Source organism: Paracoccus gahaiensis, assembly GCF_005048225.1.
In the GTDB taxonomy this organism is placed as follows: domain Bacteria; phylum Pseudomonadota; class Alphaproteobacteria; order Rhodobacterales; family Rhodobacteraceae; genus Paracoccus; species Paracoccus gahaiensis.
On the sequence record NZ_SUNI01000009.1, the window covers coordinates 1 to 56,492 of the forward strand.

Annotated in this window: 55 protein-coding genes and 1 tRNA gene (1 of these 56 running past the window's edge); 35 read left to right on the top strand and 21 right to left on the bottom strand. The window is 66.6% G+C overall.

Going from position 1 to position 56,492, the window contains the following annotated elements; genetic code table 11:
• Positions 1-398: 398 nt before the first annotated feature.
• Both FA743_RS10405 and FA743_RS10410 read left to right on the top strand, forming a co-directional pair.
• On the top strand, positions 399-950 hold the full coding sequence (locus tag FA743_RS10405) for an HNH endonuclease signature motif containing protein (RefSeq protein WP_136886048.1): 552 nt from the start codon (positions 399-401) through the stop codon (positions 948-950).
• 1,230 nt (positions 951-2,180) lie between these two features.
• Entirely contained in the window at positions 2,181-2,735 is a 555-nt protein-coding gene (locus FA743_RS10410; RefSeq protein ID WP_136886049.1) for a recombinase family protein, read from the top strand.
• A 46-nt stretch (positions 2,736-2,781) separates the two neighbouring features.
• On the opposite strand, the gene FA743_RS10415 is transcribed toward FA743_RS10410, so the two are convergent.
• The 7 genes from FA743_RS10415 to phaC form a co-directional block, all read right to left on the bottom strand.
• On the bottom strand, positions 2,782-3,429 hold the full coding sequence (locus FA743_RS10415) for an SLATT domain-containing protein (protein ID WP_342774392.1): 648 nt from the start codon (positions 3,427-3,429) through the stop codon (positions 2,782-2,784).
• Positions 3,395-4,906, bottom strand: coding sequence for a reverse transcriptase domain-containing protein (locus tag FA743_RS10420; protein WP_169308850.1), 1,512 nt, complete (start codon positions 4,904-4,906; stop codon positions 3,395-3,397). The genes FA743_RS10415 and FA743_RS10420 overlap by 35 nt, the downstream gene beginning before the upstream one ends.
• Positions 4,907-5,082: 176 nt before the next feature.
• Entirely contained in the window at positions 5,083-6,441 is a 1,359-nt protein-coding gene (locus tag FA743_RS10425) for a tyrosine-type recombinase/integrase (RefSeq protein WP_136886052.1), read from the bottom strand.
• A gap of 81 nt (positions 6,442-6,522) precedes the next feature.
• Positions 6,523-6,612: transfer RNA gene (locus FA743_RS10430), tRNA-Ser, on the bottom strand.
• Positions 6,613-6,657: 45 nt separating this feature from the next.
• Positions 6,658-7,221, bottom strand: a complete 564-nt coding sequence (gene phaR, locus FA743_RS10435) for a polyhydroxyalkanoate synthesis repressor PhaR (RefSeq protein ID WP_136886053.1) — start codon at positions 7,219-7,221, stop codon at positions 6,658-6,660.
• 136 nt (positions 7,222-7,357) lie between these two features.
• Positions 7,358-7,813 (bottom strand): Phasin, encoded by a 456-nt coding sequence (locus FA743_RS10440; RefSeq protein WP_136886054.1) that lies wholly within the window; start codon positions 7,811-7,813, stop codon positions 7,358-7,360.
• 149 nt (positions 7,814-7,962) lie between these two features.
• A complete protein-coding gene (phaC, locus tag FA743_RS10445; protein ID WP_246054927.1) occupies positions 7,963-9,699 on the bottom strand; it encodes a class I poly(R)-hydroxyalkanoic acid synthase in 1,737 nt (578 codons plus the stop codon).
• Between the two features lie 614 nt (positions 9,700-10,313).
• On the opposite strand from phaC, the gene phaZ reads away from it, so the two are divergent.
• The gene (gene phaZ, locus FA743_RS10450) at positions 10,314-11,645 is read left to right on the top strand and encodes a polyhydroxyalkanoate depolymerase (RefSeq protein ID WP_136886176.1); all 1,332 of its coding nucleotides are present in this window, start codon (positions 10,314-10,316) and stop codon (positions 11,643-11,645) included.
• Between the two features lie 88 nt (positions 11,646-11,733).
• The gene (locus tag FA743_RS10455; protein WP_136886056.1) at positions 11,734-12,207 is read left to right on the top strand and encodes a pyridoxamine 5'-phosphate oxidase family protein; all 474 of its coding nucleotides are present in this window, start codon (positions 11,734-11,736) and stop codon (positions 12,205-12,207) included.
• A gap of 3 nt (positions 12,208-12,210) precedes the next feature.
• Here the strand turns inward: FA743_RS10455 and FA743_RS10460 are convergent, their stop codons facing one another.
• Positions 12,211-12,948: an alpha/beta fold hydrolase gene (locus tag FA743_RS10460; RefSeq protein WP_136886057.1), complete on the bottom strand. Its 738-nt coding sequence runs from the start codon at positions 12,946-12,948 to the stop codon at positions 12,211-12,213.
• Between the two features lie 165 nt (positions 12,949-13,113).
• Between FA743_RS10460 and thrS the strand changes: the two genes are divergently transcribed.
• From thrS to FA743_RS10485, 5 genes are all read left to right on the top strand, one after another.
• On the top strand, positions 13,114-15,060 hold the full coding sequence (gene thrS / locus FA743_RS10465; RefSeq protein WP_136886058.1) for a threonine--tRNA ligase: 1,947 nt from the start codon (positions 13,114-13,116) through the stop codon (positions 15,058-15,060).
• 206 nt (positions 15,061-15,266) lie between these two features.
• Positions 15,267-15,473 carry a cold-shock protein gene (locus FA743_RS10470; RefSeq protein ID WP_135313473.1) on the top strand — a complete coding sequence of 69 codons (207 nt, stop codon included), beginning with the start codon at positions 15,267-15,269 and terminating at the stop codon, positions 15,471-15,473.
• A 117-nt stretch (positions 15,474-15,590) separates the two neighbouring features.
• Positions 15,591-17,054, top strand: a complete 1,464-nt coding sequence (locus FA743_RS10475) for a class I adenylate-forming enzyme family protein (RefSeq protein WP_136886059.1) — start codon at positions 15,591-15,593, stop codon at positions 17,052-17,054.
• On the top strand, positions 17,051-17,677 hold the full coding sequence (locus tag FA743_RS10480) for a DsbA family oxidoreductase (RefSeq protein ID WP_136886060.1): 627 nt from the start codon (positions 17,051-17,053) through the stop codon (positions 17,675-17,677). Before FA743_RS10475 ends, FA743_RS10480 begins: the two co-directional genes overlap by 4 nt.
• Before the next feature lie 69 nt (positions 17,678-17,746).
• Complete coding sequence (locus tag FA743_RS10485) at positions 17,747-18,958, top strand: multidrug effflux MFS transporter (RefSeq protein ID WP_246054928.1); 1,212 nt, start codon at positions 17,747-17,749, stop codon at positions 18,956-18,958.
• Positions 18,959-19,063: 105 nt separating this feature from the next.
• Here FA743_RS10485 and FA743_RS10490 read toward each other — a convergent pair whose 3' ends face one another.
• The 3 genes from FA743_RS10490 to FA743_RS10500 form a co-directional block, all read right to left on the bottom strand.
• Entirely contained in the window at positions 19,064-19,837 is a 774-nt protein-coding gene (locus FA743_RS10490) for an ATP-binding cassette domain-containing protein (protein ID WP_211242242.1), read from the bottom strand.
• Positions 19,834-20,889, bottom strand: coding sequence for an ABC transporter permease (locus FA743_RS10495; protein ID WP_136886062.1), 1,056 nt, complete (start codon positions 20,887-20,889; stop codon positions 19,834-19,836). The genes FA743_RS10490 and FA743_RS10495 overlap by 4 nt, the downstream gene beginning before the upstream one ends.
• Before the next feature lie 96 nt (positions 20,890-20,985).
• On the bottom strand, positions 20,986-22,014 hold the full coding sequence (locus tag FA743_RS10500; RefSeq protein WP_136886063.1) for a sugar ABC transporter substrate-binding protein: 1,029 nt from the start codon (positions 22,012-22,014) through the stop codon (positions 20,986-20,988).
• A gap of 120 nt (positions 22,015-22,134) precedes the next feature.
• On the opposite strand from FA743_RS10500, the gene FA743_RS10505 reads away from it, so the two are divergent.
• From FA743_RS10505 to FA743_RS10520, 4 genes are all read left to right on the top strand, one after another.
• Positions 22,135-23,262 carry an ROK family transcriptional regulator gene (locus FA743_RS10505; protein WP_136886064.1) on the top strand — a complete coding sequence of 376 codons (1,128 nt, stop codon included), beginning with the start codon at positions 22,135-22,137 and terminating at the stop codon, positions 23,260-23,262.
• A gap of 123 nt (positions 23,263-23,385) precedes the next feature.
• Positions 23,386-24,006 carry a 30S ribosomal protein S4 gene (gene rpsD, locus FA743_RS10510; protein ID WP_136886065.1) on the top strand — a complete coding sequence of 207 codons (621 nt, stop codon included), beginning with the start codon at positions 23,386-23,388 and terminating at the stop codon, positions 24,004-24,006.
• 181 nt (positions 24,007-24,187) lie between these two features.
• Positions 24,188-25,279, top strand: a complete 1,092-nt coding sequence (gene hisC, locus FA743_RS10515; RefSeq protein WP_136886066.1) for a histidinol-phosphate transaminase — start codon at positions 24,188-24,190, stop codon at positions 25,277-25,279.
• Positions 25,276-26,205, top strand: coding sequence for a prephenate/arogenate dehydrogenase family protein (locus FA743_RS10520; RefSeq protein ID WP_136886067.1), 930 nt, complete (start codon positions 25,276-25,278; stop codon positions 26,203-26,205). The genes hisC and FA743_RS10520 overlap by 4 nt, the downstream gene beginning before the upstream one ends.
• Positions 26,206-26,210: 5 nt before the next feature.
• Here the strand turns inward: FA743_RS10520 and FA743_RS10525 are convergent, their stop codons facing one another.
• Positions 26,211-27,218 carry a DUF2125 domain-containing protein gene (locus tag FA743_RS10525; protein ID WP_136886068.1) on the bottom strand — a complete coding sequence of 336 codons (1,008 nt, stop codon included), beginning with the start codon at positions 27,216-27,218 and terminating at the stop codon, positions 26,211-26,213.
• Positions 27,219-27,281: 63 nt separating this feature from the next.
• On the opposite strand from FA743_RS10525, the gene FA743_RS10530 reads away from it, so the two are divergent.
• The 3 genes from FA743_RS10530 to FA743_RS10540 all read left to right on the top strand — a co-directional run bounded on the left by FA743_RS10530 (position 27,282) and on the right by FA743_RS10540 (position 30,935).
• A complete protein-coding gene (locus FA743_RS10530) occupies positions 27,282-27,827 on the top strand; it encodes a gamma-glutamylcyclotransferase (RefSeq protein WP_136886069.1) in 546 nt (181 codons plus the stop codon).
• Positions 27,828-28,020: 193 nt separating this feature from the next.
• Complete coding sequence (locus tag FA743_RS10535; protein WP_136886178.1) at positions 28,021-29,241, top strand: biopolymer transporter ExbB; 1,221 nt, start codon at positions 28,021-28,023, stop codon at positions 29,239-29,241.
• Positions 29,242-29,246: 5 nt separating this feature from the next.
• Positions 29,247-30,935 (top strand): peptidoglycan -binding protein, encoded by a 1,689-nt coding sequence (locus FA743_RS10540; protein ID WP_136886070.1) that lies wholly within the window; start codon positions 29,247-29,249, stop codon positions 30,933-30,935.
• A 28-nt stretch (positions 30,936-30,963) separates the two neighbouring features.
• On the opposite strand, the gene FA743_RS10545 is transcribed toward FA743_RS10540, so the two are convergent.
• The 3 genes from FA743_RS10545 to FA743_RS10555 are packed head-to-tail and all read right to left on the bottom strand — an operon-like array spanning position 30,964 to position 33,090.
• Positions 30,964-31,302 (bottom strand): SMR family transporter, encoded by a 339-nt coding sequence (locus tag FA743_RS10545; RefSeq protein ID WP_136886071.1) that lies wholly within the window; start codon positions 31,300-31,302, stop codon positions 30,964-30,966.
• A complete protein-coding gene (locus tag FA743_RS10550) occupies positions 31,299-32,333 on the bottom strand; it encodes a YihY/virulence factor BrkB family protein (protein WP_136886072.1) in 1,035 nt (344 codons plus the stop codon). The genes FA743_RS10545 and FA743_RS10550 overlap by 4 nt, the downstream gene beginning before the upstream one ends.
• A 28-nt stretch (positions 32,334-32,361) precedes the next feature.
• On the bottom strand, positions 32,362-33,090 hold the full coding sequence (locus FA743_RS10555) for a hypothetical protein (RefSeq protein ID WP_136886073.1): 729 nt from the start codon (positions 33,088-33,090) through the stop codon (positions 32,362-32,364).
• Positions 33,091-33,238: 148 nt separating this feature from the next.
• Between FA743_RS10555 and purB the strand changes: the two genes are divergently transcribed.
• The 4 genes from purB to gap all read left to right on the top strand — a co-directional run bounded on the left by purB (position 33,239) and on the right by gap (position 36,959).
• The gene (gene purB, locus FA743_RS10560) at positions 33,239-34,552 is read left to right on the top strand and encodes an adenylosuccinate lyase (RefSeq protein WP_136886074.1); all 1,314 of its coding nucleotides are present in this window, start codon (positions 33,239-33,241) and stop codon (positions 34,550-34,552) included.
• A gap of 71 nt (positions 34,553-34,623) precedes the next feature.
• Complete coding sequence (locus FA743_RS10565) at positions 34,624-35,634, top strand: flagellar motor switch protein FliG (protein WP_136886075.1); 1,011 nt, start codon at positions 34,624-34,626, stop codon at positions 35,632-35,634.
• A gap of 75 nt (positions 35,635-35,709) precedes the next feature.
• The gene (locus FA743_RS20305) at positions 35,710-35,853 is read left to right on the top strand and encodes a hypothetical protein (protein ID WP_169308851.1); all 144 of its coding nucleotides are present in this window, start codon (positions 35,710-35,712) and stop codon (positions 35,851-35,853) included.
• A 104-nt stretch (positions 35,854-35,957) separates the two neighbouring features.
• On the top strand, positions 35,958-36,959 hold the full coding sequence (gene gap, locus FA743_RS10570) for a type I glyceraldehyde-3-phosphate dehydrogenase (protein ID WP_136886076.1): 1,002 nt from the start codon (positions 35,958-35,960) through the stop codon (positions 36,957-36,959).
• Between the two features lie 73 nt (positions 36,960-37,032).
• Here gap and FA743_RS10575 read toward each other — a convergent pair whose 3' ends face one another.
• Positions 37,033-37,785 (bottom strand): SDR family oxidoreductase, encoded by a 753-nt coding sequence (locus tag FA743_RS10575; RefSeq protein ID WP_211242243.1) that lies wholly within the window; start codon positions 37,783-37,785, stop codon positions 37,033-37,035.
• Positions 37,786-37,831: 46 nt separating this feature from the next.
• Positions 37,832-38,134: an antibiotic ABC transporter gene (locus FA743_RS10580; protein ID WP_246054920.1), complete on the bottom strand. Its 303-nt coding sequence runs from the start codon at positions 38,132-38,134 to the stop codon at positions 37,832-37,834.
• A 157-nt stretch (positions 38,135-38,291) separates the two neighbouring features.
• Here FA743_RS10580 and pyrC point away from each other — a divergent pair, with 157 nt between their 5' ends.
• From pyrC to FA743_RS10620, 8 genes are all read left to right on the top strand, one after another.
• Positions 38,292-39,335 (top strand): dihydroorotase, encoded by a 1,044-nt coding sequence (pyrC, locus tag FA743_RS10585; RefSeq protein WP_136886078.1) that lies wholly within the window; start codon positions 38,292-38,294, stop codon positions 39,333-39,335.
• On the top strand, positions 39,332-40,003 hold the full coding sequence (locus FA743_RS10590) for an orotate phosphoribosyltransferase (protein ID WP_136886079.1): 672 nt from the start codon (positions 39,332-39,334) through the stop codon (positions 40,001-40,003). The genes pyrC and FA743_RS10590 overlap by 4 nt, the downstream gene beginning before the upstream one ends.
• A 118-nt stretch (positions 40,004-40,121) precedes the next feature.
• Positions 40,122-41,609: a replicative DNA helicase gene (locus FA743_RS10595; RefSeq protein WP_136886080.1), complete on the top strand. Its 1,488-nt coding sequence runs from the start codon at positions 40,122-40,124 to the stop codon at positions 41,607-41,609.
• Entirely contained in the window at positions 41,606-41,956 is a 351-nt protein-coding gene (locus FA743_RS10600) for a DMT family protein (RefSeq protein WP_136886180.1), read from the top strand. Before FA743_RS10595 ends, FA743_RS10600 begins: the two co-directional genes overlap by 4 nt.
• Positions 41,957-42,189: 233 nt before the next feature.
• Positions 42,190-43,380, top strand: coding sequence for a multidrug effflux MFS transporter (locus tag FA743_RS10605; protein ID WP_136886081.1), 1,191 nt, complete (start codon positions 42,190-42,192; stop codon positions 43,378-43,380).
• A 59-nt stretch (positions 43,381-43,439) separates the two neighbouring features.
• Complete coding sequence (locus tag FA743_RS10610) at positions 43,440-44,837, top strand: helix-turn-helix domain-containing protein (protein ID WP_136886082.1); 1,398 nt, start codon at positions 43,440-43,442, stop codon at positions 44,835-44,837.
• Positions 44,838-45,033: 196 nt separating this feature from the next.
• On the top strand, positions 45,034-46,308 hold the full coding sequence (locus FA743_RS10615; protein WP_342774387.1) for a DUF5930 domain-containing protein: 1,275 nt from the start codon (positions 45,034-45,036) through the stop codon (positions 46,306-46,308).
• Positions 46,298-46,795 carry a bactofilin family protein gene (locus FA743_RS10620; protein WP_136886084.1) on the top strand — a complete coding sequence of 166 codons (498 nt, stop codon included), beginning with the start codon at positions 46,298-46,300 and terminating at the stop codon, positions 46,793-46,795. Before FA743_RS10615 ends, FA743_RS10620 begins: the two co-directional genes overlap by 11 nt.
• A gap of 57 nt (positions 46,796-46,852) precedes the next feature.
• Here FA743_RS10620 and coaD read toward each other — a convergent pair whose 3' ends face one another.
• From coaD to FA743_RS10635, 3 genes are all read right to left on the bottom strand, one after another.
• The gene (coaD, locus tag FA743_RS10625; protein WP_136886085.1) at positions 46,853-47,344 is read right to left on the bottom strand and encodes a pantetheine-phosphate adenylyltransferase; all 492 of its coding nucleotides are present in this window, start codon (positions 47,342-47,344) and stop codon (positions 46,853-46,855) included.
• A gap of 91 nt (positions 47,345-47,435) precedes the next feature.
• Positions 47,436-47,897: a CBS domain-containing protein gene (locus tag FA743_RS10630; RefSeq protein ID WP_136886086.1), complete on the bottom strand. Its 462-nt coding sequence runs from the start codon at positions 47,895-47,897 to the stop codon at positions 47,436-47,438.
• 53 nt (positions 47,898-47,950) lie between these two features.
• A complete protein-coding gene (locus FA743_RS10635; protein ID WP_136886087.1) occupies positions 47,951-48,862 on the bottom strand; it encodes a LysR family transcriptional regulator in 912 nt (303 codons plus the stop codon).
• A 100-nt stretch (positions 48,863-48,962) separates the two neighbouring features.
• Between FA743_RS10635 and FA743_RS10640 the strand changes: the two genes are divergently transcribed.
• The 7 genes from FA743_RS10640 (at position 48,963) to FA743_RS10670 (ending at position 55,626) form a co-directional block, all read left to right on the top strand.
• Entirely contained in the window at positions 48,963-50,462 is a 1,500-nt protein-coding gene (locus FA743_RS10640) for a CoA-acylating methylmalonate-semialdehyde dehydrogenase (RefSeq protein WP_136886088.1), read from the top strand.
• A gap of 120 nt (positions 50,463-50,582) precedes the next feature.
• Positions 50,583-51,713, top strand: a complete 1,131-nt coding sequence (locus tag FA743_RS10645) for a carboxylate-amine ligase (protein WP_136886089.1) — start codon at positions 50,583-50,585, stop codon at positions 51,711-51,713.
• A 78-nt stretch (positions 51,714-51,791) separates the two neighbouring features.
• Positions 51,792-52,937, top strand: coding sequence for an acyl-CoA dehydrogenase family protein (locus FA743_RS10650; RefSeq protein WP_136886090.1), 1,146 nt, complete (start codon positions 51,792-51,794; stop codon positions 52,935-52,937).
• 3 nt (positions 52,938-52,940) lie between these two features.
• The gene (locus FA743_RS10655; protein WP_136886091.1) at positions 52,941-53,948 is read left to right on the top strand and encodes an enoyl-CoA hydratase/isomerase family protein; all 1,008 of its coding nucleotides are present in this window, start codon (positions 52,941-52,943) and stop codon (positions 53,946-53,948) included.
• Positions 53,945-54,814, top strand: a complete 870-nt coding sequence (mmsB, locus tag FA743_RS10660; protein ID WP_136886092.1) for a 3-hydroxyisobutyrate dehydrogenase — start codon at positions 53,945-53,947, stop codon at positions 54,812-54,814. The genes FA743_RS10655 and mmsB overlap by 4 nt, the downstream gene beginning before the upstream one ends.
• A 195-nt stretch (positions 54,815-55,009) precedes the next feature.
• A complete protein-coding gene (locus FA743_RS10665) occupies positions 55,010-55,198 on the top strand; it encodes a hypothetical protein (RefSeq protein ID WP_136886093.1) in 189 nt (62 codons plus the stop codon).
• A gap of 92 nt (positions 55,199-55,290) precedes the next feature.
• Positions 55,291-55,626 carry a hypothetical protein gene (locus FA743_RS10670; RefSeq protein ID WP_136886094.1) on the top strand — a complete coding sequence of 112 codons (336 nt, stop codon included), beginning with the start codon at positions 55,291-55,293 and terminating at the stop codon, positions 55,624-55,626.
• A gap of 3 nt (positions 55,627-55,629) precedes the next feature.
• Here FA743_RS10670 and recN read toward each other — a convergent pair whose 3' ends face one another.
• Positions 55,630-56,492: the 3' portion of a DNA repair protein RecN gene (gene recN, locus FA743_RS10675; RefSeq protein ID WP_136886095.1), read on the bottom strand. It continues 784 nt past the right edge of the window; the window shows 863 of its 1,647 coding nt (coding positions 785-1,647); its start codon lies off the right edge, out of view — the gene reads right to left on this strand; it ends in the stop codon at positions 55,630-55,632.

The following is a 56,492-nucleotide window of genomic DNA, read 5'->3' on the forward strand; positions in this document are numbered from 1 at the left end:
TCTACGGCACTACCGAGGTCGAGGTGCTCGCCTTCACTCCGTTCGGTGTCGAAAACCTGCTCGAGATGATCGCCATGGAACGCGACCATCAGATCTGACGTCACAGCGGCCTTCACCGGATGGATACTTGTGTCACCTCATCTAAGTGATCTGTAATTGCTCGCCGCGCCATAGTGCTTTTAAAATAATGCATTATAAGCTGGCCCAAACGCAAAAATGTATCACCAAACGGCCGTAATGGAACGAAGGAGCCGGTATGTGTTTCGAAACACTCTAACCGATTATCTTCTTCCCGCTGGGCGATAACTCCTGTGCGGCCACAAAAGTCGATAAATCAAGCAACAACAAAAAACTTCAAGTTGCAATATGATCATGTCGCGAAAAATGAACGAAACCTCATGACGAACAACATTGAAAATAAGAGCCCGCGTCTTCAGCCTTCCAGCCTCCATGATTGGCTATTGTATGACCGCCAGACCGGAAGGTTTACTTGGAAGATTATGGGAAGAGAGTGGTTCGACACTGAACGTCAACAAGCTAACAGAAACAAGCGTTGTGCGGGCAAAGCAGCATTCACGTCGGCACAATCGAAAGGTCACCTTTGTGCAGAGATAAGAGGGCGAACTTACCTAGCTCATCAAGTGGCTTGGGCGCTGGAATATGGATACTGGCCTCCTGAAGATATCGACCACATCAACGGTGACCCAAGTGATAATAGAATCAACAATCTTCGTGCGGTGTCCCGGTCTATTAATGCCAAGAACAGGCGCGGCACACGGCAGAATAGCAATATCATGATCACAGCATCCGGCTCCTTTAAGGTAAAAATACAGATCAACGGAAAAAGCATCTCCAAGACGTTTCACACCGAGCCTGAAGCGTTTTCTTTCCGAGATCAGACGTGGGCAGCCAACGGTTTCACGCCGAGACATGGGAGGCTTACTATCTAACGCAACAACCTAAAGCTCCTACTGTTAGCTTTACCATTTAGGGTGACGCAGTTTGGTCCCATACTGCAGTAGAGCTAGGCCGCTGAAGTATGGGACCTTTTACTAAATCAATGTTGATAACTATTTCATTCGCCATGCCCATATCGAGCGGTGTAGCTGCAAGCTGATGATACAGAGAGCTTTGGGGCTTTGGCTTTTAATGATGCTTAACCCAACCCCTCTTGGATATGTCTAATGCAAGCTAGGGCTAGATAATAATATAAATATCTCCTAAGCTTACAAGCATGAACCCCAAGAACTCCACTGGTCTACTCCACATGAGTACCCTTTGAGTATATGAACCTTGGGTTTCAACCTACGTCCGTTTGGTGATACAAAGCTCCTCCTTTGGACTGTATATAAATCAAGTACTTAAGCGTCTCAATTCCCACGTGCCTTTGATTTCATTAAGTAATTTTCAGCGTTGCTTTCCTTTGGACTGAGTGTCGATGAACGGACATCAAGAACCATAACGCGAGCACTAACTTGGGGAAGTTTGCATAACGCCCAGACAGGCTCAAGGAGCGCTCAGAGACGGCATCAAGTTCTTCCCTCGGGAGCTGGCGCCCAAAATACGCTACCGCCCTGTACGGGCTTCCTGTTGCCTCTGTGAGCCGATATCATCAGAGGCAACTCGTATAGGAACAGAGCGGCATGGTATCCAAAAGGCAGACGTGGCGTCAGCAGTTATCTACTTGGTGGCACGGAGAACTTAAGGTTTGGGACATTCCAGGGGTTATAGGCTTCCACACTAAGCGTCATTGGACTTCTGCATTGGCTCATCGCGTCGTGCGCTTCTACATGAAGCACTGGCAGTGGGTGTGGTCTACCTTGATCGCTCTTGTAGCACTGTGGCTCTCTGTCAAAGCGCTGTGAGCCCCAGCAACAACAACAATAATAATAATAGCGCTTAAGCCTCCTGTTTTTTGAACTCTCTTCAGAAAACCCCCCACCCCCCTTTGGGACCCCTATCCGTTTGATCTGGCGATCGAAGGTTTAGAGCACCAACTTGGCCCTGTATTGTTCTCAAGAAGCGCGAAAAGATCCATAACGACGCGCTACCTCTGCCACTAGGTCCTGCCCGTGTGGCACTGAACAGTGGGTGTAATTTAAGCTGCCAATGGAATGGGTTTTGCCTTTTGGCAGTCCTTCCGTCCGTTCGTCTTAAACTCTATTGGCAGGAGACTTACCATGACAGCAATTGTCGGATATGCGCGGACTAGTACGCTTGAGCAGGTGGCAGGCTTTGAAGCGCAACTGCGGGAACTCACTGCGGCAGGATGCACAAAGCTCTATCAGGAGCAAGTCAGTTCGGTTGCTAAGCGACAGCAGCTTGAGGCGTGCCTCGATTACCTGAGAGACGGTGACACGCTGATTGTCACAAAGCTGGACCGTCTGGCTCGGAACGTATCTCACCTGGGGCAGCTTTTAGCTGCTCTCAAGAATAAGGGCGTGAGCCTTCGCATTCTTGATCTTGGTCTGGACACCAGTACCCCGACCGGTGAACTGATCCTTAACATGATGGGGGCCGTGGCTCAGTTTGAACGGCAGATGATGTTGGAGCGGCAACGGGAGGGGATCGTCAAGGCGAAGTCTGAGGGCAGGTACAAGGGTCGAGCACCAACGGCTATGAGGCAGGCCCTGAGAGCCCGTGAGATGGCCGCTGAGGGCCTTCGAAGATCCGAGATAGCCGTAGCGCTAGGCATCTCCGAGAGGTCTGTCTACAGAGTGCTGCAGGGCATCTAAGTGAGTGAAAGCCGCAGCTTATGCAAACCACATAAGATCGAAGCCTTTATCCTCCTACAGCACCAACGACCACCAAGGCAGTGGCAAAAAGCACGCCAAGAGAGGAAGCTATCTGTAGCAAGACCCTCTTGGCGTAGTACATGATAATCCGACATTGGTACCTAATTCGCGCCTTGCTGAAAAATTTTTGGTTTCTAGAGTTCTCCTTATCGACGTAGAGCTGATAGTCCTCGCTGCTATGATTGACTTTTGCAGCTCGCAATGAAGTGGAATAAGAAGCGATTAGGCTTGTCGCCAATGTCCGATCACCCGTTAAGCAAGCGAGATCCAGTTCATCAGCCAGTCGTAGAGCACTATCTGCGCTCTCTAGAAATGTATTAGCTCTTACTGAGCGCGCGGAAGCGTGATCCAAAATAGTCATACATAGCAATGTGATTGACGCCATCACCGACGTAAATGATAGGAGGGTTTTCTGCTCATCAGATAGAGCTGACGGATAAAATTGAACGAATATCACCCAGCCCGTCAAGTACACAGTCATCAAAACAGAGATTATCAGATTGATGTACTCAATGTTGGAAAGGCGCTCTGACAGATCAAAGCGGACGTAGGCGGTGACCTTCATCTTGCGACTGCGGCTCTTATAATACTCAGCTTCATCAGGAGACATTTGTATAATTTCCCCAGCCACCATCCACACCTAAATGCCCATAATTGAGCCAAGATTTCCTGCCCGCTCGCCAAGCCACCGTGAAACTGGGAATTGTTACATCGAAGCGCCTTCCACTCCCCAAAAACCAACGGGTTGTTACCAAACTCGCCGGAGTAGGGATCGACCAATGCAGATGAGGATAAATGACGTTAATCATCTTGAGACGCTCGCGCAGTGCACGGTGGATAGCCCAAACGAGCCAGCCGTCTAACTCGGCGAATTGCTCGACCCTTCCCACTAGGCAGTAATACGACAAGTCCCCCGGCATCTTCTTCAGTCGGTACCTACCGTCGAGGTAGGAATGCACTTGATGATCTTTCAAGTTTCCGTAAAGCATACGACGGAGCTCATAAATGCACGACACAAGATCCCAGTCGATCCCCCGCCTACCAAGCCGTGCCCTTGAAAGCAGCCCATATCGTTTTGGGTAGAGAAGTAGGTGTCGATAAATGATCTTTGAACACCGACGCTTTAGAGCTCCAACGGCACGGTCTGATAGCTTGATTGAATTTTTGGACATGGAGTACCCAAGAAAGTCAACCGTATTGGACGTACGCATCTCCGAGATGCGGTCTGAAAGGATGCTGATTCCTGAGGCTTTCTCTGTATTAACCTTTACACGCGTCGCCTTGGTAAAGTCCGAATAAGCATCAGTTCCGATTATAGCATCTTCATATGAATAACTAATGACGATACTATCATCTGAGTAACGGATATAGTTTCCATTTCTCTTGTCGAGAGCTTCGTCTAAATAGGTTCCTACGGCGTTCGCCAAGAAAAGGGAGATAGAATTCCCCTGAGGGAACCCAACTCCTCTACGTCCTGATCCGTCCGGCGCGATGAACTCATGATTTATGATACTTTCAATAACGGTCCGCTCAAATCTAGTGATATTAAACTTACGAGATCCGAGAATTTCGTTCGAGATAAAAGCATGATCAACACTGCCAAAGTAATCTTGGAAGTCATACTTGCTAACGAATACCTTCTCAGATTTCATGAAGCTGGAAAGACGTACAATTGCATCAATTGCAGACATGCCCGGCCGAAACGCATAACTATTGGAAGAAAAAATCTTCGAATTCCGCTCCCGAAGTGCTTCACTCAGTAGGCCACAAATTGCGGCATCGGGAATGGCGAAGCTATCGACGGTTCGTCTTTGGCCATTCTCTTTCGGGATGTAGAAGCGCCTGGAAGGGACTGCCGCGTAGGTTCCGCTTCTTATTGAACGAATAATCCCCGAGGAAAGAAACCGCGCATGTTTAATGCAGTACCTTGGATCAAACTGGTTGTGGCTGGACCAGGCATTCGGTTCATCAAGAGGCTTGTAGACAGACGAGCGGCCTGACCTCTTTAGGCCGTTCTGAAATGCCGTATACCTTTTCCGCTCTTTCTTGCGCCAATCCGCCAGCCTATTTTTCGCTTCAGCGATTATACGATCTTCTAGAATTCGTTCCAAGGTGGCCTCAATAGGGTCGCCAGTAAGCAGCTATAGTATGTTTCGTTTCCAAGGCGCAGGATCTTGGGGATACTGCTGCAGAGAGACGCTGCTACCTACTGACTAGCGCTTCACGCACCTCGTGCGAAGGTGAAGCGGGCTCTGGAGGTTGTCAAGATGTCGGTGATCTTGAAGGGTTACAGCGGAGCGATCTTCAGCATCGCCTCATGCAGCCGCGCCAAGCTGAACCCTTGCCCGTACCCTTCGCTGACCCCTTGAGACTTCCAGCCGCCAATCTGCTCACGTACATCCTTGGGCACCCCAGCGTCCCTCAAGCGGTCCACAAGAGTGTGCCTGAAGCTGTGAAGCCCCTGCCCCACCTTTGCCAGACCATTGTCCTTCAGCCACTTGTTCATGGCCGCTGAGGCACTGTTGGGGTTGAACGTCCCTCCGGGCTTACGGGGCTGGAAGACAGGGAACAGATGCTCACCCGCTGTGGTCATGGCCCGCTGTGCCGCCCATAGAGCTTCCCCAACCAGAGGGACCTGCCGTTCAGATTGGGCATTCTTCAGCCTGCGATTGATGTTTGGTCGGATCACGATGTGGGGCACGTCACCTGTCAGGATCACGTCATCCTTACGCAAGCCGACTATCTCAGCCTGCCGGGCTCCTGTGTCTGACATCATGGCAATGGCCCAGCGCCGCTCATCGTCCATAACCCTGCATTGCCGCCAGATGGCCTGTAGCTCGTACAGTGCATAGGGCAGCCGCTCATGGGGCTTATCAGAGCCCTTCCCAGCGATCGTCAGGCTTTCAAAGGGATTCGGGATACCAAGCTCAAACTCCCTGATCGCCGTGTCGAACACCGGCTTGATCTGGTAGACGTACTTGGAAATTGTATCGGCAGTGATGCCCCGGTCCCTGAGCTTACCAACATAGGCATTGGCCTGTTCCCGGCGCACATCCTTGATGATCGCATCCCCGGTAATGCCCATCAGCACCGACCAAGCTCGGTCGAACTGCTGTTGCGCCGTCTTGTTTCTCGGACCTTTGCCCAGCTCTATGTGCTTGTCCTTGGCATCGCTCAAGGTCCGGGGGATGGCTTTCCCCATCAGCAGGTCAAGCGTCAGGCTACTTTGGGGGCTTGGTGCTGGGTGTTCTTCGAAGGGCTCAAAAGGCCCACCCGTCAGAGCTTCAATGAAACGGTCGATAAGCGGATTGTCTGGATAGCGCAGTCCATCACCGGGCTTTAGCCCAGCGGCCTCAAGGCGGCCCAAGGCTGCCTTCGGATCGACGCCTTCGACGTGGCCGCTGCTGAGGTGATTGTCCCATAGCGCATCCTGCCGTTTGGCATGATCGTTGGCCCGCTTGGCTGCCTCTATCTGATCGCCTGTTTTTAGAGAGAAATACAAGACCGACTGAGGCCTACCTTTAGCGTCCCGGTGCAAACCCTCGCAGCCCACGCTAACGCGACGCCTGAAATACCAGACGTTGCCCTTCTTCTGGATGTACTTCGCAGTCAAACGAAAAGCCCCTGAGACGAACAGCAGAACCACAGTGTGTCACCTTATGTGTGACCTGCAGCTTGCTCAACTATCGTCTAAATCATTGTTATTACAAGGGAAATGCAATGATTGTGGCGGAGCGAGAGGGATTCGAACCCTCGAGACGGTTCCCCGCCTACACACTTTCCAGGCGTGCGCCTTCGACCACTCGGCCACCGCTCCGTGGGGCGGGTCTAGCCTGCGCGGAACCGCTGTGCAAGCCGGATGTCACAGCTTCGAGACACGCTTCTGCAGCTCGGCCAGCTGGCGGCGGATCTCGGCCATGTCGCGGGCATCCTCGGCCTGCGGGGTGGGGGTGTCGTCGTCGCGCTCGGGGCCCGAGGCGCCGCCGCGCCAGCCTCCCATCATCGCCTTGAGGAACAGCTGCTGCTGGCGCTGCAGCGCGTCGAAACCCGGCATCTTGGCCATGGGATGGGGCAGCGCGGTCATGTTCTCCATCAGCTTCGACTGGCCCTCGCGCAGCATCTCGAAGCTGGCGGCCAGGAACTGCGGGACGACCGACTGCGCGTTGGTGGCATAGCTGCGCACCAGATCGGTCAGCACGTCCAGCGGCAGGACGTTCTCGCCCCGGCTCTCATGCTCGGCGATGATCTGCAGAAGATACTGACGCGTGAGGTCGTCGCCCGACTTGAGGTCGATGATCCTGACCTCGCGCCCCTCGCGGATGAAGCCGGCAATGTCCTCGAGCGTGACGTAATCGCTGGTTTCGGTGTTGTAGAGCCGGCGGCTGGCATAACGCTTGATCAGCAACGGCGCAGTCGATGCGGCCATCATGAAGTCCTTGGATGCAGGGTGCCCCATGATGGGTGCTGCACCTGCAAAACGCAAAGGAAAAAAGCCGAATGCCGCATGTGCGAAGGGGCGGCCCGAAAGCCGCCCCCTGCCCGTCCGTCGAAATCCCGGAGGATTACTTGGCTTCGGCGGCCGTCGCGGCCTTCTTGACGGCGGCCTGCGTGTCGCGGCCGGCCTTCTCGGCGACCTTCTGAGCGTCGGCAGCAATATCCTTGCCCGCGGTCAGCATCAGGTCGACGGTGTCCATCTGGACCTTCTTCGCGACTTCCGCATAGGCGGCCATGTGCTCGGCGGCCAGTTCGGCATAGGCCGAGGCGAAATCGCTCATGGCCTTGGCGTATTCCGAAGGCTCTTGCTTGGCCGAGGCCAGCTCGCCCATGCGGGCGATCGAGTCCTTGGCCCAGTTGGCCGAAATCTCGGTCGAGCGCTCGGCGGCGCTCAGCGCGACGCGGGTCAGCTTCTCGCCCAGCACGCCCTGCGACTTCATCGCTTCCTGCATCGAGCTGGTGTCGATGGGAAAGTTGGCCATCATGTCCTGCATCGTCTTCGTCATATCCGGGGTCTTCGCCATGTCTTCACTCCTCAAAGATGCAGCGACCGAGAGACCAAGTGGGAACGTGTCGCCGCGTTCCATTCCTTGACGCCAATCTAAATGCTGCAGTGCAGCATTTCAAGCTTTTTTCTGCAGCGCAGCAAAAATTAATCAAGCTTCCCCGTGGGTCAGCCTGCGCGCTCGTGAACGTATCGTCCCGGCGCGGGGTCCAGCCCCTCGCCCGGATCGCGGGCCTCGCGCAGCGGCCCCGACCGCTCGGCCAGCCAGCGGCCCCATTCGGGCCACCAGCTGCCCTCGGCAAAACGGGCCCCCTCGCGCCAGGCCTGATGGCCGCCGTCGAAGCCCGCCTCGCTCAGGTAATGGCCGTATTTCTTGCGGGTCGGCGGGTTCACGATGCCGGCGACATGGCCCGATTGCGACAGGATGAAGGTCCGGTCGGTCGACCCCATCTGCGACACCCCCCGCCAGCAATCCTTCCACGGTGCGATATGGTCGGATTCGCAGGCCACCGCGCACAGCGGCACGGTCACGTCCGACACGTGCAGCCGGTGGCCCAGCAGGTCGAACCCCTCGCCCGCGAAATCGTTGTTCTGGCACAGCCCGCGCAGATATTGCATGGCCATGCGGCCCGGCAGGTTGGTGGCGTCCCCGTTCCAGAACAGCAGATCGAAGGCGGGCGGCGTCTCGCCCATCATGTAGCTGCGGATCGCCGGCCCCCAGACAAGGTCGTTGGCGCGCAGGAAACTCATGGTGCGCGACATCAGCCGGGCCGGCAGCAGACCGTGACGCCGGATCTCGGCATCGATCCCGTCGACGAAATCGTTCTGCAGGAAGCTGGTGAACTCTCCCTGATCGGAAAAGTCGGTCAGCGTCGTCAGCAGGGTGGCCGAGTTCACCCGGCGGTCGCCGCGCTGCTTCAACAGCGCCAGCGTCAGCGACAGGGTGGTGCCCGCGATGCAATAGCCCACGGTGTTCAGGCGGCTCTGGCCGGTCAGCTCCAGGATCTTGTCCATCGCCTCGATATAGGCGGTGACATAGTCCTCCATCCCGGTCTCGGCAAAGCTGGCATCGGGGTTCTTCCAGCTGACCACGAACAGGGTCTGGCCCTGTTCGACCAGCCAGCGGATCAGGCTGTTCTGGGGTTTCAGGTCCAGGATGTAGAACTTGTTGATCCAAGGCGGGAAGATCACCAGCGGCAGGGTATGGGCCTGGGGCGTCGTGGGCGCATACTGGATCAGCTCGAACAACGGCGCGCGATGGACGACCGTGCCGGGCGCGGTGCCGATATTGTCGCCCACGGTGAAGGCACGGCGGTCGGCCAGCGAGACGATCATCTCGCCGCCATGCTGCTCGACATCGCGCACCAGGTTCTCCAGCCCCTTGACCAGGCTCTCGCCCTCGGTCTCGACGGCCCGCTCCAGCGCGTCGGGATTGGTGGCCAGGAAGTTCGTCGGCGCCATCATGTCGACGATCTGCGCGGTCAGCCAGTCGATGCGCCGCCGCGACACCGCGTCGGGCAGATCCAGGCTGTCCGAGGCCTTGCGCAGCGCCCGGGCATTGGTCAGGTACTGCGTCTTGATCAGGTTGAAGAAGGGATGGCTCTGCCACAGCGGATGGGCAAAGCGCTTGTCCGCCGGGGCGTCATCCTCGGGCGCCAGCAACGTTCCCTTGGCCAGCGCCTTCTGCGCGCGGACGTAATTGGCCAGCGTCTCGCCCCAGAACGAGACCTGCGTGCCCATCATCTTGCCCGGCTGTTCGGCCAGCGTTTTCAGGAAGGCATTGGTGGCGGTCACGTAGAGATCGGGGCCCGGCGCCTCGACGCCCGGATTGGAGGGCTGGCGGTCGGCCAGGGCCGTGACCAGCCGGTGGCCCAAGGCCTCGATGCGCTCGATGTTCTCGGCCATCTTGCGGGCCAGGGGAAGCTGCGCGGCCTCGGACGGCGCGGGCGCATCGGCAGGGGGTGCTGCCTTGGCTGCAGGCGTTTCGGCCGGCTTGGGCGTTTCGGCCGGCTTGGGTGATGCGGCCTTGGACGGCTCGGGGGCCGCGACCTGCGGCTGGTCGGGTTCGGGCGCCGCCGCCTTGGTGCGGGGCTTGGCGGCGGTTGGGGGCTTCGCGGCACCGGTCGCGGATGCGGCCTTTGCCGGGGCGCGACGGGTCTTGGCTGCGGGTTTCGCGGCCACTTTCGGTGCAGCCTTTGCCCTCGTGGCGGGCTTCACGGCAGCCTTGGGCGCGGGCGTTTCCGCAGCCTTCGGACCCGGGGCGGCAGAGCCCGTCTCGGCCGCAGCCTCGCCTGGCCGACCTTTTGCAGTTGTTGCCGATCTTGCACGCGATCTGGCAACATTTTTATCGGTCACCTCCGGTTGCCTTGCCATGATGTGTTTTCCCCCCTAGGTATGCCCCATGATATGCGCAGGGCAGGCAAGGCGTAAACCCGGCTTTTCTCCCTGTTCAAGCCCGGTCAACTCGCGCAGATCATGCCGCAGTGCAGCAAAAGGTGGGTGTTATGCCGAGCAAGGGTCTGAGGGGCATCATGTCCTATGACGCGATGGAAACGATTCGGAACACGAACGAATGGATGGGCGCCAGCGCCAAGGCGATGGGGTCCTACCCCATCTTCGCGCTGATCCCGCATCCGGCCTTCCATCTGCTCAGCGCATGGGGCCGCGTGACGGAACGCAGCTTCTCGCGCATGGTCGTCAAGCCGGACTGGGAACTGCCGCCGATCATCGGCGATCAGGGTCAGGACCATATCGTCTATGTCGAGCCCGTGATGCGCCGCGCCTTCGGCGACCTGATCCATTTCCGCGTCGCCCGCCGCGAGCCCCTGCCCCGCAAGGTGCTGCTGGTCGCCCCCATGTCGGGCCATTACGCGACGCTGATGCGGTCCACCGTGACCTCGCTGCTGAATGATTGCGAGCTCTACATCACCGACTGGCACAATGCCCGCGACATCCCGGTCAGCGAGGGCAAGTTCGATATCGAGGATTACACCCAGTATCTGGTGGATTTCATCCGCCATCTGGGCCCCGATGTGAACGTGATCGCCGTCTGCCAGCCCGCGCCGCTGGCCCTGGCCGCGACCGCCATCCTGGCCGAGGAGGATCCCAAGGCCCAGCCCCGGACCCTGACCCTGATCGGCGGCCCGGTCGATCCCGACGCCGCCGCGACCGAGGTCACCGATTTCGGCAACCGCATCACCATGGGCGAGCTGGAACATCTTGCGATCCAGTCGGTCGGCTTCAAGTATCGCGGTGCGGGCCGTATGGTCTATCCGGGTCTGGCGCAGCTCTCCAGCTTCATCTCGATGAACCTGGAGACGCATTCCAAGGCCTTCATCAACCAGATCTTTGCCGAGGCGCGCGGCACCGCGACCGAGGCCGACAAGCACAACAAGTTCTACGACGAATACCTGGCCGTGATGGACATGACGGCGGAATTCTACCTGTCGACGGTCGAACGCATCTTCAAGAACCTGGAAATCGCCAAGAACCAGTTTTCGGTCGAGGGTCGGCCGGTCGATATCGGCAAGATCACCGATGTCGCGGTGATGACGGTCGAAGGCGCCAATGACGACATCTCGGCCCCCGGCCAATGCGTCGCGGCGCTGGACATGTGCACCGGCGTGCCGGCCGAGAAAAAGGTCCAGCATCTGGAACCGGGCGCGGGCCATTACGGCATCTTCGCGGGCAAGTCCTGGCGCCTGAACATCCGACCGCTGGTCCTGGATTTCATCGACGACAACGCCGCCCTGCCCGACAGCGTCAAGCCCAAGCGGCGTCGCAAGGTCGGCGGCGAGGCGGCCGATTGCGGTGTGACCGATGTGACGGATTCCGGCAAGATGGCCGTCTGAGAGCCGAGGGTCGGGGGCGGAACCCGCCCCCGCACGGCCTCGTTGTGGTCCTTGAACGCCGCCTGACGCGGCAGGAAAGGACCATGCGATGACCGATCACGCCGACCAGTTCTGGGGCCGCCTCGACGACACCAACAGCGGGATGCTGGGCACGACGGACCATGCGCGGCTGGTGCCCATGTCCCACTATGCCGACCGCGAGGCAGGGGTCCTTTGGTTCATCACCGCCAAGGGCACCGATCTGGCCGAGACCGCCGCCACCGGCACCAAGCCCGCCATCCATGTGGTCAGCGACGGCGGCGAGGGCCTTTACACCCGCATCCACGGCCAGCTGTCCCTCTCCGACGACCGCGCCAAGCTGGACGAATTGTGGAACGCCGTCGCCTCCAGCTGGTTCGAGGAGGGCAAGCAGGATCCCGACATCCAGCTACTGCGCCTCGACCTGACCGAGGCCGAAGTCTGGGCGACCGGCGGCAGCCTGTCCTTCATGTTCCAGATCGCCAAGTCCAAGGTCACCGGGCACAAGCCGGACATGGGCGAGCATTACACCCTGACCTTCTGAGGTCTAATCGGGCAGCCCCTCGATCGCCGCGACGATCAGGTCCAGGCAGTCGGGCGTGGAAAACCGGTGATCGGCCCCCTTGACCAGGGTCAGCCGCAGATCCCCGCCCGAGGCATGGTCCAGCAGATCCAACGCCCATGACATGGGCACATCCGCATCAGCGGTGCCCTGCAGCATCCGAACCGGAACGGGCAGCGACAAAGGGCGGTCCATGATCAGATGGTCCCGCCCATCCTCGATCAAGCGGCGCGTCAGCACCATGGGCGCGCCGTACTCGCTTGGCATCTCGACCCGGCCCTGCCGCTCCAGCGCCTCGCGCTGATCAGCCGAAAAGCCGACCCAGAAGCCGCGTTCGGTGAAATCGGGCGCGGCGGCGATGCTGACCAGCGCAGCGACCCGGTGCGGCAGATCCCGCGCCACCAGCAGGGCGATCCAGCCGCCCATCGACGATCCGACCAGCACCTGCGGCCCGTCGGTCAGGGCGTCGATCACCGCGCGGGCATCCTCGGCCCAATCGCCGATGCAGCCATCCTCGAACCGACCCGCACTGTCGCCATGCCCGGAATAGTCGAAGCGCAAAAAGGCCCGCCCGGTCTCTTGCGCCCAGGCCCGCAGGTGCAGCGCCTTGGTGCCCCCCATGTCGGACCGAAACCCGCCCAGAAAGACCACGCCGGGCCCCTGCCCCGCCAGCCGCTCATAGGCGATGCGCCGTCCCGAGGCCGTGTCCAGAATGCCGGTCATATGTGATCTCCCCTGCCTGCACGCGGTGGCCCCCACAGTGCCGCCCCGGCGGCGCCCCGGCAAGCCCGCCCGGCTTGACAGTCGCCCGAACGGCGGTCATGCCTGCCGCCGACCATCACTTGCAACCGGGCGTTCCGTGGGCGCCAGACCGACGAGGAGGACATCATGTCCCAGATCACCCTGACCTTTCCCGATGGCCATGCGCGCGATTATCCCGCCGGCGTGACGGCAGCCGAGGTCGCCGCCAGCATCGCGCCCAGCCTGGCCAAGCGCGCCATCTCGGCCAGCCTCGACGACCGGCACATCGATCTGGCCTGGCCCATCGCCGCCAGCGGCTCCCTCGCCATCCACACGATGAAGGACGAGGCCCCCGCGCTGGAGCTGATCCGCCACGATCTGGCCCATGTCATGGCCCGCGCCGTGCAGGCGATCTGGCCGGATGTGAAGGTCACCATCGGCCCGGTGCGCGATTACGGCTGGTTCTACGACTTCGACCGCGCCGAGCCCTTCACCCCCGAGGATCTGGGTGCCATCGAAGCCAAGATGCGCGAGATCATCAATGCCCGCGAGCCTGTCCGCACCGAAATCTGGGACCGCGCCCGCGCCATCGCCCATTACGAGGCGGCCGGCGAGCCCTTCAAGCTGGAGCTGATCGACCGCATCCCCGAGGGCCAGGACCTGCGCATGTACTGGCATGGCGACTGGCAGGATCTGTGCCGGGGCCCGCATCTGCAATCGACGGGCCAACTGCCCGCCGACGCCTTCAAGCTGACTCATATCGCCGGCGCCTATTGGCTGGGCGACGCCTCTCGTCCGATGCTGCAGCGCATCTACGGCGTGGCCTTCCGCAACCGCGACGACATCAAGGCGCATATGACCATGCTGGAGGAGGCCGCCAAGCGCGACCACCGCAAGCTGGGCCGCGAGATGGACCTGTTCCACATGCAGGAAGAGGCGCCGGGCCAGGTCTTCTGGCACCCCAACGGCTGGAACATCTATGTCACGCTGCAGGATTACATCCGCCGCAAGCAGCGCGGCGACGGCTATGTCGAGGTGAACACCCCGCAGGTCGTCAGCCGCACGCTGTGGGAAGAATCCGGGCATTGGGACAATTATCAGGACCACATGTTCATCGTCGAGGTGGACGAGGATCACGCCCGGACCAAGACGGTCAACGCGCTGAAACCCATGAACTGCCCCTGCCATGTGCAGGTGTTCAACCACGGGCTGAAATCCTATCGCGACCTGCCCCTGCGCATGGCCGAATTCGGGTCCTGCAACCGCTACGAGCCCTCGGGCGCGCTGCACGGGATCATGCGCGTGCGCGGCTTCACGCAGGATGACGGGCACATCTTCTGCACCGAGGATCAGATCGAGGCCGAGACGCGCAAGTTCATCGACTTTCTGTCGGGCATCTATGCCGATCTGGGCTTCGACGGCTGGCGCATCAAGCTGTCCACGCGCCCCGAGAAGCGCATCGGGTCCGAGGAAAGCTGGGACCGGGTCGAGGCGGCGCTTGGCAATGCCTGCAAGGCGGCGGGCCATGACTACGAGCTGTTCCCCGGCGAGGGCGCCTTCTATGGCCCCAAGCTGGAATTCGTGCTGCGCGACGCGATCGGGCGGGACTGGCAATGCGGCACGCTGCAGGTCGATCCCAACCTGCCCGAGCGGCTGGACGCCGAATATGTCGGCCCCGACGGTGCCAAGCACCGCCCCATCATGCTGCACCGCGCCGTCCTGGGCAGCTTCGAGCGCTTCATCGGCATCCTGATCGAGAACTCGGCGGGCAAGCTGCCCTTGTGGCTGGCGCCGCGTCAGGTGGTGGTGGCCTCGATCGTCTCGGACGCCGATGCCTATGTGGCCGAGGTGGTGGCGGCCCTGCGCGCGGCGGGTCTGCGCGCCGAGGCCGACACGCGCAACGAAAAGATCAACTACAAGGTGCGCGAACATTCGGTGGGCCGCGTGCCCGCGATCTTGGCCATCGGCATGAAGGAGGTCGAGGAGCGGACCGTCTCCCTGCGCCGGCTGGACGCACAGGGAAGCCGCAGCCTGACCCTGACCGAGGCGGTCGCACAACTGGCCGTTGAAGCCGCGCCGCCGGACCTGCGCTGACCCGCGGCAGAGGGCTGCGACACCCGCGCGCGGCCCTGGGCCAGTGCGCGGTTTTCCTTGCCTTTTAAAGCGAATCGGGCATCCTCTCGGAACTGTGAGCAAGGACTTTCTACCGCCTCCCTTTTGACGGGCAGCCGGAAGACTGAAAGCGGGCTGCACGGCCGGACGCAATCCTGCGCCCGGAGGACTTGAAGGAGAGAACGGTTATGGCGACCGGCACGGTGAAATGGTTCAACTCCACCAAGGGCTATGGCTTCATCGCCCCCGATGACGGCGGCAAGGATGTGTTCGTGCATATCTCGGCCGTCGAACGGGCGGGCCTGACGGGCCTGCAGGACAACCAGAAGATCGGCTATGAGTTGCAGTCGGGCCGCGACGGCCGGGCCTCGGCCAGCGATCTGCGCCCGCTCTGAGCAGATTTGGGGGCGGACAGGGAACGGCCCGTGCCTGCGGGCCGTTTTTTCATTGCCCAGTGTTGGCAATGATATGACGGCCGCAGTGGGTATTTTTGCAAAGAAGAAGGGCCGGCGATGAACCTGGCAGAGCATGTGCTGGCGGCGGGGCGGGATCTGCCCGACAAGACGGCCCTGTCGGTCCTGGGGCCGGACGGGTCGGAGGACTGGAGTTTCGCGCGGCTGCGGCAGGCCGTTCTGGGCAGCGCGACCGGCCTGCTGCAGGCGGGCCTGAAGCCCGGCGAGCGACTGCTGATGCGGGTGGGCAACCGCCCGGCCTTTCCCATCGCCTATCTGGGGGCCATCGCGGCGGGTATCGTGCCCGTGCCGACCTCGGCGCAGCTGACCGCGCCCGAGGTGACCAGGATCGCCGCCCGGCTGGCCCCCGCGCTGGTCCTGGCCGGGGCGGGCGTGCCCCTGCCCGACCATCCCGCCCCGGTGCTGACCGAGGCCGCGCTGGCCGGGTTTGCGGACCTGCCGCCCGCCGCCTTCGCGCAGGGCGATCCCGATCGGCCGGCCTATATCGTCTTCACCTCGGGCAGTTCGGGCCAGCCCCGCGCCGTCATGCACGCCCATCGCGCCATCCTGGCGCGGGGCATGATGATGCAGGGCTGGTACGGGTTGCGGTCAGACGACCGGCTGCTGCATGCGGGGGCGTTCAACTGGACCTTCACCCTCGGGACCGGACTGATGGATCCCTGGACCATCGGCGCCACCGCGCTGATCCCGGTCGAAGGCACACCCGTCGAGCAGATCCCGCATCTGGCCGCGCGGCACGGCGCCACGATGCTGGCGGGGGCGCCGGGCATCTTCCGCCGCCTTTTGCGCGCCGACTGGCCGCCCATCCCGACGCTGCGCCATGCGCTGGCTGCGGGCGAGCGGCTGGATCCCGCGCTGCGCGCCGCATGGGGCGCCCGGACCGGCACCGACATCCACGAGGCGATGGGCGCCTCCGAGATCTCGACCTTCCTCTCGGGCAGCCCCGCCCGCCCCGCGCCACCGGGCACGGCAGGCTTTCCCCAGCCCGGCCGCCATGTCGCGATCCTGGGCGAAGACGGGCCCCTGCCCCCCGGCCAGCCCGGCGCGCTGGCGGTCCGGCGCGACGATCCGGGGCTGTTCCTGGGCTATCTGGACGACGCGCCCGCCACCGCCGCCTGCCATCGCGGCGACTGGTTCCTGACCGGCGATCAGGCGCAGGCCGAGGCCGGCGGCGCGATCACCCTTCTGGGCCGCGCCGACGACATCATGAACGCGGGCGGCTTCCGCGTCGCCCCGCCCGAGATCGAGGAGCTGCTGGCCGCCCATCCCGGCGCCGGCGACGTCGCGGTGGCCGAGCTGCCCGTGGGACCCGGCGCCAGCATCATCGCCGCCTTCTGGACCGGACCCGCGACCGAGGCGCAGTTGCAGGCTCTGGCCGAAGAGGGGCTGGCCCGCTACAAGCAGCCCCGCGCCTGGATCCGGCTTGCCGCCCTGCCGCGCACGCCCACCGGCAAGATCAACCGCCGCGCTCTGCGCGAGGCGCATCGCAAGGACCGATCATGACGCGCCTCGACATCTTCGCCGATCCCGTCTGCCCCTGGTGCCTAATCGGCCAGGTCGAGCTGGACCGGGCCCTGGCGGGCCGCCCCGACCATTCCTTCGCGATCGCCTGGCATCCGTTCCGCCTGAACCCGCAGATGCCGCCCGAGGGGATGGACCGCGTCGCCTATCTGCGCGCCAAGCTGGGCGAGGGGGCCGAGGCGGCGGGCAAGGCTCTGGCCAGGCGCGCCGCCGATCTGGGTCTGGTCCTGGACCCGGCGCCGCGCGAACCCGACACGACCGACGCGCACCGCCTCATGCATTGGGCGGGCCTCGAGGGCGCGCAGGCCCCCGTCATGTCCGGCCTGCTCGCCGCCCATTGGCAGGAGGCCCGCGACATCTCGGACCCCGCCACCCTGACGGCCATCGCCGAAGCGGCGGGCATGGATCCTGCCCTGACCACCCGGCTTCTGGCCAGCGATGCCGACCGCGACGAGGTCGCCCGGCGCGAGGCCCATGCCCGCCAGCGCGGCATCGCCACGGTCCCGACCTTCATCGTCGCGGATGCCCACGCGATCAGCGGCGCCCAGCCCGCCCAGCTGTGGCAGCAGGTCATCGACGAGATCATGGCAGCCAACCGCTCCTAAGACTTGCACACTGTGCAAGTTCGGCCTAACTGTCAGACCTGAACCCCACAGGCGACCCCCATGACCGACATGCCCTATGCAGAGGCCGCGCCGCAGCGTCGCCTGCCGCTTCCCGAATTCATCGCCATGCTGGCGTTCCTCTTCGCGACGATCGCCTTCTCGATCGACGCGATGCTGCCCGCCCTGCCCGACATCGCCGCCGATCTGACGCCCGACAACGTCAACCGCGCGCAGCTGATCCTGACCTCCTTCGTGGCGGGCATGGGGCTGGGCACGCTGTTCGCGGGCCCGATCTCGGACGCCTTCGGGCGCAAGCGGACCATCACCGTCGGCTTCGGCATCTACATCGCCGCCACGATCGCCGCGCTCTATGCCGATTCGCTCGAGTTCCTGCTGATCGCCCGCTTCGTGCAGGGCTTGGGCGCGGCCGGACCACGCATCGTGGGGCTGGCGCTGGTCCGCGATCTCTACGAGGGGCGCGAGATGGCGCGCATCACCAGCTTCGTGATGATGATCTTCATCATGATCCCGGCGGTCGCCCCCACGCTTGGCGCGGGCATCATCGCCATCTCCAGCTGGCACGGGGTGTTTCTGGCCTTCATCGCCTTCGCCGTGGTCGGCGCGCTCTGGCTGAACATCCGCCAGGTCGAGACCCTGCCCCGCGACAAGCGCCGCCCGCTGCGCCTGACGACGCTGTATTCCTCGGCGCGCGAGGTGCTGTCGGACCGCCAGGTGATGCTGGCCACGCTGATCCTGACGCTCGGCTTCGGGCAGATGTTCGGGCTCTTGTCCTCGGCACAGCAGCTTTTCGGCGAAACCTATGGCAAGGGCGAGAACTTCCACCTCTGGTTCGCCGCCATGGCGCTGCTGTCCGGGTCGGGCACGATCCTGAACGCGACCTTCGTGATCCGCTTCGGGATGCGGCGCATCGCGAAATGGGCCTATGTCATGCAGACCATCGTGTCCGGCGTGATCCTGGCGGCCCTTCTGTCGGACCTGCTGCCGCAGGCCCTGCGCTTTCCCGCCTTCTTCTTCTGGGCCACCAGCGTCTTCTTCATGGCGGGCGTGACCTTCGGCAACCTGAACGCGCTGGCCCTGCAGCGGATGGGCCATATCGCCGGCATGGCGGCCTCGATCATCGCCGCCATCTCGACCTTGGCCGCCGTCCTGATCGCCGCCCCCGTGGGCCTTCTCTACAACGGCACCGCGATCCCCGCGATCACCGCCACGCTGCTCTGCTCGGGCCTTGCCTGGTACCTGATGCGCAATCTCGACGACTGACCCGAGACGGCTGAGGCGGGCGGGGCCCCGAAGACCCCGCCCGCCCTTCATCTTGGTGCAAATATCCCGGGGGTGCGGGGGCTGGCCCCCCCCGTCGCGGGACGCTCAGGCCGCGAGCCCCTCCGGCACCTTCGCCCCGGTCATGTAGGACACCGCATCCGACATCGAATGCGCCTTGGGGTCGATCACGCAGAGCCGCTTGCCAAGCCGGTGGATGTGGATGCGGTCGGCCACCTCGAAGACATGCGGCATGTTGTGGCTGATCAGCACGATCGGGATGCCGCGCGAGCGCACGTCCTGGATCAGGTCCAGCACCCGGCGGCTTTCCTTCACGCCAAGCGCGGCGGTCGGCTCGTCCAGGATGATCACGCGGCTGCCGAAGGCGGCGGCGCGGGCGACGGCCACGCCCTGGCGCTGGCCGCCCGACAGGGTCTCGACCGGCTGATTGATGTTCTGGATCGTCATCAGCCCCAGTTCGGTCAGCTTCGCGCGGGCGAAATCATCCATCGCGGTCTTGTCCAGCATCCCCAGCCAGGTGCCCAGGAAGCCGGGCTTCCGGATCTCGCGCCCCATGAACATGTTGTCCGAGATCGACAGGGCGGGCGACAGGGCCAGCGTCTGGTAGACCGTCTCGATCCCCATCTTGCGGGCATCCAGCGTGCTGGCGAAGCTGACCGGCTTGCCGTCCAGCCGGATCTCGCCCTCGTCGGGCTTCACCGCGCCCGAGATCGCCTTGATCAGGCTTGACTTGCCCGCACCATTGTCGCCGATGACGGCCAGGATCTCGCCGGGATACAGATCGAAATCGGCATGATCCATGGCGGTCACGCGGCCATAGCGCTTGACCAGGTTGCGGGCGGACAGAAGCGGTTCGGTCATGACGACACCTTTCGGATCCATTGGTCGATGGCCACGGCCAGGATGATCAGCCAGCCGGTCGCGAACAGCTGCCACAGCACGTCCACCCCCGCCAGCCGCAGCCCCGAGTTGAAGACGCCCACGATCAACGCGCCGATCAGCGGCCCCAGGATCGACCCGCGCCCGCCGAAGAGGGAGATCCCCCCGATGACGACGGCGGTGATCGATTCCAGGTTCGCCTCGAAGAACGAGGTCGGGCTGATCGAGCCCACCCGCCCGATCGAGGACCAGGCCGCCAGCCCGCAGATCACCCCGGCCACGACATAGACCGACATCAGCACGCGCTTGGTCTGGATGCCCGCCAGCGCCGCCGATTCCGGGTCGTCGCCCACCGCATAGACGCGCCGGCCCCAGGCCGTCTTGTAGAGCGCGTAATAGAGCACGGCGAAGACCACGACCATCAGGATGACGCCATAGGTCAGGACCGCGCCGCCGACCTCGAAGCGCGTGCCGAAGAACTTCAGCAGCGGCGCGTCGGTGTCCAGCGTCTGGCTGCGGATCGTCTCGCGCCCCGACAGGTAGTAGTTCAGCGCCAGGAAGATGTTCCAGGTGCCAAGCGTGGTGATGAAGGGCGGCAGCTTCAGCCGCGTGACCAGCCAGCCGTTCAGCGCGCCGGTCGCCGCCCCGCAGGCCAGGCCCGCCAGGATCGCGATCGGCACGGGCACGCCGAAATTCACCGCCAGCTGTCCCATCACGACCGAGATCAGCACCATCACCGCGCCGACCGACAGATCGATCCCCGCCGTCAGGATCACCAGCGACTGCGCGGCGGCCAGCGTGCCCACGACGGCGACCTGCTGCAGCACCAGCGACAGGTTGAAGGCCGAGAAGAAGTTCGGAGAGATCAGCCCGAAGGCGATCAGCGACAGCACCAGGACGATGACCGGAACCATGGTGGGATACTGGTGCAGGAAATGCTGCACCCGGTCCAGCGTGCTGCGGTGGCGGTGGTCGAACTGCGCGACCGCCTCCGGGGCTCGGCGCTCGACCACGGGATCGGGGGTGTCTGACATCGGGGACTCCGGGAAATGTCGGGAAGCGCGACGGCGGATCGCCCGCCGTCGCCGGTTCGGCCAGGGCCGCCCGTCAGCCGGGCGGCCGCCGGGGGCTCAGCCCCAGCACTGCTCCAGCCCGTCGACGACGCTGATCGAGGTCACGCCCTCGACCGCATCGTCGGTGACCAGGTTCACGCCGGTATTGGTGAAGTCCAGCCCCTCGGTCGTCTCGGGCATGGTGCCGTCGGCGGCGAAGGCGGCAATCGCCTCGACCCCCATCGACGCCATCAGCAGCGGGTATTGCTGCGCCGTGGCGCCGATCACGCCGTCCTGCACGTTCTGCACGCCCGGGCAGCCGCCATCGATCGACACGATCAGCGCGTTCTCCTCCATGCCGAAGGACCGCAGGGCCTCGTAGGCGCCGGCGGCGGCGGGCTCGTTGATCGTATAGACCAGGTTGATGCCCGGATCGATCTGCAGCAGGGCCTCCATCGCCTGGCGACCGCCCTCCTCGTTGCCCGAGGTCACCTCGTGGCCCACGATGCGCGCGTCATCCTCGTCGCCGATGACGTTCTCGTCGGCCACGTCGATCCCGAAGCCCTCCAGGAAGCCTTGGTTGCGCAGCACGTCGACCGAGGGCGCGCTGGCCGACAGGTCCAGCATCGCGATCTTGGCATCGGCGGCGGCGTCGCCCATCTGGCCCGCAGCCCATGCGCCGATCAGCCGCCCGGCCTCGCGGTTGTCGGTGGCGAAGGTCGCGTCGGCGGCGTCGATCGGGTCCATCGGCGTGTCCAGCGCGATGACCAGGATGCCCGCATCCCGGGCCTGGCCAAGCGAATCGGTGATCGCCTTGGTGTCGGATGCGGTGATCATGATCCCCTGGACGCCGGCGGCGATGCAGCTTTCGACGGCCTGCTGCTGGGTCTCGTGGTCGCCGTCGATCTTGCCGGCGAAGGTCATCAGCTCGATGCCCAGTTCCTGGGCCTTGGCGGTGGCGCCTTCCTTCATCTTCACGAAGAACGGGTTGATGTCGGTCTTGGTGATAAGGCAGGCCCTGGTCGTCTCCTGCGCCTGCACAGCGCCTGCCGACAGGGCAAGCGCGGTCAGCGCGACGGATGCGCGCAATACGGTCGTGATGGTCACGGTGAAATCTCCTCCAGCCGAGCGGTTCCTCTTCCGCCCCTGAGCTACCAAAGCACCAGCCAATGCAGCTTGTCAATAAATCAATCATGTTTATTAATCCCCTTCAGGAGGACCGATCCCATGCCCCGCGACCCCGTGCCCGCCGGCCCGCTCAGCCGGAACGAGCGGCTGATCCTGTCCCTGATCCGCCGGCAGGGGCCGATGCCGCGCGCCGCGCTGGCGCCGCTGACGGGGCTGTCGGCACAGGCCATCACCAACCTGACGCGCAAGCTGATGCAGGGCGGCTATCTGGATGCGGGGGCGGTGGTGCGGGGCAAGGTGGGCCAGCCCTCGGTGCCGCTGGCCCTGGCGCCGGACGGGGCGTGGTTCCTGGGGCTGAAGATCGGGCGGCGACTGGCCGAGCTGGCGCTGGTCGATTTCACGGGTGAGGTGCGCGCCCATCGCCAGCAGGTCCATGCCCATCCCGATCCGGGGTGCATCCTCGATTTCACGCGCCGGGGGCTGGAGGATCTGACCACGCCGCTGTCGCCCGATCAGCGGGCGCGCATCGCGGGTCTGGGCATCGCCGCGCCCTACCGGCTGTGGGACTGGGGCCGCGAGATGGCCGGCTGGCGCGACATCGACCTGCGCGCCCGTCTGGCGGGCGACCTGCCCTATCCGGTGTTTCTGGACAATGACGCGACGACCGCCTGCGGGGCGCAGCAGATCTTCGGCGCGCTCGACCTGCCGCGCGACTTCATCCATGTCTACATCGCCCATTTCGCCGGGGGCGGGATCGTGCTGGACGGCGTGCTGCGCCACGGGCCACGGATGAACGCGGGCGCGCTCGGCTCGATGCCGATCCCGGGCGGCGGGCAGCTTCTGGACCGCGCCTCGGTCTCGGCGCTGGAGCGGCGGATCGGGCATCCACTGCCGCCCGACGATGCAGGCTGGGACGTGCCCCTGGCGATCGAGGAGGACTGGGCCGAGCAGGCGGGCCAGGCGCTGGCCTTCACGGCGCTGTCGGCGGTGGCGCTGGTCGATCTGCCGCTGGTGGTCATCGACGGCGCCGTGCCGCCCGCGACCCGCACCCGGCTGACCGATGCGACCCGCCGGGCGATGGCCGGGCTTCCCGCGGCCGGCATCGACCGCCCCGAGGTGATCGAGGGCAGTCTGGGCCGCCGGGCCCGCATCCTGGGGGCCGCCGGATTGCCGCTGGCGCATTTCTTCCAGCCCGAGGGTCTGCCGCTGCGGGGGGATGGGCCTTGACACCGCGGACCCCCGGGCTATAAGCCGCCACTTCATTGGTGTTGGTGGACCCCGCAAGGGGAACCCTGTCAGGCCCCGGCCAGAGGACAACGCCCTTCGCAACGATCTGCAAGGAGACCAGCCGTGACCAAACGCACGTCTGCCAAGTACAAACTCGACCGCCGCATGGGCGAGAACATCTGGGGCCGCGCCAAGTCGCCGGTCAACCGCCGCGAATACGGCCCCGGCCAGCACGGCCAGCGCCGCAAGAACAAGCTGTCCGACTTCGGCACCCAGCTGCGCGCCAAGCAGAAGCTGAAGGGCCATTACGGCGACCTGACCGAGAAGCAGTTCCGCCGCATCTATGCCGAGGCCGAGCGCATCAAGGGCGATACCGGCGAGAACCTGGTGGGTCTGCTGGAGCGTCGCCTGGACGCCGTCGTCTATCGCGCCAAGTTCGTGGCGACCATCTGGGCCGCCCGCCAGTTCGTGAACCACGGCCATATCCAGGTCAACGGCCAGCGCGTGAACATCGCGTCCTACCGTGTCAAGGAAGGCGACGTGATCTCGATCCGCGAGCGCTCGCGCCAGCTGGCCATCGTGCTGGAGGCCGTGTCGCTGACCGAGCGCGACGTGCCCGACTATCTGGAATGCGACCACAACAAGATGACCGCGACCTTCGTGCGCACCCCGTCCCTGGGCGACATTCCCTATGCCGTGCAGATGGAACCGAACCTGGTCGTCGAATTCTACGCGAAGAACTGATCTTCGCCACATCGACTGCCTCTGGGGCCGCATCTTCGGATGCGGCCCTTTCGCGTCCCGCGACGGCCGGGGGCCAGCCCCCGGACCCCCGGGATATTTGGACCAAGATGAAGGCGGCGTTTTGGGGGCTTTTCTTGCGGCGGAGGGGCGCTTAGACGGGGCCGGACAAAGGATGGACCCCATGACCCAGACACCCGTGCAGCCCGGCATCATGGATATCGCGCTTTATGTCAGCGGCGAGAGCACGCTGGCGGGGCGCGCGGATGTGCTGAAGCTTTCCTCGAACGAGAATCCGCTTGGGTCCAGCCCGGCGGCGCAGGCGGCCTTCAAGGCGGCGGCGGGGGATCTGCACCGCTATCCGGCGACCGATCATGCGGGCTTGCGGGCGGCCATCGGCGAGGTCTGCGGGCTGGATCCCGACCGGATCATCTGCGGCGTGGGCTCGGACGAGGTGCTGCAATTCGTGGTGCAGGCCTTTGCCGGGCCGAGCGACGAGGTGATCACCACCGCGCACGGGTTCTCCATGTATCCGATTCTGGCGCGGATGGTCGGCGCCACGCCCGTCACCGTCCCCGAGGCCGGGCGGCGGGTCGATGTCGACGCGATCCTGGCGGCGGTGACCGATCGCACCCGGGTGGTCTTCGTCGCCAACCCCGCCAATCCGACCGGCACGATGCTGGGCGCGGACGAGCTGCAGCGCCTGGTGGACGGGCTGCCGCCGCAGGTGCTGTTCGTCCATGACGGCGCCTATACCGAGTTTGCCGAGGGCGCCGATGGCGGCGCCGCGCTGGTCGACCGCCATCCCAATGTCATCATGACGCGGACCTTTTCCAAGATCCACGGGTTGGGCGGGCTGCGGATCGGGTGGGGCTATGCGGCGCGCGCGGTCATCGACGTGCTGAATCGCATCCGCCAGCCCTTCAACCTGTCCAACGCCCAGATGGCCGCCGCCGAGGCCGCGATCCGCGACACCGCCTTCACCGCCCGCTGCGCCACGCTGAATGCGCAGATGCGCGACAGGATGCGGCAGTCGCTGATCCAGATGGGGGTGGGTTGCGACGAGAGCTTTGCCAATTTCGTGCTGGCGCGGTTCGACAGCCCCGACACCGCCGCCGCCGCCGATGCGGCCCTGCGCGCCGACGGCATCCTGGTGCGGCGCGTGGGCGGCTATGGCCTGCCCGAGGCGCTGCGGATCACCGTGGGCGACGAGGATGCCGTCAGCCGCGTGCTGGACTGCCTGGGCCGCTTCATGGCCGGACGGCGCGGGGCATGAGCGTGATCTATGACCGCGTGGCCCTGATCGGGCTGGGGCTGATCGCCGGATCCATGGCCCATGCGATGCGCCAAGGCGGGCTGGCGGGCGAGATCACGGGCTATGCCCGCAGCAGCGCCACCCGCGACACCGCACGCGAGATCGGCCTGTGCGACCGCGTCTGCGACAGCGCCGCCGAGACCGTGGCGGGCGCCGATCTGGTCGTGCTGGCCGTGCCGGTGGGCGCCATGGGCGAGGTCATGGCCGAGATCGCGCCACATCTGGCGCCGGGTGCCACGATCACCGATGTGGGCTCGGTCAAGCAGTCGGTCATCGACGCGGTGGCGCCGCATCTGCCTGCGGGCGTGGAGTTCATCCCCGGCCATCCGCTGGCCGGGACCGAGCATTCGGGCCCGCGCGCGGGGTTTGCGGGCCTGTTCGCCAATCGCTGGTGGCTGCTGACGCCGCTGCCCGACACCGATCCGGCGGCGCTGGCCCGGCTGGACGCCCTGATCACGGCGATGGGCGCCAAGACCGACCGGATGGAGGCGCCCCATCACGATCTGGTCCTCGCCGTGACAAGCCATGCGCCGCACCTGATCGCCTATACGATGGTGGGCGTGGCCGACCACCTGCGCCGCGTCTCGGGCGAGGAGGTGATCCAGTATTCGGCGGCGGGCTTCCGCGACTTCACCCGGATCGCGGCCAGCGACCCGACCATGTGGCGCGACGTGTTCCTGCACAACAAGGAAGCGACGCTGGACATCCTGGGCCGCTTCACCGAGGAGCTGTTCGTGCTGCAGCGCGCCATCCGCATGGGCGACGGCCCGCAGCTGCACGATTACTTCACCCGCACCCGCGCCATCCGTCGCGGCATCATCGACGCGGGACAGGATACCGAGGCCCCGGATTTCGGCCGCACACCCGGCGCCCGCCCCGCCGAGTAGCGCGCCTACAGCGGGGGCGCGGGGCCGATCGCCATGCCGCCCAGCATCAGCTGGCCGTCGCGCATCACGATGGGCAGGCGCAGCTCTCCCTCGGCGGGCTCGGGGAAATCGGGGCCGGCCAGGCTGGCGTCCATCGGCGCGCGCGCCAGCTGCGACAGGCCCGCGCGCAGCAGCAACTGCCCCTGCGCCGGGATCAGGCCCAGCCCCGCCGCCAGTCCGATCATCGCATCCGCATCCGAGGAATAGAGCGCCAGCTGCCCCTCGGCCCGGCCCTGGGCGTCGCGCGACAGGCGGCCGATGATCCGCAACCCGATCTCTCCGGCCTGCAGGGACAGGCCCGGGGTCTGCCAGCCGACCAGCTGCGGGGCCGTGTCCCCGGTGACGCTCGGGCTGCGGTCCAGCCAGAGCCGCATCGGGCCCTCCACCGCGATCGGGCCCGGCAGCGGGCCGGGGTCCAGGCCGATCCGCGCCAAGGCCCCGGTCTGCAGCCCCGCCAACGACAGCTGCAGGTCATAGGCCGCCTGTGCGCCCTCCGGGGCCGCCGCATCCAGGGAGACCAGCCGCGCCTGCAGCGAGAGCCCTTCGACCAAGGGCTGGCCGTCCAGCGTCAGGCCTTCGGCCTGCAGGTCCAGGCGGTCGGGCGCCATGCGGTTCAGGGGCGACAGGGACAGACGGGCGTCCGACCGCGCCAGACCCAGCTCCAGGCTGTCGCCACCCTGGAGGATGGTGCCCCGGTCAGGCAGGTCCAGCCGCGCCGTCAGCGGCGACAGGGGCCGCAGCGACAGCCGCGCCCAAGGCAGGCTGATCCCCAGGGCAGGATCGCGAAAGTCGAGCCCGGTCACCTCGACCCCCATCGCGCGCGGATCGCGCAGCGGGCGCACCGTCGCCGCCTCCAGCCCGGGATCGGCGGCGATCATCGCCGCGACCCGGCGGCTGGCCAGGCTTTCCGCCCCCAGCCACGCCCCTGCCAGCACCGCCAGCGCCACCCCTGCCCCGATCACCGCCTTGCGCATTGCCGGCCCTTTTTTCCGCGTCCCGCCTGTCCTACCTTGGGGCGGCAACGAATGGTACGGGCAATGGAACGCATCGATTGGGTCTTCGGCTATGGCTCGCTGATCTGGAACCCGGGCTTCGACCCGGTCGAGACGGTGCGGGCGCGGCTGGCGGGCTATGCGCGCAGCTTCTGCCTGCGCTCGATCCAGCATCGCGGGACCGAGGCGCTGCCGGGGCTGGTGCTGGGCCTCGACCCGCAGGAGGGCGCGCTGTGCCAAGGGGTGGCGCTGCGCATCGCGCATCGCGACCATGACCGCGTGCTGGCCGATCTGCGCGACCGCGAGCTGGTCACCGACGCCTATCGCGAGACGATCCTGCCCTTGGCGCTGGAGGACGGGCGCCGGGTCTCGGCGCTGGCCTATGTGATGCGGCGCGACCATTGGCAATATGCGGGCGATCTGCCGCATGAGGAACAGGCCCGCATCATCGCCGCCGCCCATGGCGGGCGCGGGGCGAATGCCGACTATCTGTTCAACACCGCCGCCCATCTGGCGCAGATCGGCATGGCCGACGACCATCTGGACGCCCTGTCGCAGGCGGTGCGCGCGCTGCAATCGCGGCAGGGGTGACACAGGCGCGCGGCCGCGATCACGGGCATGTGCCGCAATGCTTGGCAAGGACCGGACCCCGCCCTACAGTTGCGCTCAAAGCAGGCAAGGGACGGGAATTTACGTGAGCGATCCGACCAATGGCGACATGCAGGCGCCCTCCCGGCACAGCCTGACCAATCGGCGCATCTCGGCCACGCGGGATCAGGCGCTGATGGGGGCGGGCAGCGCGCCGCGCTTCTCGCAACCGGTGCGCCAGATCCTGATGATGCTGACGGTGCTGGGGCTAGTGCTGGCCGGGGGCTGGTTCGCCTATGGCCGCATCCTGCCGATCTTCATGGCCAATACGTGGCTGAACGGCCTGATCCTGGCAGTCTTTGCTCTGGGCGTGCTGGCCTGTTTCTGGCAGCTGGGGCAGCTGGTCCGCTCGGTCGTCTGGATCGAGCAGTTCGCCGCCCGCCGCCGCGACGCCGCCCGCCACGACGGGGATGCCGTGGTCGCGCCGCGCCTGCTGGCCCCGCTGGCCGCACTTCTGGGGTCGCGCGGACCCTCGGGCGGGGCGATCAGCGCCAGTTCGGCCAGCTCGATCCTGGATTCGGTGGCGACCCGCATCGACGAGATCCGCGACATCACCCGCTATCTGGCCAACCTGCTGATCTTCCTGGGCCTTCTGGGCACGTTCTACGGGCTGGCCACCACCGTCCCGGCGGTGGTCGAGACGATCCGCGCGCTGGCCCCCCAGGAGGGGCAGACCAGCCTCGATATCTTCGAACAGCTGATGACCGGGCTGGAAGCGCAGCTGGGCGGCATGGCCACGGCCTTCTCCTCCTCGCTTCTGGGTCTGGCGGGATCGCTGGTGGTGGGCCTGCTGGAGCTGTTCGTGGCGCATGGCCAGAACCGCTTCTATCGCGAGCTGGAAGAGTGGATGTCGGGCTTCACCCGGCTCAGCATCGCCGGCGGCGAGGGTGACGGCATCGATCAGGCCGCGCTGGCCGGGTTTCTGGAACAGATGGCGGGCCAGATGGACCGCCTGCAGGCCTATCACATCGAACGCGACCTGATGCGCGACGAGGCGGCGCTGATGGCCGATGAGCGCGTCGTGGTCATGGCGCAGGCGGTCGAGGCGCTGGTCCAGCAGGGTCAGGCCGACCGCGACGCCTCGGCAGGCGACAACGACCGGCTGACCCGCGCCCTGACCCGTCTGGCCGACGGGCAGGATCGCCCGGCATCCGCTTCGGCGCCGGATTTCTCGCGGCTGGAGGGGGCGCTTGACCGGCTGGCCTCGGAACTGACCGAGGGCCGCGAGGAGATGCTGGCCGAGTTGCGTTCGGACATCCTGGTGCTGACCCGGGCCGTGAGGGCAGCCCGCTTTGGCGATCCCCTGCCCGACGATCTTCCCCCGCGCGGCGCGGCGCGGCCCCGGTCCGGGGCCTGAGACGCATGCGCCTGTCCCGCAACGCCTCGGCGCAGCGCTTTTCCTCGACCATCTGGCCGGGCTTCGTCGATGCGATGACGGCCCTGCTGATGGTGCTGATGTTCGTGCTGACGATCTTCATGGTCGTGCAATCGGTGCTGCGCGAGCAGATCGACACGCAGGACGACACGATCATCGACCAGGACCGGGTGATCACCGATCAGGGCCAGGTCATCTCGCGCCAGGAACAGCAGCTGAACGAGCTGGGCGCGCAGGTCACGGCCCTGGGTCAGGCGCTGAACGCCTCGGAGACGCGCGAGGCCGGGCTGGTGCAGGAGCTGGAGACCGAGGCCGAACGCACCGCCCGCGCCGAGGCCGAGGCCCGCGACCGCGCCGCCCGCATCGCGCGGCTGACCAGCCAGCTGGCGCAGGGCGAGACGGCCTTGGCCGATGCGCAAACCCGCCTGACCGATTTCGAGGCCGAGGTCGCCGCCCTTCTGGCCGAGCGCGCACAAGGTGAGGACCGCGTCGCCACTCTGGAAACCCAGCTGGAGGAGACCGAGGCCCGCGCCTCGGCCGCCGAGCTGGCCGTGGCGGCCGCGCGCGCCGAGACCGATGCGCAGACCGAGGCCGCGCGCCTGGCCGCCGCCCGCCGCGACGCGCTGGAGGCGCTGACCGCCGATCTGCGCGCCGAGATGGGCCAGCAGCAGGCGCAGCTTGACGCCGCCCAGACCCGCCTGACCGAGGCCGAGGAGACCCGTCTGGTCGAGGCCGAAGCCGCCCGCCTGCTGCGCGAGCGTCTGGAAAGCGCCGATACCGAGCTGACCGCCATGACGCTTGCGCTGGAAGAACGCCGCCGCGAGGCCGAGGAGACGCTGACCCTGCTGGCCGCCGCCAATGCCGCCCGCGACGACGCGCAGACCCAAGCGCAGGAGCAGCTGTCCGAGGCCGAGCGTCAGGCCGCGCTGCTGGCCGCCGCCCGGGCGCAGCTGGAGGAGCAGGAGGGGCTGACCACCGACAGCCAGCGCCGCGTCGCCGCGCTGAACGAACAGGTGGCGCAGCTGCGCGCCCAGCTGGGATCGCTGCAGGCGCTGCTGGATGCCGCGGGCGACGAGCAGGCGGATGCGGAACTGCGCGTCTCGGATCTGGGGCAGCAGCTGAACGCCGCGCTGGTCCGCGCCGCCGAGGAAACCCGCGCCCGGCTGGCGCTGGAGGAAGAGGCCCGGCTACGCGCCGAGGCAGAGGCGCAGGACCTGACCCGATATCGCTCGGAATTCTTCGGACGCCTGTCGCAGATCCTGTCGGGGCGCGAGGGGGTGCAGGTCGTGGGCGACCGCTTCGTCTTCCAGTCCGAGGTGCTGTTCGCTCAGGGAGAGGCGACCCTCTCCCAAGCCGGACGCCAGCAGATCGGCGGGCTGGCGCAGTTGCTGACCGACATCGCGGACGAGATCCCGCCCGAGATCGACTGGATCATCCGCGTGGACGGCCATACCGACGGCCTGCCCCTGTCGGGCACCGGCCGCTATGCCGACAACTGGGAGCTGAGCCAAGGCCGCGCGCTGGCCGTCGTGCGCTATCTGACCGAGGATCTGGGGTTTCCCGCCAACCGTCTGGCGCCGACCGGCTTTGCCGACACCCGCCCCATCGCCCCTGAGGAGACGCCCGAGGGCCGCGCCCTCAACCGCCGGATCGAGCTGAAGCTGACCGAGCGCTAGATGGCGGGACGGCCCCGTGCCGCCCGCCTCAATGCCCGACCGTGCGGGAGAAGACGTTGATGACCACGACCCCGGCGACGATCAGCCCCATCCCCAGGACAGCGGGCAGATCCAGCCGCTGCCCGAAGGCGACCCATCCGATCAGGGCGACCAGCGCCACGCCGCAGGCGCTCCAGATCGCATAGGCCACGCCCAGGGGCAGCACCTTGAGGCTGACCGACAGCAGGTAGAAGCTTGCCAGATAGCACAGCGCCATGCCCACTGTCGGGGCTAGCCGGGTGAACTGTTCGGAACGCTGCAGCAGCGAGGTGCCCAGCACCTCCAGCGCGATGGCGATGCCCAGGGGCACATAGGGCGACAGGATCATTGCGGCTTGGGGCCTCGCTTCTGGGGACGGTCGTCCTCCAAGCCTGCCATATGCTTCAGATGTCCCTCAAGCTCGGAATTGATCTCGGCGCCGACCAGCACGATCGTGGCGTTCAGCCACAGCCATGTCATCAGCGCGATGACCGCGCCCAGGGACCCGTAGGTCTCGTTGTAATCGCCGAAATTCGCCGCATACCAGGAAAACAGCATCGAGGTCGCGACCAGCGCCACGCCCGCGAAGATCGCCCCGGGCGAGATCCAGCGCCAGCGCGACTTGGGCGCGGCGGGCCCCCACCGATAGACCGCCGCCAGCGCCAGGATCAGGACCGCCAGCATGATGGGCCAGCGGATGACGGCCACCAGCGTCTCGCCCCCCCATCCCAGGGGCAGCATGCGCAGGAGGACCGGCACGACCGCGATCACGATCAGCATCAGCGCGATCATCACCAGCCCGCCCAAGGTGAAGCACATCGCCACCAGGTTCAGGCGCAGGAAGCTGCGCGTCTCGCGCTGGAAAAAGGCGACATTCAACGCCGAGAGCAGCGCCTTCATGCCGCCATTGGCCGACCAGAAGGCGGTCAGCAGCGCCACGATCCCCGCCAGCGACAGCGCGCCGGTCGAGGCCGAGGCGATGGCCGTCACCTGATCGCTGATGATCTGGAACGACCCCTCGGGCAGCAGGGTCCGCAGCATCTGCAGATGGGTCTGGATGGTCAGCGGATCGGCCATGAGACCATAGAGCGACACGAAGGCGGTGATCGCGGGAAACAGCGACAGAAGCCCGAAGAAGGTCACGCCGCCTGCCACCGAGGTCACCCGGTCCTCGCCGATCTGGTTGAAAACCGACTTGCCGACCGCCAGCAGGTCGCCGCGCGTCAGATCCCGCAGCCCCGGCTTGGGACCGGCGAGGACCGGGTCGGGCGCCGCCACCGGAGCCTTGGGGGCATCCGGCGGCTGAAGCCCGTATCGGTCACGCGTCTCCTGGTCGAGGGGGCCCAGCAGGGCCCCCAGAACGCCGGTCTCCTGCTGCATCCCGTCTTCCTTCTGTCGGGGGCCGGGATCAGCGGCGCGGCGGCTCGTCGCGCAGCGGGCGGGCCGGGTCGGTGTCGGTCGCGCCGGGGCGCGGTCCGGCGCCACCGTTCATAATCGCACGCAACTGGTCGGCGGCGGCGACGAACTCGCCCACGATGCCGGTCGCCTGATGCGACACGCCGCGGAACGACTGGAACGCCGCCAGCAGCGACTGCGCGACGCCGTTCAGACCCTGCGACAGGTCCGTGGCGGTGCGCGTCAGATCCTTGGCAACATTGGCCTTGCCGCGACCGGCCTTGGAACGCGCCTGCGCCGAGCGATGGTTGTCCTCCAAGGCCTGGGCACGGACGCGGCGGCGCATGGCCTCGCGGTCATCCTCGTCCATCTCGGCAAAGCGGGGGGCGGCGGGACGGGGGCCGTTGGACCGGGCACCGTCGGCGCGGCGGCGGGGCGCGGGGGCATCGTCATCGCCGCTGAGCGACTGGACCGCCATCGAGATGGCGGCGGCAATCCCCGCCACACCCAAGGCAACCCCGCCCCAGACCACGACCTTGGCGGTCGTCGAGGGCTCGGGCCAGCTCTGCTTACCGTCCGGCGACACCTTGCCCGAGGGCGGGATGCGGCTGGAGACCATCTTGCGATGCGCATAGGGGCTGGCCGTCTTGTGGGCCTTGGGCACCGGGCGCGGACCGAAACGGGTCTGGCTGGTGCGGTCGGCCTCGGTCATTTCGGGATGGGCGTCATAGGGGGGGCGCATGGGATTCTCCGGTCGGTTGTCAGGTCTCGTTGCGACCCAAACCCGCCGGTCGCGCCGAATGTTCCGCCCAAGCCCCCCAAACCCCGATGAAAACTTGCCCCCGTGCGCCTGCGCCGCTATGCCCGCGCCAACCGCAAAGGAGCCCCCGATGATCCCGCGTTACAGCCGCCCCGACATGGTCGCCATCTGGTCCCCCGAGACCAAGTTCCGCATCTGGTACGAGATCGAGGCCCATGCCTGCGACGCGCAGGCCGATCTGGGCGTGATCCCGCGCGCCAATGCCGAGGCCGTCTGGCGCGCGAAGGACGTGCAGTTCGACGTGGCCCGCATCGACGAGATCGAGGCGGTGACCAAGCATGACGTCATCGCCTTCCTGACCCATCTGGCCGAGCATGTGGGCGCCGATCAGGCGCGCTTCGTCCATCAGGGCATGACCAGCTCCGACGTGCTGGACACGACGCTGAACGTGCAGCTGGTCCGCGCCTCGGACATCTTGCTGGCGGGCATGGACCGCGTGCTGGCGGCGTTGAAGACCCGCGCCTTCGAGCACAAGGACACCGTCCGCATCGGCCGCAGCCACGGCATCCATGCCGAGCCCACCACGATGGGCCTGACCTTCGCCCGCTTCTATGCCGAGATGGCGCGCGGACGCCTGCGGCTGGAGCGCGCGCGCGAGGAAATCGCCACCGGCGCGATCAGCGGCGCGGTCGGCACCTTCGCCAATATCGACCCGGCGGTCGAGGAGCATGTCTGCGCGAAGCTGGGCCTGCGCCCCGAACCGATCAGCACGCAGGTCATCCCGCGCGACCGCCATGCGATGTTCTTCGCGACGCTCGGCGTGATCGCCTCGAGCATCGAGAACATCGCCATCGAGATCCGCCACATGCAGCGCACCGAGGTGCTGGAGGCCGAGGAATTCTTCAGCCCGGGCCAGAAGGGCTCGAGCGCGATGCCCCACAAGCGCAACCCGGTCCTGACCGAGAACCTGACCGGCCTCGCCCGACTGGTGCGCATGTCGGTCGTCCCGGCGATGGAGAACGTGGCGCTGTGGCACGAGCGCGACATCAGCCATTCCTCGGTCGAGCGCGCCATCGCGCCCGACACCACCATCACGCTGGATTTCGCGCTGCACCGCCTGGCGGGCGTGGTCGAGAAGCTGGTGATCTATCCCGACACGATGCTGGCCAACATGAACAAGTTCAAGGGTCTGGTCATGTCGCAGCGGGTGCTGCTGGCGCTGACGCAGGCCGGCGTCTCACGCGAGGACAGCTATCGTCTGGTCCAGCGCAACGCCATGAAGGTCTGGGAGAAGGGCGCCGACTTCAAGACCGAGCTGCTGGCCGATCCCGAGGTGACCGCCGCGCTGTCCCCCGCCGAGATCGAGGAAAAGTTCGATCTGGGCTATCACACCAAGCATGTCGACACGATCTTTGCCCGGGTTTTCGACAGCGCGCCGCTTTAGGGGTCCCGCGTCAACCGGACATTAGGATTGTCATGCCAAGTTGCCCTCATCGCGGATGACGGAGGCGGGGCATGACGACCCAGACAGGGCTGAACCAGCGGCAGAAGGCGGCGGTGATCGTGCGTCTTCTGCTGGACGATGACGAGGTGGCCGGGCTGGACCGTCTGGACAGCGAAAGCCAGACCCTGCTGGCGCAGGAAATGGCGGGGATGGAGGTCATCGACCGCCAGACGCGCGATGCCGTCATCACCGAGTTCTGCGACCGGCTGGATGCGGTGGGCGTCACCTTTCCCGGCAATCTGGACGGCACGCTGGAAATGCTGGGCACGCGGCTGTCCGAGGACAGCTCGGACCAGCTGCGCCAGCGCGCCGCGATGTCGGGCCAGACCGACCCCTGGGCGCGGCTCTGCAAGCTGCCGAACGAGGTGCTGATCACGCTGGCGCAGTCCGAATCGGTCGAACTGGTGGCGCTGATGATGTCCAAGCTGCCGGTCGAGGCCGCCTCGGCCACCTTCCTCGCCCTGCCCCGCGACCGGGCGCGGGTGGTTGCGCAGGCCATGTCGATGACCTCGGGGGTGACGCCCCCGGCGCTGCGCCGCGTGGGGCTGGTGCTACTGCAGGCGGCGGCGGCGCAGCCCAAGCCCGCCATCGCCCTGCCGGCCTGCGACCGGATGGGCGCGATCCTGAACTTCGCCACCGCCGATCTGCGCGACGACGTGCTGGGGGCGCTGGACGAACGCGACGCCGAATTTGCCGCAGGGGTGCGCAAGGCGATCTTCATCTTCACCCACATCCCCGCCCGTGTCGAACCCCGCGACATCCCCCGTCTGGTGCGCGAGCTGGACCAGACGACGCTGGTGCGCGCCCTGTCCTCGCCGACCGAGGCGGATGCGGCGGCGGCCGAGTTCATCCTGTCGAACCTGTCGCAGCGCATGGCCGACGGGCTGCGCGAGGAACGCGAGGCCTTGGGCAAGCCCCGCCCCAAGGATGTCGAGGAGGCGATGACCGAGGTCGTCTCGGCCGTCCGCCGGCTGCAGGAGGCCGGGCAGCTGATCCTGAAGCTGCCGCAGGACGAGGAATGACGCCACCTCCGCCCCTCACGGACGGGCTTGCCCCCGCCGACCCGCCGCGCGATACAGCAGCGACCGGAGGCTTCGATGACCAACAAGATCGCCATTGCCCTGCTGCTGCTGATCGTTGCCACCTTTGCCGTGGACCAGATCTGGCTGGGGGGCACGCTGCCGCTGCTGGCGGCCAAGACCATGGCGCAATTCATCGAATATCTCAGCTTCTGGCGCTGACCCCGCCCCCCCTCCGTTAGCGCTGGACAGGCGTTCGGCGTTTGCATCGTGTCTGCGGCCACGCTAGACAACAGGCAACCATCACCTGTTCAAGAGGGATTTCCATGGCAGTCAAGGTCGCCATCAACGGCTTCGGTCGGATCGGCCGCAACGTCCTGCGCGCAATCATCGAATCGGGCCGCACCGATATCGAGGTCGTTGCGATCAACGATCTGGGCCCGGTCGAGACCAACGCCCACCTGCTGCGCTATGACAGTGTGCATGGCCGCTTTCCGGCCACGGTGACGGTGGACGGGTCCTCGATCGACGTGGGCCGCGGCCCGATCCAGGTCACCGCGATCCGCAACCCGGCCGAGCTGCCTTGGGGCGATGTCGATGTGGTCATGGAATGCACCGGCCTCTTCACCTCCAAGGAGAAGGTGCAGGCGCATCTGTCCACGGGCGCCAAGCGGGTGCTGATCTCGGCGCCGGGCGAGGATGCGGACAAGACCATCGTCTATGGCGTGAACCACGACACGCTGACCAAGGACGATCTGGTCGTCTCGAATGCCAGCTGCACGACGAACTGCCTGTCGCCGGTGGCCAAGGTGCTGAACGACACGATCGGCATCGATCGCGGCTTCATGACCACGATCCACAGCTATACCGGCGACCAGCCGACGCTGGACACGATGCACAAGGACCTGTACCGCGCCCGCGCCGCAGCCCTGTCGATGATCCCGACCTCGACCGGGGCCGCCAAGGCCGTGGGTCTGGTCCTGCCGGAACTCAAGGGCAAGCTGGACGGCGTGGCCATTCGCGTGCCGACGCCCAACGTCTCGGTCGTCGATCTGGTCTTCGAGGCCAGCCGCGACACCTCGGTGGCCGAGATCAACGCCGCCATCAAGGCCGCCGCCGACGGCCCGCTGAAGGGCGTCCTGGGCTATACCGAGGAATCGCTGGTCTCGTCGGACTTCAACCACGATCCGCATTCCTCGATCTTCCACATGGACCAGACCAAGGTCATGGAGGGCCGCATGGTCCGCATCCTGACCTGGTACGACAACGAATGGGGCTTCTCGAACCGCATGTCCGACACCGCCGTGGCGATGGGCAAGCTGATCTGATCCTCGACGATCGACGGCAAAGGCCCCCGTGCATCCGCGCGGGGGCCTTTCTGCATCCTGCGGACCGGGGGGATCACTCCTCGTAGATCATCCGCACACCCATCCCGCCATCGACGACGAAGCGCTGGCCGGTGATGAAGCCCGCCTCCTCCGAGGCGAGCCAGACCACCAGCCCCGCGATATCCTCGACCCGACCGACCCGGCCCACCGGATGCTGGTCTCGGTCGCGGGCCGAATGGGCGGGGTCGCTGCGGTTCGCGGATTTCTGCCAGGGCCCGGTCTCGATCCAGCCGGGCAGGATGCAGTTCGCGCGCACCTCGGGGCCCAGGCTGACCGCCAAGGCATGGGTCATCGCGACCAAGGCGCCCTTGGCGGCGGCATAGGCCTCGCAATCGGGTTCGGATTGCAGCGCGCGGGTCGAGGCCATGGTGATCAGGCTGCCCTTGGCCTTGCGCAGCAGCGGCAGCAGGGCGCGGGTGGTCAGGAAGGCGCCGGTCACATGGCTGTCCTGCCAGCGGCGCCAGTCCTGCAGGGACAGATCCTCCAGCGGGCCGCTGACCGGATCGGCGATGCCGGCATTCGACACCAGAAGGGTCAGGCCGTCTGGTCCCGCCCATTCGGCGACCGCGCGGCTGCCTTCGGCGACCTGCGCCTCGTCGCCCACATCGACCGTGCAGCACAGCAGATCGGGATCGGCGGCGGCGACTTCGTTCAGCGCCTCGGCGTCCAGATCGAAGACGGCAACCCGCCAGCCATCGGCCCGCAGGCGCGTGACGATGCCCCGGCCGATGCCTTGGGCGCCACCGGTGATCAGGGCCGTCTTCATCGTGCGCATCCTTGAAGGCGCCGCCCCTTGGCGGGGGAGGCAAGGCTCATTTGACCAGCGTCAGGCGCCGCGAATTGGCCCGGGTGCGACGCCCATAGGGCCGCAGGCCCGCCGACAGCATCCGCTCGGTGCTGTGCCCGCGCATGCCGGCACTGGCCATGGCATAGATCGCCTCGGACGCGGCAGCCTGTTTTTCCGCGATCATGCGGAAGGGCTCTCCGGGGGCCTGGGCCACCAGGCCCATCATGCCGGCCATGCGCATCCCGATCACCATCTGCGCCTCGATCGCCATGCGCGAGAACTGGGTCACCAGACGTATCTGCGCCGCAGGAAGAATCATGGGGTTCATTGCAAATCCTACTTTATGGTGCCCGAACAATTGTCGCGCGACAGAGCCAGCATGATGCCGGGCTCTTGATCGGACAACAAGAACATCGCACCAGAGTTCCGGAAATCGGCCCAACGCAACTTGGCAATCGACCCCTGCCATGTATAGAGGCAGGTTCATGACACAGACGTTGACTCTCCGCCGACCGGACGACTGGCACTTGCATCTGCGCGATGGCGCGATGCTGACCGCTGTCGCTCCGCAGTCCGCAGGCTTCGGCCGCGCGATCATCATGCCCAATCTGGTGCCCCCGGTCACGACCGGCGCGCAGGCGGCCGCCTATCGCGACCGCATCCGCGCCGCCCTGCCGGCCGGTGCGGCGCTGGACCCGCAGATGACGCTGTATCTGACCGACACGACCGATCCGGCGGATGTGATCGCGGCCTTTCGCGCCGGCATCATTCGGGCGGTGAAGCTCTATCCGGCCGGCGCCACCACCAACAGCGCCTCGGGCGTGACCGACTTCGACCGCGTGCGCCCGGTGCTGGAGGCGTTGGCCGAGGCCGGCGTGACGCTGTGCGTGCATGGCGAGGTGACCGATCCGGCGGTGGACATCTTCGACCGCGAGGCCGTGTTCATCGACAGCGTGCTGGACCCCCTGCGTCGCAAGGTCCCGGGCCTGCGGGTGGTGATGGAGCATATCACCACCTCCCAGGGCGTGGCCTATGCCCGCGCGGGCGGCGACGATCTGGCCGCGACCATCACCACGCATCACCTGGTCATCAACCGCAATGCGATCCTCGCGGGCGGCATCCGGCCCCATTACTACTGCCTGCCGGTCGCCAAGCGCGAGGAGCACCGGCTGGCCCTGCGCGAGGCCGCGACCAGCGGCGAGGCGCGGTTCTTCCTCGGCACCGACAGCGCGCCTCATACCGATGCCGCGAAGCTTCAGCCCTGCGGCTGCGCGGGCTGCTTCACGGCGCCCAACACCCTGTCGATCCTGGCGCAGGTGTTCCAGGACGACGGCGCGCTGGACCGGCTGGAAGCCTTCACCAGCCTGAACGGCGCCGCCTTCTATCGCCTGCCCCCGAACGAGGACCGGATCCGCCTGACCCGCCGCGACAGGCCCGCCCCCTACCCCACCCACATCACCGCAGGCGACGAGACGGTCACCGTCTTCGACCCCGGCTTTCCCCTGCACTGGCATCTGGAGGACGCATGAGCCTGACCTTTCCCGCCCGCGACGAGATCGCCCGCCTCACCGCCCGGATGCTGCTGGAGATCAAAGCGGTCGATTTCAATGCCGCTCAGCCCTTCACCTATGCCTCGGGGCTCAAGGGCCCGACCTATGTCGATTGCCGCCGCATCATCAGCTTTCCCCGCGTCCGCGCCACGCTGATGGACTTCCTGGCCGCGACCGTGCTGCGCGACGCGGGCTTCGAGGCCTTCGACAATGTCGCGGGCGGCGAGACCGCCGGCATCCCCTTCGGCGCGATGGTGGCGGAACGCTTGGGCCTGCCGATGACCTATGTGCGCAAGAAGCCGAAAGGCTATGGCCGCAATGCCCGGATCGAAGGCGTCATGACCGAGGGCCAGCGCGTGTTGCTGGTCGAGGATCTGACCACGGATGGCGGCAGCAAGCTGTCCTTCGTCGATGCGATCCGCGAGACGGGGGCCACCTGCGCCCATACGGCGGTGATCTTCTCCTACGGCATCTTCCCCGAGACCACCGGGCGGCTGGCCGATCACGGCGTGACGCTGCATCACCTCTGCACCTGGTGGGACGTGCTGGCCGAAGCGCGGGCGCAGGCCAGCTTCGACGCGGCCACGCTGGCCGAGGTTCAGGCCTTCCTGACCGATCCCCGGGCATGGCAGGCGGCAAACGGCTGAGCGCCGCTTATCCACAGCCTGTCCACAGATCCATGCACCGAAAACCGGGGGCGGGCGATTTCAACGTGCCACCCTTTGCGCTAGGCTGGCCCGAACCAGAAGAAAGACAGGCAGAGACATGACAGGCTTGCGCGTGATCATCCCCGGCCAGACCGAGGGCGCCGAGGACAAGCAGGCGATCCCCTTCTCGCTGGAGGCCGAGCAGCAATTGCTGGGCGCCCTGCTGACGAACAACGACGTCTTCGACCGCGTCAGCCAGATCATCAAGTCCGAGCATTTCTACCACCCCGTCCACGCCCGCATCTTCGACATCTGCGCCGAACGCATCCGCCGCAACGCGCTGGCGAGCCCGGTCACGATCAAGGCCTTCCTCGACAATGATGACGGGCTGAAGGAGCTGGGCGGCCCCGCCTATCTGGCCCGCATGGCCGCCTCGGCGATCAGCGCCTATGCCGCGCGCGACTATGCCCAGATGATCCGCGAATTCGCCCTGCGCCGCGAGCTGATGCTGCTGGGCCAGGACATCTCGGCCCGCGCCTCGACCGTCGAGGTGGGCGACGATGCCGAGGAGCAGATCAAGGCCGCCGAACAGACGCTGTACAAATTGGGCGAGGCCGGCACCGCCGAACGCGGTTTCCAATCCTTCCTGAAAGCCGTGACCGGCGCCGTGCAGGTGGCCAATGCCGCCTATCAGCGCGACGGCAAGCTGTCCGGCATCTCGACCGGGCTGATCGACCTGGACGGCAAGATGGGCGGGTTGAACAATTCCGACCTGATCATCCTGGCCGGGCGCCCCTCGATGGGCAAGACCGCTCTGGCCACCAACATCGCCTTCAACATCGCCAAATGCCACAAGCTGGGCGAAAAGCCCGACGGCACCCAAGGCTCGGTCGAGGGCGGGGTCGTGGGCTTCTTCAGCCTCGAGATGTCCGCCGAACAGCTGGCCGCGCGCATCCTGTCCGAGGCCGCCGAGGTGCCAAGCGAACGCATCCGTTCGGGCAACATGGACGAGGGCGAGTTCCGCCGCTTCGTCGAGGCCGCGCATGCGCTGCAGAACTGCCCCCTCTTCATCGACGACACGCCGGCCTTGCCGATCAACCAGCTGGCCGCCCGGGCGCGGAAACTCAAGCGGACCCACGGGCTGGACGTGCTGATCGTCGACTACCTGCAGCTGCTGAAGGCCGCCACCGCCAAGGACAGCCGCGTGAACGAGGTCAGCGAGATCACGCAGGGCCTCAAGGCCGTCGCCAAGGAACTCAACATCCCGGTCATCGCCCTGTCGCAGCTGTCGCGTCAGGTCGAGAACCGCGAGGACAAGCGCCCGCAGCTCTCGGACCTGCGCGAATCCGGCTCGATCGAGCAGGACGCCGACATCGTGATGTTCGTCTTCCGCGAGGAATATTACAAGGAACGCGAAAAGCCCTCGGACAGCGACCTCGACGCCATGGCCCGCTGGCAGCAGGTGATGGAGAACGTGCATGGCAAGGCCGAGGTGATCCTGGGCAAGCAGCGCCACGGCCCCATCGGCACGGTGGAACTGGCCTTCGAGGGCCAGTTCACCCGCTTCGGCAACCTGGCCCGCGATCGCCAGACCCAGTGGGACTGAGCCTGCCCGTCCCGGTCGCCACGATCGGGCTGCTGCTGGCCTCGAACGTCTTCATGACCATCGCCTGGTATGGCCATCTCAAGTTCAAGACGGCACCGCTGGTCACGGTGATCTTCATCAGCTGGGGCATCGCCTTCTTCGAATACCTGATGCAGGTCCCCGCCAACCGCATCGGCCACGGCTATTACAGCGCCGCCCAGCTGAAGACGATCCAGGAGGTCATCAGCCTCTCGGTCTTCGCGATCTTCTCCTGGATCTATCTCGGCGAGAAACTCGGCTGGCAGCACGGCATCGGCTTCTCGCTGATCTGCCTCGGCGCCTGGTTCATCTTCCACGACTTCGGCTGACCGCCCGCAGCCCGCCCTCTTTCATCTTGGCCCAAATATCCCCGCCGGAGGCCCTTCATTCGACGCCTCCCGCCGACATCCGATCCCGGCCGCGGGGGGTGCGGGGGGCCGGCCCCCCGCCGTCGCGGGACGCAAATCCGCGGCCCACTCTGGCGCCCCGCCCGGCCGCGCGCTAAGCACGGATCGCGGGCCATTCTGCAGATCATGCAAACCTCCCGCCGACAGGAGGTCTGATGCTGCGCACCCCGCCCCATATGCTGACGCTGGTCGCGCTGTCCGGCGTCTCGGCCCTGTCGATGAACGTGTTCCTGCCCTCGCTGCCCGGCATGGCCCGCGATTTCGGCGTGGATTATGGCGTCATGCAGCTGTCGGTCTCGGCCTATATCGGGGCCAGCGCGGTGCTTCAGCTTCTGGGCGGTCCGCTCAGCGACCGGTTCGGGCGCAGGCCCGTGGTCATCTGGGGACTCATAGGCTTCCTCTTGGCCACCATCGGCACGCTTCTGGCGACGACCGCGACGACCTTCCTGGTCTTCCGCCTGCTGCAATCGGTCATCACCGTCTGCATGCTGGTGCCCCGCGCCGTGGTCCGCGATCTCTACGAGGGCGACCAGGCGGCCTCGATGCTGGGCTATGTCACGATGGGCATGGCGGTCGTGCCGATGATGGCCCCGGTCTTCGGCGGGGTGCTGGACGAGGCCTTCGGCTGGCAGGCCAATTTCGCCCTGATGGGACTTCTGGGCATCGCGGTCCTCGTCCTCGCCTTCCGCGACATGGGAGAGACGGTGCGCGGCGGCGGCCTGCCTTTGCGCCAGCAATGGGCCAGCTATCCGATCCTCGCCCGCTCGCATCGGTTCTGGGGCTATTGTCTGGCGGCGACGCTGTCCTCGGGGGCGTTCTTCGCCTATCTGGGCGGCGCGCCCTTCGTCGGGGATCAGGTCTTCGGCCTGACCCCGGCGCAGGTCGGCTACTGGTTCGCGGCGCCCTCGATCGGCTATGTGACCGGCAATTTCCTGTCGGCACGCTATTCGCCGCGCCTCGGGCTGAACCGGATGATCCTGTTCGGGGCGATCACCTGCGTGGTGGGCCTGTCGCTGGCCCTGCTGGCGGATCTGTCCGGCCTCGTGCGACCGCTGATCTTCTTCGGCGCCATCGCGATGATGGGCCTGGGCAACGGCATGGTGCTGCCCAATGCCACCTCGGGCATGATGAGCGTGCGTCCCGAGCTGGCGGGCACGGCCTCCGGCCTTGGCGGCGCGCTGGCGGTGGGTGGCGGCGCGGCCCTGTCGGCGCTGGCCGGCAACTTGCTGCAGCCCGGCAGCGGGGCCACGCCGCTGCTGGTCATCATGGCGGCCTCGGCCTTCGGATCGCTGCTGGCCATCGCATGGGTCTATCGGCGCGAGGCGCAGGTGCTGCGCCAGGGCTGACCCCCTTGCCCCACAGGCTTTGCAACGGCTAGGACAGGGTTTGCAAAGGGAGGGGCGCCATGGCCACGCAAAAGATCTATGCCGGCAGTGCGCTCCGCGAAACCCGGTCGCGCGCCGTCCTGACGCAACGCCGCTTTGCCGAGAGGCTGGGGGTGTCCCTGCCCTATCTCTCGCAGATGGAAAACAACCACCGCCCCATCAGCGCGGGCGTGCTGCTGCGCCTGGCGCAGGAATTCGGCACCGACCTGACGACGCTGGCGGCGGGCGACGCCGAACGCATGGTCATCGACATGCAGGAGGCGCTGGCCGATCCCCTCTTCGACGGCACCCCGCCGCTGGCCGACCTGCGCCTGGCCGCGACCAATGCCCCGGCGCTGGCCCGGGCCTTCCTGGATCTCTACCGCGCGCATCGCGAGGGGCAGGAGCGGCTGGCCGCCCTGGACGAGGCGATCGGGGCGGCCAGCCAGAACAGCCTGTCGACGCCTTGGGAGGAGGTGCGCGACTTCTTCCACTATTGCGATAATTACATCGACGCCGTGGACCGCGCCGCCGAGCGCTTTGCCTGCCCCGAAGGGCAGCGCGGCGATCCCTGGCTGCTGGCCAGCGCCGCCCTGGCCGATCGGGGCATCCGGGTGCAGCTGACCGAACTGCCCGCAGCCGCCGTCTTTCGCCGCGATGGCGACCGGCTGCTGGTCAACCGCGCCGCCGAGGCCCCCACCCGTCTGTTCCAGCTGCTGCATCTGGTCGCGCTGGAGCATCAGGGCGATCTGCTGGAGGCGACGCTGGATCTGGCCCGCTTCCGGAGCCCCACCGCGCGGCAGATCGCCCGGTTGGGGCTGGCCAACTATTTCGCCGGGGCCGCGCTGATGCCCTATCGCCCCTTTCTGGCCGCCGCCCAGGCCGAGCGCCACGATCTGGAACGGCTGGCCCATCTGTTCGGCGCCTCGCTGGAGCAGGTGGCGCACCGGCTGTCGACGCTGCAGCGGCCCGGCGCCAAGGGGGTGCCGCTGTTCTTCGTGCGCGTCGATCAGGCCGGCACCATCACCAAGCGCCATTCCGCCACCCGCCTGCAATTCGCGCGCTTCGGCGGCGCCTGCCCGCTGTGGAACGTGCACCAGGCCTTCGAGCAGCCGGGCCGGTTCCTGCGCCAGCTGGCCGAGACGCCCGATGGGGTGCGCTATCTGCTGCTGGCGCGCGACGTGTCCAAACATCCTGGTGCCTTCAATGCGCCCGTGCGCCGCTTTGCCATCGGGCTGGGGGTCGAGGTCGCCCATGCGACGGGCATGGTCTATGCCGACGGGCTGGACCTGACCCGACCCCGGGCCTTCGAGCCGATCGGAATTTCCTGCCGGATCTGCCCGCGCCGCGACTGCCACCAGCGATCCGTGCCGCCGATCGACCGGGCGCTGCGCATTCCGCAGGACCGGAACGGGCCGCTCCCCTATGAAATCGCGTAACTAATTACAATTAGCTCATTTAATTCGGCGGATCCCCGCCGAGCGAGGCAGGGTTCCGCCAATGCGGGGAACCCTGCGCGTGCGTCCCGTTGCCAAGAAGGCACGCCTGCTGTTTACCCAAGGGCGAACGGAACCAACGCGCCACCGACCCAGAAACAGGCGTGCTTTCGGGGGACAATATCGGACAATGACGGTGATGGATCGACTGAACGCGTCGCTTGAAAAGTGGCTGCCCGAGCAACGGCTTTTCCTTCGGTCCGATGACACCACGCGCTTTGTCCGCCTGCGCCCCCTCACCCAGGCCGTGGGCATCAGCGGCATCACCCTGGTCTTCGGCTGGACGCTGGTCGCCAGCTCGGTCCTGGTGATCGACGCGGTGGGCTCCGGCCAGTCCCGCGACCAGATCCAGCGCAGCCAGGCCGCCTTCGAGGAACGGCTGGAGCAGCTGCAGGTCGAACGCGACGCCCGCGCCGCCGAGGCACTGGCCGCGCAGTCCCGCTTTGCCGTCGCGCTGGAGCAGGTGTCGCAGATGCAGACCCAGCTTCTGTCCTCCGAGGAAAGCCGCCGCGAGATGGAGACGGGCCTGGCCGCCGTCCAGTCCACCCTGCGCGACACGCTGGCCGAGCGCGACCCCGCCGCGACCGGTCCCGACCTTGCCGCAGCCCCCGACCGGGCCGAGGAATTCTCGGTCGCGCTCGACATCCTGTCGGGCGAACTGCGCAGCGCCGCCGACCAGCGCGTCGAGGCCGAGCATGACGCCGAATCCGCCCGCCTCACCGCGCAGGAGCTGACCGTCGAGCGCGACCAGATCCTGGCCCGCAACGACGAGATCCTGACCCAGCTGGAGGATGCCGTGACCGTCTCGGTCGCGCCTCTGGACGACGTCTTCCGCAGCGTCGGCATGAACCCCGACGACGTGCTGCGCACCATCCGCAGCGGCTATTCCGGCCAGGGCGGCCCGCTGACCCCGATGTCCTATTCGACCCGGGGCAATGCCGCGCTGAGCGAGGGCGAGACCAAGGCCCGCCAGATCATCGTGACGCTGGACCAGATGAACACCTATCGCATCGCCATCGAGAAGCTGCCGCTGGCCATGCCTGTCACGCAGAACTTCCGCTATACCTCGGGCTTCGGGCGCCGGTGGGGCCGGATGCATCAGGGCATCGACATGGCCGGTCCCGTGGGCACGCCGATCCACACCACGGGCGACGGCGTCGTGACCTTCGCGGGCCGCAGCGGCGCCTATGGCAACCTGATCAAGATCAGCCACGAACTGGGCACCGAGACCCGCTATGCCCACCTGAACCGCATCCATGTGAAAGTTGGCGATCGGGTGTCGCAAGGAGAGCGGATCGGTGATATGGGGAATACTGGGCGTTCGACCGGGCCGCACCTGCATTACGAGGTGCGCATGAACGGTCGGGCCGTGGACCCGATGAGCTTCATCAAGGCAGCAGACAATGTTCAGTAAGACCCGCGTGACCGAGACCCGCCCTCCCCAGACCCCCGCCGCACCGGCAGGCGCCGAGGTTCCCTCGCCGGAACCCGATCGTGGCGCCGAGATGCAGCCGACCGCAGCCGTCGCGCCCCGCGCGCGCGTCTCGCCCTCGGTCCTGTCCCCCGACCTGACGGTCACGGGCAACATCCAGACCCAGGGCGACATCACCATCGAGGGCACGGTGGAAGGCGACATCCGCGCCCGGCAGCTGACCATCGGAGAGACCGCCACCATCAAGGGCGAGATCGTTGGCGACGACGTGATCGTGCATGGCCGCGTCGTGGGCCGCGTGCGCGGCCTCAAGGTCCGCCTGTCCGCCTCGGCCCGGGTCGAGGGCGACATCATCCACAAGACCATCGCCATCGAATCGGGCGCCCATTTCGAGGGTTCGGTCCAGCGTCAGGAAGACCCGCTCAGCAATGGCGGCACCAAGAAGCTGGCGCCGCCGATCGGCGACTGACCGCCCTGCCCTTGCGCTGAAGCAGGTCCGCCCCGGCGGGCCTTTTTCATGCGCGCTTCAGCCGTAGCTGCGGCGCAGCGCCTCGGCGATGGGGGGGGTCACGAATTTCGACACGTCGCCGCCAAGCCGCGCGATCTCCTTGACCAGCTTCGATGCGATGGCCTGCCGCCGCGCATCGGCCATCAGGAAGACCGTCTCGATGCTGCTGTCCAGCGCCCGGTTCATGCCGACCATCTGGAACTCGTATTCAAAATCCGCCACCGCCCGCAGTCCGCGCACGATGATGCTGGCGCCGACATCGCGGGCGCAATCGATCAGCAGGTTCTCGAACGGGTGGACGACGATCTCGCCGCCGGTCGTGGCGATGATGGCGTCGCATTCGGCCTGCACCATCGCCACGCGGGCCTCCAGGTCGAACAGCGGACCCTTGTCGCGGTTGATCGCCACGCCGATGACCAACCGGTCGACCAGCGCCATGGCACGCTGGATGATGTCGATATGGCCAAGCGTGATCGGATCGAACGTGCCGGGATAAAGGCCGATGCGCATGAAGATCGCGTCCTTGGATCAGGGTCCTGTTCCCACAGGCAAAGCGCATTTCCGTCGCGATTGCAAGGATGTGACCGTCTGCGACCCGGCGTCACGCGCCCATGATCATGCCCGTCAGCGCCTCGCGCTCGGCCGCCAGCTCCTTCAGGCGCCCGCTGACCGCATCCCCGATCGAGATCACGCCCAGCATGTCGCCCTGCTCGTCCACCACCGGCATGTGGCGGAAGCGGCCTTGGGTCATCCGCTCCAGGATGGTCAGAGCATCCTCGCCGGTGGTGCAGGTCTGCACTTGGGTCGTCATCACGCCGCTGATGGGCGTGGACAGCACCTCGACGCCGTGCTTGCCCAGCTGCCGCACGATGTCACGCTCGGACAGGATGCCGTCGGGACGTCGCCCGTCCTGCGACACGACGACCGCACCGATGCGTTTTTCGGCCAGGATGCGGGCGGCCTCGCCTAGGGTGGTGTCCGGGGTGATCGTCACGATCGTCCCGGCGTCGATCCACGGCTTGGCGGTATCCGATTTCATCGACAACAGATGCTTGACCAGCATGATGGGCCCCTTCGGCTTGGTTCCTAACATCATTTTCGCCGAATCGCCCGGCGTCAAGTCCCACCTACGGGGCACGGCGCCAGCAACCCCTCCAGCCGCAGCACTTCTGCCCGGATGCCCTGCGCCAGCGCATCGGCCAGCAGGCTGAGGCGGCGCGAGGCCCGGTCGTCGGCATGTCGGATCAGCCAGAAGCTGCGCCGCAGCGCGATGCGGTCGGTCAGGATCCGCTGCAGCCCCGGCGCGAAAGGCACGGCGAAGTCATGCACGATCCCCAATCCCGCCCCCGCCCGCACCGCCTGCATCTGCACCGCCACGGAATTCGAGCTGATCTGCGCCACCTCCATCCCCGTCGCGGACAGATAGTCCAGCTCGCGGTCGAAGATCATGTCGGGGATATAGCTGATCATCCGGTGCCCCTTCAGGTCGGCCAGATCGCGCAGCGGCGGATGGCGGGCCAGATAGTCCCGATGCCCCGCCAGGTGCAGCTGATAGTCGACCAGCCGCTGCACCAGCAGCCGCCCCGTATCGGGCGGCGAGACGGCGATGGCCATGTCGGCCTCGCGCCGCGTCAGGTTCACCACCCGCGGCAGGGCGACGATCTGCACCTCCAGCCCCGGGTGGGCGTCGCACAGATCGCGCGCCACCTGCGGCAGCAGATAGTTCGCGCAGCCGTCCGGCGCCCCGATGCGCAGTTGCCCGGTGATCCCCGCCTCGGCCCGCACCGCCTCGGACGCGGCGGTCGCGGCCAGTTCGGCGGCCTCGGACGGGGCCACCAGCCGCGCCCCCTCGGCGGTCAGCGCATAGCCCTGCGGCGTCTTCAGGAACAGCGCCGCCCCCACCGCCGCCTCCAGCCGCGCGATGCGCCGCCCCACGGTCGAGGCGTCCATCGCCAGCCGCCGCCCCGCCCCCGACAGGCTTTCTGTCCGCGCCACCGCCAGAAAGATGCGCAGGTCGTCCCAGTCCATCGCGCCCCCTTTGCAGAACTGCAAAACCCTTTTGCCACCATTCCCCTTTGCACGGCATTTCCGCAAGGCTAGGGTTCGACCAAACCTACAGGAGGATGCCATGCGAGAGATACATCACTGGATCGACGGTCAGGAGTACACAGGAACGTCGGGCCGCTTCGCCGATGTCTTCAACCCCGCGACCGGCGAGGTGCAGGCCCGCCTGTCGCTGGCCACCAAGGCCGAGCTGGACCACGCCGTGGCGCAGGCCGCCAAGGCCCAGGTCGCATGGGGCGCCACCAACCCGCAGCGCCGCGCCCGGGTGATGATGGCCTTCGTGGGCCTGATCAACCGCGACATGGACAAGATGGCCGAGATGCTGTCCTCGGAACATGGCAAGACCTTCGCGGATGCCAAGGGCGACATCCAGCGCGGGCTGGAGGTGATCGAGTTCTGCATCGGCGCCCCCCACCTCTTGAAGGGCGACTTCACCGACAGCGCCGGCCCCGGCATCGACATGTATTCCATGCGCCAGCCGCTTGGCGTGGTGGCGGGCATCACGCCCTTCAACTTCCCCGCCATGATCCCGCTGTGGAAGATGGGCCCGGCGCTCGCCTGCGGCAATGCGATGATCCTGAAGCCCTCCGAGCGCGACCCCTCGGTACCCCTGATGCTGGCACGCCTGCTGCAAGAGGCGGGCCTGCCCGACGGTGTGCTGCAGGTGGTGAATGGCGACAAGGACAGCGTCGACGCGATCCTCGACAACGAGACGGTGCAGGCGGTGGGCTTCGTGGGCTCGACCCCGATCGCGCAATACATCTACGAACGCGCCGCCCAGAACGGCAAGCGCGCGCAATGCTTCGGCGGCGCCAAGAACCACATGATCATCATGCCCGATGCCGATCTGGACCAGGCGGCGGATGCGCTGATCGGGGCGGGCTACGGGGCGGCGGGCGAACGCTGCATGGCGATTTCGGTCGCTGTGCCGGTGGGCGAGGCCACCGCCGACGCGCTGATCGAGAAGCTGATCCCGCGCATCGAGAAGCTGAAGGTCGGTCCCTGGACCGCCGGCGCCGACATCGACTACGGCCCGGTCGTGACCAAGGCCGCCAAGGAGAACATCCTGCGCCTCGTGCAGACCGGCATCGACCAGGGCGCCGAGCTGGTCGTCGACGGCCGCGACTTCAACCTGCAGGGCTACGAGAACGGCTTCTTCGTGGGGCCCCATCTCTTCGACCGCGTGACGCCCGACATGGACATCTACCGGACCGAGATCTTCGGCCCCGTCCTGACCACCGTCCGCGCCGCCAGCTACGAAGAGGCGATCGGCCTGGCCATGGACCACGAATACGGCAATGGCACGGCCATCTACACCCGCGACGGCGACACCGCGCGCGACTTCGCCAGCCGCATCAACATCGGCATGGTCGGCATCAACGTCCCCATCCCGGTGCCTTTGGCCTATCACACCTTCGGCGGCTGGAAGAAATCCGGCTTCGGCGACCTGAACCAGCACGGCCCGGACGCGTTCCGCTTCTACACGCGCACCAAGACCGTGACCGCGCGCTGGCCCTCGGGGATCAAGGAAGGCGGAGAGTTCAACTTCAAGGCGATGGACTGATCCTTCTTCTTTGACCAAATACCCCGCAGGGGTCCGGGGGGCGCGCAAGCCCCCCGGCGCTCGCGGGACGCAAAGCCCCCAAGGCCCGCGCCGACCACGGCCCCACCGACAGGGCCCCGAATGACACAAGACCCCGACTTCACCCTCGGCATCGAGGAAGAATACCTGCTCGTCGATGCCACGACCTTCCAGCTGGCCGCCGCCCCGCCCGCGCTGATGGCGGCGCTAGCCGACGATCTGGGCGATCAGGTCAGCCCGGAATTCCTGCGCTGCCAGATCGAGATCGGCACCCCCGTCGCCCCCGACATCCGCCAGGCGGGCGACCTGCTGCGCCATCTGCGCGCGACGGTCGCCACCCGTGCGGCCGAGCACGGCCTGGCGCCGATCTCGGCCTCGTGCCACCCCTTCGCCGACTGGCGCCAGCAGGACCATACCGACAAGGACCGCTACAACCAGCTCTCGCGCGACATGGGCGGGGTCGCGCGGCGCATGCTGATCTGCGGGATGCATGTCCATGTGGGCATTCCCGATCCGGCGCAGCGGATCGACCTGATGGGGCAGATGGCCTATTTCCTGCCGCATCTGCTGGCGCTGTCGGCCTCCAGCCCCTTCTGGATGGGGCAGGACACGGGACTGGCCTCCTACCGCACCACGGTCTTCGGCGACATGCCCCGCACCGGTCTGCCCCCGGCCTTCGGCTCCTGGGCCGAATTCGAACGCTCGGTCAGCGTCCTGACCGATCTGGGCATCCTCGAGGACAGCTCCAAGATCTGGTGGGACCTGCGCCCCTCGTCGAAATACCCCACGCTGGAGACCCGCATCTGCGACGCCTGCCCGCATGTCGCGGATGCGCTGACGCTGGCGGCGCTGATCCAGGCGACCCTGCGCATGCTCTGGCGCCTGTCGCGCAGGAACCAGCGCTGGCGGCAATACGAGCCCTTCCTCTTGAACGAGAACCGCTGGCGCGCCGCCCGCTACGGCACGACCGAGGGGCTGATCGATTTCGGCGCCGGGGCCATCCTGCCCTTCGACCGCATCGCCGAGGACTGGCTGGAGCTGATCGCCGAGGATGCCGATGCGCTGGACAGCCAGCCCTTCGTCGCGCGGCTGCGCGGGATGGTGGCGGGCGGCACCTCGGCGCAGGCGCAGCGCGAGGTGGCCGCCCGCGCCCGCGCCGTCGGGGCCAGCGAGGACGAGGCGCTGCAGGCCGTCGCCCGCCACCTGACCGAGGCGTTCCGCCGCGACCTGTGACATGCGGGGTTGCAACAATCCTGCAACATCTGCCACCTAGACACTGATCAATTCACGGCCGCCGGGGAGGGAGACCGCATGGATTTCGCAATGACCGAGGAACAGCAGGCCATCTTCGACATGGCCCGCGACTTCGGCCAGACACGCATCGCACAGCATGCGCAGGACTGGGAACGGCAAGGCACCATCCCGCGCGACCTGTGGCCCGACGTGGCGGCCCTGGGTCTGGGCGGCATCTTCGTCTCCGAGGAACATGGCGGCGCGGGCCTGTCGCGGCTGGACGGGACGCTGATCTTCGAGGCGCTGGCGATGGCATGCCCCTCGGTCGCCTCGTTCCTGTCGATCCACAACATGTGCGGCGGCATGATCGACCGCTTCGGATCGCCCGAGGACCGGCAGGCCTGGCTGCCCGGCCTCTGCGCGATGACGACGGTGTTCAGCTATTGCCTGACCGAACCCGGCAGCGGCTCGGACGCGGCGGCGCTGCGCACGCGGGCCGACCGGACGGACGAGGGCTGGCGCATCAACGGCACCAAGGCCTTCATCTCGGGCGGCGGCTATTCGGATGCCTATGTCACCATGCTGCGCACCGGCGCCGAGGGGCCGCGCGGGATCAGCACGGTGATCGTGCCCGCCGATGCCCCTGGCCTGTCCTTCGGCGCGCCCGAGGACAAGATGGGCTGGCGCGCCCAGCCCACGACGCAGGTGCAGTTCGACGATTGCACCGTCCCCGCCGCCAACCTGCTGGGCGACGAGGGCCGGGGCTTCGCCTATGCGATGGCGGGCCTCGATGGCGGGCGCCTGAACATCGCCGCCGCCGCCTTGGGGGGCGCGCAGGCGGCGCTGGACGCGACACTGCGCTACATGGGCGACCGGCAGGCCTTCGGGCAGTCCCTGGACCGCTTCCAGGCCCTGCAGTTCCGCCTGGCCGAGATGGAGACCGCCCTGCAGTCCAGCCGCATCTTCCTGCGTCAGGCCGCGTGGAAGCTGGATCAGGGCGCGCCCGACGCCTCGAAATTCTGCGCCATGGCCAAGCTGCAGGTCACCGACCGCGCCTTCGAGGTGGCCAATCAGTGCCTGCAGCTGCATGGTGGCTATGGCTATCTGGCCGATTACGGGATCGAGAAGATCGTGCGCGACCTGCGCGTCCATCAGATCCTGGAGGGCACGAACGAGATCATGCGCCTGATCATCAGCCGCGCCATGATCGCCGAACGGGGGTAAGGCATGGCTGATCTGGACATCCGCATCGCGGGCCGCGCGGGGCGCATCACCCTGACCCGAGAGCGGGCGCTGAATGCGCTGACCCATGACATGGCGCGGGCCCTTCATCAGGCGCTGGACGGCTGGCGCGACGATCCGGCCGTGGCGCTGGTAGTCATCGACGCGGCGGGCGAGCGGGCCTTCTGCGCGGGCGGGGACATCGCGGCGGTCTATCACGCGGGCGTGGCGGGCGATCATCAGCGGGGCCGCGCCTTCTTTTGCGACGAATACCGCATGAATGCCGCCATCGCGACCTTCCCCAAGCCGGTGGTGGCCCTCATGCAGGGCTTCGTCATGGGCGGGGGCGTGGGCATCGGCGGCCATGCCAGCCACCGGATCGTCGGCGACACGACCCGCATCGCCATGCCCGAAAGCGGCATCGGCCTGATTCCCGACGTGGGCGGCAGCTGGCTGCTGGGCCGCGCCCCGGGCCGGATCGGCGAATACCTGGCGCTGACCGGGGCGCGGATGGGACCGGGCGATGCGATCCATGCGGGCTTTGCCGACCTGTATCTGCCCGAGGCCGATTGGCCCGACCTGATCGCCGGGCTGGAGCGGGACGGCGACCTCTCCGCCCTGACCGGCAAGCCCGTGCCGGAGGCCGCGCTGGACCGGCGCGACCTGTCCGCCTTCGGCGGGCGGCACCTGCCCGACATCGTCGCCGCGCTGGAGGCGGCAGGCGACGACGAGCCGCTGGCCGCGCTGCGCCGGAACTCTCCGCTGTCGATGGCGGCGGGGCTGGCGCTGGTGCGGGCGGCGCGCGCCGACGAGCGGATGCAGCAGGCGCTGACCCGCGAATACCGTTTCACTGCCCGCGCCACCGCCGAAAGCGACTTTCTGGAGGGCGTGCGCGCGCAACTGATCGACAAGGACCGCAGCCCGCGCTGGACGGCCCGGTCGGACGAGGAGATGGTGCGCGCCCTGCTGGCGCCGCTGGATCAGGACGAATTGCTGTGGGAGGACGCGGAATGAGGATCACCGTCATCGGACTGGGCAACATGGGCGCGCCCATGGCCGCCAATCTGGCCGCCGCCGGGCATCAGGTCACGGGCTTCGACACGGCCGCGCCCATGCCCGAGGGCGTGAGCGCCGCCGCCAGTGCCGCCGAGGCCGTGCAAGGGGCCGACGCCGTCATCACCATGCTGCCCAATGGCGCCATCCTGCGCGCGGTGGCCGATCAGATCGTCCCGGCCATGCCGCCCGGGGCGCTGTTCTGCGACTGCTCGACCGTCGACGTGGACAGCGCCCGGGCCGTGGCCGATCAGGCGCGGGCAGCGGGGCTCGGGGCGCTGGACGCGCCGGTCTCGGGCGGGATCGGCGGGGCGCAGGCCGGGACGCTGACCTTCATGGTCGGAGGCAGCCCCCAGGATTTCGCGCGCATGGAGCCGCTGTTCGCGATCATGGGCCAGAAGGCGGTGCATTGCGGCGACAGCGGCGCGGGACAGGCCGCCAAGATCTGCAACAACATGATCCTGGGCGTGACCATGATCGCCACCTGCGAGGCCTTCGGGCTGGCCGACAGGCTGGGGCTGGACCGGCAGAAGATGTTCGACGTGGTCTCGACCAGCTCGGGCTACAGCTGGTCGATGAACGCCTATTGCCCGGCGCCGGGCGTGGGGCCGACCTCGCCCGCCGACAACGACTATCGCCCCGGTTTCGCCTCCGAGCTGATGCTGAAGGACCTGACCCTGGCTCGGCAGGCCGCCGAGTCCTCGGGGGCCGAGACGCCGATGGGGGCGATGGCCCGGCAGCTTTACGAGGATTTCGTGCAGCATCAGGGGGGCGCGGGGCGGGATTTCTCGGCCATGCTGACGCGCTTCCAGACCGATCGTTCCTGAAAAACCGCTTGCCGGACGGGTTTAACTGATTTTTGATGTCTGCTCATGACGGCAACTTCCCTCATCAGACGCCACCTTGTCAGGCGCCCGCGCAGGATCGGCTGCGCCCCGGGCCTTGTCGCGGCCATCGTCGCTCTGCTTGGGGAATCGAGTGCCGACGGGGCGCGGGCTCAGGACCCGGAAATCCTGCCAATCGTGGGGGAAACGCCCCGGCCTGATCAGATAAGCCCGATCGAGGATCCCGGAACGGTCGGTCTGGGCCCCGGCCATCCCGGCAGCTTCTATGCCATCGTGGCGGGCCATCTGGTGCGGATCGATGCGGCCAGCGGCCGGATCCAGTCCATCCTGAGGCCCCTGCCCGCCCCGCCGGCCCCGCCGGACTGAGGCTTTCCTGCCATATGCATGGCCGATATGTCTTGGCGCAGGGGAACAGTTGACCCGACGCCGGGTTGGACCCAGACAATCTCGAGGACAAGATGACGCCACTGCACCCCTTTGCTGCCGTGGCGGCAGGGGCCATCATGGGTCTTGCCGCTTTGACAGCACCCAATTCCGGGTCTGCGCCCCAGACCGACGCATGGCCGCCCTGTTCAAAGGCCTGTGTCGTCGCCGCCGCGACCGCCCTCGTCGCGGTCGGGGATGTCGCAGCCGAGGCGAAGCTGCACATGATCACCCATCCGGGCCGGTACGGCCTGTCCGAGCCCCCCAAGGGCGAACGCTTTGCCGTGCTGGACGGACGCCTGGTCCGCGTTCACACGGAAACCATGCAGATCCGGTCGGTCCTGCGGCCGATCACCCAGATTCTGGACTGACCCTCAGCCGTCCAGCAGGGCGCGCGCGGCCTCGGTCGCGGCCTCGGTCACCCGGTCCCCCGACAGCATCCGCCCGATCTCGTCCACGCGCTCGGGCGCGGACAGGGCCACGACCGTCGAGGTCGTCATGCCGTCCGTCACCGATTTCGACACCCGGAAATGCACGGCGCCCAAGGCCGCGACCTGCGGCGAATGGGTGATGACCAGCACCTGCGCACCCTCGGCCAGCGCCTGCAGGCGACGGCCCACGGCATCTGCGGTGGCCCCGCCCACGCCGCGGTCGATCTCGTCGAAGATCATCACCAGCGCATCGTTGCCGCGCGCGAGGCAGACCTTGAGCGCCAGAAGAAAGCGCGACAACTCCCCGCCCGAGGCGATCTTGTCCAAGGGCCCCGAGGGCGCGCCGGGGTTGGTGGCGACCGTGAAGGCGACCGTGTCGCGCCCCTCGGGGCCGGGCTCTCCGGGCGAGACGACGGTCAGGAAGACCGCGCGCTCCATCTTCAGCGGCACCAGCTCGCCGGTCACGGCGGCGTCCAGCCGGACCGCGGCCTCGGTCCGGGCGGCGGTCAGCGCGGCGGCAGCGGTGTCATAGGCGGCCTCGGCCTCGCGGGCGGCGGACCGCAGCGCGGCCATCTGCGCCTCGCCGGCATCGATCCGCTCCAGCCGGTCGCGCAGTTGCCCGGCCAGACCGGCCAGATCGTCGGGCAGGATGTCGTGCTTGCGGGCCAGTGCGCGCAGGGCGAACAGCCGCTCCTCGGTGCTTTCCAGCGCGGAGGGGTCGAAGTCCAGCGCCGACAGCGCCTCCTCGATGCCCTGCGTCGCCTCGCCCAATTCGATCAGGGCGCGGGACAGGGCCGCCAGCGGCG

Bases quoted from the DNA above. Each gene is read 5' to 3' on its own strand.
- FA743_RS10405 (WP_136886048.1), top strand. From the start codon at position 399: ATGACGAACAACATTGAAAATAAGAGCCCGCGTCTTCAGCCTTCCAGC.
- FA743_RS10410 (WP_136886049.1), top strand. From the start codon at position 2,181: ATGACAGCAATTGTCGGATATGCGCGGACTAGTACGCTTGAGCAGGTG.
- FA743_RS10415 (WP_342774392.1), bottom strand. From the start codon at position 3,429: ATGGTGGCTGGGGAAATTATACAAATGTCTCCTGATGAAGCTGAGTAT.
- phaR (WP_136886053.1), bottom strand. From the start codon at position 7,221: ATGGCCGCATCGACTGCGCCGTTGCTGATCAAGCGTTATGCCAGCCGC.
- FA743_RS10440 (WP_136886054.1), bottom strand. From the start codon at position 7,813: ATGGCGAAGACCCCGGATATGACGAAGACGATGCAGGACATGATGGCC.
- phaC (WP_246054927.1), bottom strand. From the start codon at position 9,699: ATGGCCGAGAACATCGAGCGCATCGAGGCCTTGGGCCACCGGCTGGTC.
- FA743_RS10455 (WP_136886056.1), top strand. From the start codon at position 11,734: ATGACCGATCACGCCGACCAGTTCTGGGGCCGCCTCGACGACACCAAC.
- FA743_RS10460 (WP_136886057.1), bottom strand. From the start codon at position 12,948: ATGACCGGCATTCTGGACACGGCCTCGGGACGGCGCATCGCCTATGAG.
- thrS (WP_136886058.1), top strand. From the start codon at position 13,114: ATGTCCCAGATCACCCTGACCTTTCCCGATGGCCATGCGCGCGATTAT.
- FA743_RS10470 (WP_135313473.1), top strand. From the start codon at position 15,267: ATGGCGACCGGCACGGTGAAATGGTTCAACTCCACCAAGGGCTATGGC.
- FA743_RS10475 (WP_136886059.1), top strand. From the start codon at position 15,591: ATGAACCTGGCAGAGCATGTGCTGGCGGCGGGGCGGGATCTGCCCGAC.
- FA743_RS10480 (WP_136886060.1), top strand. From the start codon at position 17,051: ATGACGCGCCTCGACATCTTCGCCGATCCCGTCTGCCCCTGGTGCCTA.
- FA743_RS10485 (WP_246054928.1), top strand. From the start codon at position 17,747: ATGCCCTATGCAGAGGCCGCGCCGCAGCGTCGCCTGCCGCTTCCCGAA.
- FA743_RS10490 (WP_211242242.1), bottom strand. From the start codon at position 19,837: ATGACCGAACCGCTTCTGTCCGCCCGCAACCTGGTCAAGCGCTATGGC.
- FA743_RS10495 (WP_136886062.1), bottom strand. From the start codon at position 20,889: ATGTCAGACACCCCCGATCCCGTGGTCGAGCGCCGAGCCCCGGAGGCG.
- FA743_RS10505 (WP_136886064.1), top strand. From the start codon at position 22,135: ATGCCCCGCGACCCCGTGCCCGCCGGCCCGCTCAGCCGGAACGAGCGG.
- hisC (WP_136886066.1), top strand. From the start codon at position 24,188: ATGACCCAGACACCCGTGCAGCCCGGCATCATGGATATCGCGCTTTAT.
- FA743_RS10520 (WP_136886067.1), top strand. From the start codon at position 25,276: ATGAGCGTGATCTATGACCGCGTGGCCCTGATCGGGCTGGGGCTGATC.
- FA743_RS10525 (WP_136886068.1), bottom strand. From the start codon at position 27,218: ATGCGCAAGGCGGTGATCGGGGCAGGGGTGGCGCTGGCGGTGCTGGCA.
- FA743_RS10530 (WP_136886069.1), top strand. From the start codon at position 27,282: ATGGAACGCATCGATTGGGTCTTCGGCTATGGCTCGCTGATCTGGAAC.
- FA743_RS10535 (WP_136886178.1), top strand. From the start codon at position 28,021: ATGGGGGCGGGCAGCGCGCCGCGCTTCTCGCAACCGGTGCGCCAGATC.
- FA743_RS10540 (WP_136886070.1), top strand. From the start codon at position 29,247: ATGCGCCTGTCCCGCAACGCCTCGGCGCAGCGCTTTTCCTCGACCATC.
- FA743_RS10545 (WP_136886071.1), bottom strand. From the start codon at position 31,302: ATGATCCTGTCGCCCTATGTGCCCCTGGGCATCGCCATCGCGCTGGAG.
- FA743_RS10550 (WP_136886072.1), bottom strand. From the start codon at position 32,333: ATGCAGCAGGAGACCGGCGTTCTGGGGGCCCTGCTGGGCCCCCTCGAC.
- FA743_RS10555 (WP_136886073.1), bottom strand. From the start codon at position 33,090: ATGCGCCCCCCCTATGACGCCCATCCCGAAATGACCGAGGCCGACCGC.
- purB (WP_136886074.1), top strand. From the start codon at position 33,239: ATGATCCCGCGTTACAGCCGCCCCGACATGGTCGCCATCTGGTCCCCC.
- FA743_RS10565 (WP_136886075.1), top strand. From the start codon at position 34,624: ATGACGACCCAGACAGGGCTGAACCAGCGGCAGAAGGCGGCGGTGATC.
- FA743_RS20305 (WP_169308851.1), top strand. From the start codon at position 35,710: ATGACCAACAAGATCGCCATTGCCCTGCTGCTGCTGATCGTTGCCACC.
- gap (WP_136886076.1), top strand. From the start codon at position 35,958: ATGGCAGTCAAGGTCGCCATCAACGGCTTCGGTCGGATCGGCCGCAAC.
- FA743_RS10575 (WP_211242243.1), bottom strand. From the start codon at position 37,785: ATGAAGACGGCCCTGATCACCGGTGGCGCCCAAGGCATCGGCCGGGGC.
- FA743_RS10580 (WP_246054920.1), bottom strand. From the start codon at position 38,134: ATGAACCCCATGATTCTTCCTGCGGCGCAGATACGTCTGGTGACCCAG.
- pyrC (WP_136886078.1), top strand. From the start codon at position 38,292: ATGACACAGACGTTGACTCTCCGCCGACCGGACGACTGGCACTTGCAT.
- FA743_RS10590 (WP_136886079.1), top strand. From the start codon at position 39,332: ATGAGCCTGACCTTTCCCGCCCGCGACGAGATCGCCCGCCTCACCGCC.
- FA743_RS10595 (WP_136886080.1), top strand. From the start codon at position 40,122: ATGACAGGCTTGCGCGTGATCATCCCCGGCCAGACCGAGGGCGCCGAG.
- FA743_RS10605 (WP_136886081.1), top strand. From the start codon at position 42,190: ATGCTGCGCACCCCGCCCCATATGCTGACGCTGGTCGCGCTGTCCGGC.
- FA743_RS10610 (WP_136886082.1), top strand. From the start codon at position 43,440: ATGGCCACGCAAAAGATCTATGCCGGCAGTGCGCTCCGCGAAACCCGG.
- FA743_RS10615 (WP_342774387.1), top strand. From the start codon at position 45,034: ATGGATCGACTGAACGCGTCGCTTGAAAAGTGGCTGCCCGAGCAACGG.
- FA743_RS10620 (WP_136886084.1), top strand. From the start codon at position 46,298: ATGTTCAGTAAGACCCGCGTGACCGAGACCCGCCCTCCCCAGACCCCC.
- coaD (WP_136886085.1), bottom strand. From the start codon at position 47,344: ATGCGCATCGGCCTTTATCCCGGCACGTTCGATCCGATCACGCTTGGC.
- FA743_RS10630 (WP_136886086.1), bottom strand. From the start codon at position 47,897: ATGCTGGTCAAGCATCTGTTGTCGATGAAATCGGATACCGCCAAGCCG.
- FA743_RS10635 (WP_136886087.1), bottom strand. From the start codon at position 48,862: ATGGACTGGGACGACCTGCGCATCTTTCTGGCGGTGGCGCGGACAGAA.
- FA743_RS10640 (WP_136886088.1), top strand. From the start codon at position 48,963: ATGCGAGAGATACATCACTGGATCGACGGTCAGGAGTACACAGGAACG.
- FA743_RS10645 (WP_136886089.1), top strand. From the start codon at position 50,583: ATGACACAAGACCCCGACTTCACCCTCGGCATCGAGGAAGAATACCTG.
- FA743_RS10650 (WP_136886090.1), top strand. From the start codon at position 51,792: ATGGATTTCGCAATGACCGAGGAACAGCAGGCCATCTTCGACATGGCC.
- FA743_RS10655 (WP_136886091.1), top strand. From the start codon at position 52,941: ATGGCTGATCTGGACATCCGCATCGCGGGCCGCGCGGGGCGCATCACC.
- mmsB (WP_136886092.1), top strand. From the start codon at position 53,945: ATGAGGATCACCGTCATCGGACTGGGCAACATGGGCGCGCCCATGGCC.
- FA743_RS10670 (WP_136886094.1), top strand. From the start codon at position 55,291: ATGACGCCACTGCACCCCTTTGCTGCCGTGGCGGCAGGGGCCATCATG.